The organism is Pseudomonas sp. GW823-FHT06E10 (assembly GCF_058794995.1).
The window spans coordinates 470907-526158 of record NZ_JBXAHJ010000002.1 but is presented as its reverse complement, the minus strand read 5'-3'; the positions used below and the strand labels follow the sequence as shown (position 1 = coordinate 526158).

The window sequence follows — 55252 nt, the reverse complement described above, 5'->3', positions numbered from 1 at the left end:
CCACCCCTTGCAGGCTGGTGCGCAGTTGCACCACGGCGACGTTCAGCGCGGTGCTGATGACCGCCAGTTCGTCCCGGCCTTGAACCGGCACTTGCAGGCTCAGATTACCATCGCGCAGGGCCTCGGCCAGTACCGTGATGCCGCTGGCGCTGCGGCGGATCGAGGCCTGCAAACAGATGAACAGATACAGCGCGGCCAACAGCAGGCAGCCCAACACGGCGGCCACAACAACGAACTGGCGGATCGCCGAGTCGTGGTAGTAATCCAGTCGTTGATCCAGCGACACCAGCGACTGCTGACGCAACGAGGCGAGGTCAGAGAGCAGGGCATCGAGACTGCGTTCGAAGTCCTCCGGCTTGAGGTTGATGCTGCCGCCGAACACGCCGTCATCCAGCACCTTCAGGCCTGCATCGAGGCGCTTGAGGCTGTCGTGGTATTGCCCGGCCCAGGTTTGCAGGGCGCTGGGCAAGCGCGCTTCGAGCAGGCCAGCGGTTTTCACCAGCTGCTCTCGCGCATCGCCGATGCGGCTGCGCAGGTCGCGCAGTTGCAGGCGGCTTTGCAGGGTGAACTGTCCGGACACCACCGAGGCTTGGCCCACAGCAGCCAGACGGCCGACCCGTTCGATCAGGTCTGGTGCGTGCTGGGTGGAGATCTGCGTCAGCAAATAAGTTTCCAGCCACGGTGCCAGCGTCAGGCGATTGTCCATGGCGATCTGCTCGCGCAAGGCTTGCAGGGCGCTCAAGGCGTTGGTGAAGCGATCGTAGCCATCGGGCCACCAACCGACAGCACTCAGGCTTTTTGAGTCGAGGCCATCGAGGGCGGTTTGCAGGGCCTGATAACGCGACAGGGTTTCGCCCTCGGCGCTTTCTTTTTGCAGGGCATTGCCCAATTCGGCAGTGGCCTGGCTGACGGCGGGCTGAACCCCATCGAAGGCGGCCATCGCGGCGAGGGTGGCCGGCGTTGGCTGGCGATTGGTTTCCGTGGCGCGCCACCTGGCGGCGCGATCACGCTGGGCGGCGAGCAGGTCATCCAGCGCATCGAGCGCAAGCAGTTGCCGCACCCCGGCGCGTTCGCCGGAGATCAGGCTGAGTTTGTCGCGATAGTCCTGGCCGATCATCCACAGGCTGCCGGCCAGCGGCAGGATAAACAGCAGAAACAACAGCTGGAATTTACGTGCGAAGCCAAAACGCCCCAGCAGCCCGATCCCCGGTGATAAAAAAGCCTGCATGCCCCATGACTCCTCTGGACACCACGCACTATTGGCGTGCGACGGAGGTTGTCGCACCCCCGACTCGTGCCCTCTAAAAAGGCCTCGAAAGTTCACCCTTGTCCGCTCTGTAGGCTGACTCTGTAGCGAAACTTCCCATTGTCGGTCTCCTTTGTAAGGAAGCCGCGTTCAAGCAGACAAGGAAGGCAAGATTCAGACCATGGCTTTGCGCCATCAAGGTTGTGGTGATGAAAAACGAGGTCGTTAGCAGGCTAAGGGGATGGCGTTGCCGCACCGAAAAATGGCACATTGGCGCACCTGCACGTTCGTACCTCCTGTTGTCTGGAAATTCCCATGGCTATCAGCAACGCCCAGACCGGCTCAGTGCCGGCGTCCGCTACGCCCCAAAGCAGTCCCCTGGTGATGCGCATCATTGGCGCGGTAGCGCTGGCGCATTTGATCAACGACCTGATCCAGTCGGTGCTGCCGTCGATCTATCCGATGCTCAAGGCCAACTATGGCCTGACCTTCACCCAGGTCGGCCTGATCACCCTGACGTTTCAGCTGACGGCCTCGTTGCTGCAGCCGTGGGTCGGTTACTACACCGATCGTCATCCCAAGCCGTGGTTGTTGCCGGCGGGTACGGTCTGCACCCTGGTCGGGATTCTGATGATGTCGGTTGTCGGCAGCTTCCCGCTAATCCTGTTGGCGGCGGGGCTGATCGGCATCGGTTCATCGACCTTCCACCCGGAAGCGTCCCGCGTGGCGCGCCTGGCTTCGGGCGGACGCTTCGGGCTGGCGCAATCGACCTTCCAGGTCGGCGGTAACGCAGGCTCGGCGTTCGGCCCGTTGCTGGCGGCGGCGATCATCATTCCCTACGGTCAAGGGCAGGTGGCTTGGTTCGGCCTGTTCGCGGTGTTTGCGCTGTTCGTGCTCTACCGGATCAGCCGCTGGTACGCAAACCATTTGAACCTGTTCAAGCTCAAGCAAGGCCAGGCGGCGACTCACGGCCTGTCGAAGGGCCGAGTGACCAGTGCGCTGGTGGTGCTCGGGTTACTGGTGTTCTCCAAGTATTTCTACATGTCGAGCCTCACCAGCTACTTCACCTTTTATCTGATCGAGAAGTTCGACCTGTCGGTGGCCAGCTCGCAGCTGCATCTGTTCCTGTTTCTCGGCGCGGTCGCGGCGGGGACGTTCTTTGGCGGGCCGATCGGTGACAGGATCGGGCGTAAGGCGGTGATCTGGTTCTCGATCCTCGGCGTTGCGCCGTTCACCTTGCTGCTGCCCCATGTCGACCTGTTCTGGACCAGCATTCTCAGCGTGGTCATCGGCTTCATTCTCGCCTCGGCGTTCTCGGCCATCGTGGTATACGCCCAGGAACTGGTGCCGGGTAATGTCGGGATGATCGCCGGGATATTCTTCGGTTTGATGTTTGGCTTCGGCGGGATTGGCGCGGCGTTGCTGGGCCATTTGGCGGATATTCACGGCATCGAATACGTGTACTACCTGTGTTCGTTCCTGCCGCTGTTCGGGGTGTTGGCGATCTTCCTGCCGCGAACCAAAAAGGCCTGATCCAACACAAATCCCCTGTGGGAGCGAGCCTGCTCGCGATGACGGAGTGTCAGTCAGTATCTTTGTTGGCTGACACACCGCTATCGCGAGCAAGCTCGCTCCCACAGAAAAGCAAAAACAAGGCACAAAAAAGCCGCGTATCAAACGCGGCTTTTTCTTGGGCGTATGGCTTACACGTTGAAACGGAAGTGCATCACGTCGCCGTCTTTGACGATGTAATCCTTGCCTTCCAGACGCCATTTACCGGCTTCCTTGGTACCGGCTTCGCCCTTGTACTGGATGAAGTCGTTGTAGGCGATCACTTCGGCGCGGATGAAGCCTTTTTCGAAGTCGGTGTGGATCACGCCAGCGGCTTGTGGTGCGGTGGCACCGACGCGGACGGTCCAGGCGCGGACTTCTTCGACACCGGCGGTGAAGTAGGTCTGCAGGTGCAGCATTTCGTAGCCGGCGCGGATCACGCGGTTCAGGCCAGGCTCTTCGAGGCCCAGGGCTTCGAGGAACATGTCTTTTTCTTCGCCGTCATCGAGCTCGGCGATTTCCGCTTCGATCTTGTTGCACACCGGAACAACCACGGCGCCTTCTTCTTCGGCGATGGCGCGTACAACGTCCAGGTGCGGGTTGTTCTCGAAACCGTCTTCAGCGACGTTGGCGATGTACATGACCGGCTTGGTGGTCAGCAGGTGGAAGCCCTTGATCACCGCTTTCTCGTCGGTGCCCATGTTCTTCATCAGGCTGCGCGCCGGCTTGCCTTCGGTGAAGTGAGCGATCAGTTGCTCCAGCAGGCCTTTCTGGACCACTGCGTCCTTGTCACCGCCCTTGGCGTTGCGCGCGACTTTCTGCAGTTGCTTCTCGCAGCTGTCGAGGTCGGCGAAGATCAGTTCCAGGTCGATGATTTCGATGTCGCGTTTCGGGTCGACGCTGTTGGAGACGTGAATCACGTTCTCGTCTTCGAAGCAGCGGACCACGTGGGCGATGGCATCGGTTTCACGGATGTTGGCCAGGAACTTGTTGCCCAGGCCTTCACCTTTCGACGCGCCGGCAACCAGGCCCGCGATGTCGACGAATTCCATGGTGGTCGGCAGGATGCGCTTTGGATTGACGATGGCTGCCAGGGCATCCAGACGCGGATCCGGCATCGGCACGATACCGCTGTTAGGCTCGATGGTGCAGAAGGGGAAGTTCTCGGCCGCGATCCCGGATTTGGTCAGGGCGTTGAACAGGGTGGACTTGCCGACGTTAGGCAGGCCGACGATGCCGCAATTGAATCCCATGGTGTTTCCCCTCGGATAAGAGTCAGGCCTTCTGGCTGTGCAGGTTTTTCATCGCGCGGTTCCATTCCCCGGCGAGGATATCCGGCAGCACGCCGAGGGCAAAGTCGATGCTGGCATCGAGTTTTTCCTGTTCGGCGCGTGGCGCACGACCCAGGACGAAATTTGAAACCATACTGGCGACGCCCGGATGACCGATGCCAAGCCGCAGGCGGTGGAAAGTGTTCTGATTGCCCAGTTGCGCAATGATGTCGCGCAACCCGTTGTGACCGCCATGGCCGCCGCCCACTTTGAGTTTGGCGACGCCGGGTGGCAGGTCGAGTTCGTCGTGTGCCACGAGGATTTCTTCAGGCTTGATGCGATAGAAACCTGCAAGGGCCGCCACGGCCTGGCCGCTGCGGTTCATGTACGTGGTGGGAATCAGCAGACGAACATCCTGACCCTGATGCGAATAGCGCCCGGTCAGGCCGAAATATTTGCGGTCCGCCACAAGGTTTACGCCTTGTGCGTTCGCGATGCGCTCAACAAAAAGGGCCCCTGCGTTATGCCGGGTCTGTTCGTATTCAGCGCCTGGATTTCCCAGGCCAACGATCAGTTTGATGGCAGTCACGATAGGGGCCCTTCCTTGGAGTGGTGGATAACATCGCCGCAATCAGGGATAGCGGCGAAAGTGGACGAAAATTGCTCATTTACCATGATGTAAACTCCGCGTTCTCGCCCGCTTTCTCGCTATGCTCTAGTCCGCGATGTTTCCGGTCACTCCGGCGTACAGAGTAAAATTACTCTGCAGCGCCTTCTGCAGCTTCTGGAGCAACACGTGGAGCGTGGACGTTGGCAACAGCCTTGTCATCACCGTGTGCCAGGGCCACGAACTCAACGCCTTTAGGAGCCTTGAGGTCCGACAGGTGAATGATCGAACCGATTTCAGCGTTAGCCAGGTCGACTTCGATGAACTCAGGCAGATCTTTCGGCAGGCAGGAAACTTCGATCTCGGCAACAACGTGCGAGATTTCGCCGCCTTTCTTGGTCGGTGCTTCTTCGTTGATGAAGTGCACTGGAACGATAGCGGTCAGTTTCTGGCCGGCTACTACGCGTACGAAGTCAGCGTGCATCACGTGGCCTTTGGCCGGGTGACGCTGCAGGGCTTTGATCACGACGTTCTGCTTGGTGCCACCAACGTTCAGCTCGATGATGTGGCTGTAAGCCGCTTCGTTTTCGAGCAGTTTGGCAACTTCTTTGGCCAGCATGCTGATGGATTCAGGGGCTTTGTCGCCACCGTAAACTACAGCTGGAACCAGGCTTGCGAGACGACGCAGGCGGCGGCTCGCACCTTTCCCCAGGTCGGAACGCACTTCAGCATTCAGAGTAAAATCGTTCATGTTGTATCTCCAAAATAACCACACTCGCCCCAGCGTTTGCGACCAGCGCTAAAGGCGATATGGGCAAAAAAGCCCCGCCCCGACAGGAATGCCGGGGCGGGGCGCTTTTCGTCAACGAGACATTTCGAGAAGGGCAGGGCCCTTAGCGGAACATCGCGCTGATCGATTCTTCATTGCTGATGCGGCGGACCGCCTCGGCAACTACCGGTGCGATATCCAGTTGGCGGATACGCGCACAGGCTTGTGCTGCAGCGGACAGAGGAATGGTGTTAGTCACCACCAACTCGTCCAGCACGGAATTTTCGATGTTTTCGATCGCCCGACCCGACAGCACAGGGTGCGTGCAGTAGGCGAAAACCTTGGCAGCGCCATGCTCTTTCAAGGCCTTGGCCGCGTGGCACAGGGTGCCGGCGGTATCGACCATGTCATCGACCAGAATACAGGTACGCCCTTCGACATCACCGATGATATGCATCACTTCAGAGTGATTGGCTTTCTCACGGCGTTTGTCGATGATCCCAAGATCCACGCCCAGGGATTTGGCAACGGCACGTGCACGCACGACGCCGCCAATGTCCGGGGACACGATCATCAGGTTTTCGAAGCGCTGATCTTCGATGTCATCCACCAGAACCGGGGAGCCGTAGATGTTATCTACCGGAATATCGAAGAAACCCTGGATTTGGTCAGCATGCAGATCAACCGTGAGAACACGGTCGATGCCGACTACGGTAAGCATGTCAGCCACGACTTTCGCGCTGATAGCCACACGTGCGGAACGCGGACGGCGATCCTGACGGGCATAACCAAAGTAAGGAATAACAGCAGTGATACGAGTAGCCGAGGAGCGGCGGAAGGCATCAGCCATCACTACCAGTTCCATCAGGTTATCGTTGGTCGGAGCGCAAGTCGGCTGAATAATGAAGACGTCTTTACCGCGAACGTTTTCATTGATCTCGGCTGTAATTTCGCCGTCGGAGAATTTACCGACAGAGATGTCACCGAGAGGGATATGCAGCTGACGTACGACACGCCGAGCCAGATCGGGGTTAGCGTTCCCCGTAAAGACCATCATCTTGGACACGCGCAGTACCTGAAGGCTGAGGGTAACCTGGATGAGTATAGGAAAATGGCAGGGGCGGCTGGATTCGAACCAACGCATGGCAGGATCAAAACCTGCTGCCTTACCGCTTGGCGACGCCCCTGTATCTGTTGCAACGATTACCCAGTAATCGGTTCCTTTAGAGCAGACTTTGCAGCTTGCGATGCAACATCGAAACGTTGCTTCCTTTTGCTACAAATCCTGTAAGGGTCTCTGTCAGAAGGGCCGAGACTTTATCAGCTTCAGCTTTGCTTGGGAAGCCCCCAAACACACAACTTCCAGTTCCGGTGAGTTTTGCTTCGGTAAATTTACCTAACAAATTCAAAGCGTTACGTACCTCTGGATAACGCCTTGTTACCACCGGCAAGCAGTCATTTCGACTGTTTCCCTTGGGAACGGGGCGCACTTTAATGGGAGGAGTGTTACGTGTCAACAACGGATCTGAAAAAATTTCTGCCGTACTAACAGAGACTTGCGGCACCAGCACCAGATACCACGGTTCTTCCGGGTCCACAGGGGTCAGTTTCTCCCCCACGCCCTCGGCGAAAGCCGCGTGGCCACGTACGAAAACCGGGACGTCGGCGCCCAGCGTCAACCCCAGCCCGGCCAGGCGATCTTCATCCCAGCCCAATTGCCACAGATGATTCAAGCCCAGCAATGTTGTTGCGGCATTCGAGCTGCCGCCACCGATGCCGCCACCCATGGGCAGGATCTTGTCGATCCAGATATCGACGCCTAGCGAGCAAGCGGATTGTTCCTGAAGTTTTCTGGCGGCCTTGACGATCAGGTTGCTGTCGTGGGGAACACCTTCGAACTCAGTGTGCAGATGAATGACACCGTCATCGCGCAGGGCGTAGGTGATTTCGTCGCCGTAATCGAGAAACTGAAACATCGTCTGCAGTTCGTGGTAGCCGTCTTCGCGGCGACCCAGGATGTGCAGCATCAAATTGAGTTTGGCTGGCGAGGGCAGCGTCAGGCGATTGGCCGGCATGTCACGACCCCAGTTTGCGCGGTTGCCAGATCTTGATCACCAGCGTGACATCAAGGTCGGTGCCGCTGAGCTTGATGCGCTCGGGTAGCCAGAAACCGTTTTGCTGGGTGTAGGCGGTGTAGTCGACCTTCCAGCCATCCTGTTCAAGGCTCGCCAGGCGGCTGTCGCCGTCCAGGGTCAGGCGACTTTTGCTGTCGGGAGCCGGGAGCCCGCGCACCCACCAGGCCAGGTTGGACACCGGCAGCTTCCAGCCAAGCTGTTCTTCGAGCAGCACTTCCGGATTCGGCGCGTCGTAACGTCCCTGGTTGGCGACTTCCAGCGACACCTTGCCCGGGCGTCCGGTCAGGCGAGCCGCGCCGCGGCCCAGTGGTCCCGACAGGCGAATGTCGTAGTAATCCTGGCGCTGCAACCAGAACAGCGTGCCGCTGCCCGAGTCTTTCGGGGCACGGATGCCGATCTTGCCGTCGATCTGCCAGCCATCGAGGCCGGTCAGTTGCTGTTTGTGCTGACGCCATTGGGCGGCGTTGCCATGGCCCTCGACCGACTCACGGGGACCCAGGCCCGCGCAACCGGCGAGCAGGGCGATAAAGCTGAAAACGATGAAATGGCGCAAAAACATAATTTTAAAGAGTCTCTGATCCGGTCAGGCGTTTGATGGTGCCGCGCAGGGTCGGGCTGTCAGGCTGTTCCTTGAGGAACTTGCCCCAGACTTGTTTCGCTTCACGCTGTTTGCCGTTGGCCCACAGGACTTCACCCAGGTGAGCGGCGACTTCCTGATCGGGGAAGCGATCCAGGGCCTGGCGCAGCAGGCGCTCGGCTTCGTCGAGATTGCCCAAGCGGTAATTCACCCAGCCAAGGCTGTCGAGTACCGCCGGGTCTTCCGGACTGATCTGGTGCGCCTGTTCGATCAGGGCCTTGGCTTCGGCGTAGCGCGTGGTGCGGTCGGACAGGGTGTAGCCCAGGGCATTCAACGCCATGGCATTGTCCGGGTCGCGCTTGATGATCGTACGCAGGTCTTTTTCCATCTGCGCCAGGTCATTGCGTTTTTCCGCCTGCATGGCGCGGGTGTAGAGCAGGTTCAGGTCGTCCGGGTATTTCTGCAAGGCCTGTTGCAGAGCATTCCAGGCCTTGTCGCCCTGATTGTTGGCGGACAGGGTTTCGACTTCGATCAGGTACAACTGGATGGCGTAATCCGGCTGCTCATCGCGCTCTGCCGCCAGCTTGCGTTGCGCTTCGGCGGTCTTGCCGTTGTTGATCAGGATGTCGGCCTGACGCAATTGCGCCGGCAGGAAGTCGTTGCCCGGGCCAACCTTGGCGTATTCGATCAGTGCGCCTTGCGGGTCGTTTTGTTCTTCGGCGATGCGGCCGAGGTTCAGGTGCGCCGAGTCGACGTGGCTTTCCCGGGCGATCAGGTCTTCAAGATGACCCTTGGCCTCGTTCCAGTCCTTGGCTTCCAGGCACACCAGCGCCAGGGAGTAACGCAGTTCGTCGTCATCCGGGTATTGCTGGACCAGGCTCGAGAACTCGGCCTTGGCGTCGTCCATGCGGTCCTGTTCAACCAGCATCCTCGCGTAAGTCAGGCGCAGGCGCTTGTCGTCCGGGTATTTCTTGATGCTTTTCTGCAGCAACGGCAGGGCTTCGTCACCGCGATTCAAGGTTTGCAGCAGGCGTGCGCGCAGCAGGATCGGCGCAATTTCGCCGTCCTCCGGCGGATTGTCTTCCAGCAGCTTCAACGCGCCCTTGGCGTCGCCATCCTGTTGCATCAGCAAGGCCTTGCCGAAAATCAGCTGGCCGTTGTCCGGATGACGCTGCAACAAACGATCGAAGCTTTTCATCAAGCCGTTGCGGGTGTCCTGGTCGGTGTCGGCCGCGGACAGCGCAAGGAAGTCGAAATGGGTGTCGCCTTTGCCTTGCAGGACTTTCTCCATATAGACCATGGAGTCGTCATAACGCCCGGCGCGTGCCAGTTGCACGGCGGCGGCGCGTTGCGCTTCGAGGTCGTCGGGGGCGTTCCTGGCCCAGATCAGCGCAGTATCCAGGGCTGCCTGGTCGGCGCCCAGATATTCGGCGATACGAAATGCCCGCTCGGAGATGCCTGGATCCTGGGTGTTGATGGCCTGGGTCACATAGTTGTCCAGGGCAATGTCAAAACGATTGCGCTGGCCGGCCAGTTCGGCGCTCAACAGGCTGAAGATGGTTTCCTCGCTGAATGGGCTGTAGACCTTGGGCTTTTCAGGGGCCGGGGTGCTGTCTTCAACCGGCGGCGCACCGTCCGACGAAACGGGTGCCAAGGCCTGGCAGCCGCTGAGGAAGACAAGAGCGAGGAGCAACGCGGAGGATCTATTCATATAGGAAGAGGACGACTAACCTGCGGTCGGATCATCATGACACAAGCTTTCGAGCAAACATAACCGGCCCGGCAATTTACCTGCCAGCCCGATCCGCATCGCCCTGATGCTTGTGTAAACGAGAACTGCTCGCAACCCGCGATGGCGCCTGATGGGGCGATAGATATCGAGTAGTTGTTCTGATTCCGTCGAAGTAGGACAATTGTCGGCTTCACGTCACAATCAGCGACTTTGAATGGCCTTCCTTGCACTCGGTATTAACCACAAGACTGCTTCAGTAGACGTCCGCGAGCGCGTGGCTTTTACCCCTGAGCAGCTGGTTGAGGCCTTGCAGCAGCTCTGCCGACTCACCGACAGCCGCGAAGCTGCGATCCTCTCCACCTGCAATCGCAGTGAACTCTATATAGAACAGGATCACCTGTCGGCGGACGTCGTGCTGCGCTGGCTGGCCGAATATCATCATTTGAGCTACGACGAGCTGCGCGAAAGCGCCTATGTGCATGAAGATGATGCGGCAGTTCGTCACATGATGCGGGTGGCTTCCGGGCTCGACTCGCTGGTGTTGGGCGAACCGCAGATTCTTGGCCAGATGAAATCGGCCTATGCCGTGGCCCGCGAGGCCGGCACCATCGGGCCGTTGCTCGGTAGGCTGTTCCAGGCCACGTTCAATGCGGCCAAGCAGGTGCGCACCGACACGGCCATCGGCGAGAACCCGGTGTCGGTAGCGTTTGCCGCGGTAAGCCTGGCCAAGCAGATTTTCAGCGACCTGCAACGCAGCCAGGCCTTGTTGATCGGCGCCGGCGAGACCATCACCCTGGTCGCCCGCCATCTGCATGACCTGGGTGTAAAGCGCATAGTGGTCGCCAACCGCACCCTGGAGCGCGCAAGCATTCTGGCCGAACAGTTCGGTGCCCATGCGGTGCTGCTGTCGGATATTCCGGCAGAGCTGGTGCGCAGCGATATCGTCATCAGTTCCACCGCCAGCCAGTTGCCGATTCTGGGCAAGGGTGCGGTGGAAAGCGCCTTGAAACTGCGCAAGCACAAACCGATCTTCATGGTGGATATCGCTGTTCCCCGCGACATCGAGCCAGAAGTCGGCGAACTGGACGACGTTTACCTCTATAGCGTCGACGACCTCCACGAAGTGGTTGCCGAGAACCTCAAGAGCCGCCAGGGCGCAGCCCAGGCCGCCGAAGAGATGGTCTCGATCGGTGCCGAAGATTTCATGATCCGCCTGCGCGAATTGGCGGCGGTGGACGTGCTCAAGGCCTATCGTCAACAGAGCGAACGCCTGCGCGATGAAGAATTGCAAAAGGCCCAGCGCATGCTGGCCAACGGCACCAGTGCCGAAGAGGTGCTGGTGCAACTGGCCCGCGGGCTGACCAACAAACTATTGCACGCACCGAGCGTGCAGTTGAAAAAGCTCTCTGCCGAAGGTCGCCTGGATGCGCTGGCGATGGCCCAGGAACTCTTTGCCCTCGGTGAGGGCTCATCGGATAGCTTTTCGGATAAAAAACCGCAATGAAAGCGTCACTGCTCAATAAGCTGGATATCCTCCAGGACCGTTTCGAGGAATTGACCGCCCTGTTGGGCGATGGCGAGGTCATTTCCGATCAGAACAAGTTCCGCACCTATTCCAAGGAGTACGCGGAAGTTGAACCGATCGTGGGCGCCTATAAAGAGCTGCTGAAAGTGCAGGACGACCTCGAAGGCGCCCAGGCACTGCTCAAGGACAGCGACCCGGACATGCGGGAAATGGCCGTGGAAGAAGTCCGCGAGGCCAAGGAACGCCTGGTCACGCTCGAAGCCGACCTGCAGCGCATGCTGCTGCCCAAGGACCCGAACGACGGCCGCAACGTGTTCCTCGAGATCCGTGCCGGTACCGGTGGTGACGAAGCGGCGATTTTCTCCGGCGACCTGTTCCGCATGTATTCGCGTTACGCCGAGCGTCGTGGCTGGCGGGTGGAGATCCTTTCGGAGAACGAGGGTGAACACGGCGGCTATAAAGAGGTGATTGCCCGGGTCGAGGGCGACAACGTCTACGGCAAGCTGAAGTTCGAATCCGGCGCGCACCGCGTGCAGCGGGTTCCGGCGACCGAATCTCAAGGCCGCATTCACACGTCGGCCTGCACCGTGGCGGTATTGCCCGAACCAGACGAACAGGAAGCCATCGAGATCAACCCGGCCGATCTGCGCATCGATACCTATCGCTCCTCCGGCGCCGGTGGCCAGCACGTCAACAAGACCGACTCGGCGATCCGTATCACGCACTTGCCATCCGGTATTGTGGTCGAGTGCCAGGAAGAACGTTCACAGCACAAGAACCGCGCCCGGGCGATGTCCTGGTTGTCGGCCAAGCTGAACGATCAGCAGACCTCCGCCGCGGCCAACGCCATCGCCAGCGAGCGCAAGTTGCTGGTCGGTTCCGGCGACCGCTCAGAGCGTATCCGCACCTATAATTTCGCCCAGGGCCGGGTCACCGATCATCGGGTCAACCTGACCTTGTATTCCCTCGACGAGATCCTCGCCGGCGGTGTCGAGGCGGTGATCGAACCGTTGCTGGCCGAGTACCAGGCCGATCAACTGGCAGCGATAGGTGAGTAAATGACGATCATTGCCAGTTTGTTGCGCGCCGCCGATTTACCCGACTCGCCGACGGCGCGTCTGGATGCCGAACTGCTGCTGGCGGCGGCCTTGGGCAAGTCCCGCAGTTTCCTGCATACCTGGCCGGAGCGCATCGTGCCGAGCGAAGCGGCGCTGACGTTCGCCGAGTATTTGCAGCGCCGCCGCAGCGGTGAGCCGGTGGCCTATATCCTCGGCCAGCAGGGTTTCTGGAAGCTGGACCTGGAAGTGGCACCGCACACGCTGATCCCGCGCCCCGACACCGAACTGCTGGTGGAAGCCGCGCTGGAACTGTTGCCGGCCACACCGGCCAAGGTACTCGACCTTGGCACGGGCAGCGGCGCGATTGCCCTGGCCCTGGCCAGCGAGCGTCCGGCCTGGAGCGTCACTGCCGTGGATCGTGTCCTGGAAGCCGTGGCCCTGGCCGAACGCAATCGCCAGCGCCTGCACCTGGACAACGCCACCGTGCTGAGCAGCCATTGGTTCAGCGCCCTGGAAGGTCAGCGTTTTCAACTGATCATCAGCAATCCGCCCTACATCGCAGCGGCCGATCCGCATCTGGTCGAGGGCGACGTGCGCTTTGAACCGGCCAGCGCCCTGGTGGCGGGTGTCGACGGGCTCGACGATCTGCGCTTGATCGTTGCCCAGGCACCGGACCATCTGGACGCCGGCGGTTGGCTGATGCTCGAACACGGCTATGATCAGGCCGAGGCGGTTCGCGATTTGCTGCTGACCCGGGGTTTCGAAGAAGTCCACAGCCGCACCGATCTGGGCGGTCATCAACGCATCAGTCTGGGGCGCCTGCCGTGCTGAATGATCAGGAATTGCTGCGCTACAGCCGGCAGATTCTGCTGCAACACATCGATATCGACGGCCAGTTGCGGCTCAAGGAAAGCCGCGTATTGATCGTCGGTCTTGGTGGCCTTGGCGCGCCAGTGGCGCTGTATCTGGCGGCCGCCGGCGTTGGTGAGTTGCACCTGGCGGACTTCGATACGGTCGACCTGACCAACCTGCAACGCCAGATCATTCACGACACCGACAGTGTCGGCATGACCAAGGTCGATTCGGCAATCAAGCGCCTGACGGCGATCAACCCCGAGATTCGACTGATCGCCCATCGTGCGGCGCTGGACGAAGACTCCCTGGCCGCCGTAGTGGCCAGAGTGGATCTGGTCCTCGATTGTTCTGACAATTTTTCCACCCGTGAAGCGGTCAACGCCGCTTGTGTGGCGGCCGGCAAACCGCTGGTCAGCGGCGCGGCGATTCGCCTCGAAGGGCAGCTGTCGGTGTTCGATCCGCGTCGACCGGAGAGTCCGTGCTACCACTGTTTATACGGGCACGGCAGCGAAGCCGAATTGACCTGTAGCGAGGCCGGCGTGGTCGGTCCGCTGGTGGGGCTGGTCGGCAGTCTGCAAGCGCTTGAAGCGTTGAAGTTGCTGGCCGGATTCGGCGAGCCGCTGGTGGGGCGCCTGTTGTTGATCGATGCCTTGGGCACGCGCTTCCGTGAACTGCGGGTCAAGCGCGATCCGGGCTGCAGCATCTGTGGGCCGAAACATGCGTGAAGCGCCGATTGGCGTGTTCGACTCCGGTGTCGGTGGGCTCTCGGTACTGGCCGAGATCCAGCGTTTGCTGCCCAATGAGTCTCTGTTGTACGTCGCCGACTGCGGGAATGTTCCCTACGGCGAAAAATCCCCGGCATTTATCCAGCAACGTTGCAGCGTGATGGCCGACTTCTTTCGGCAACAGGGCGCCAAGGCTTTGGTGCTGGCGTGCAACACGGCGACGGTTGCCGGGGTCGCCGACCTGCGTCGCGACTATCCGGAATGGCCCATCGTTGGCATGGAGCCGGCAGTCAAGCCGGCCGCCGCCGCAACCCGTTCCGGCGTGGTGGGGGTGCTGGCCACCACCGGCACTTTACAGAGCGCCAAGTTCGCCGCGTTGCTCGACCGCTTCGCCACGGATGTGAAAGTGATCACCCAACCCTGTCCAGGGCTTGTGGAGCTGATTGAAAACGGCGACCTGCGCAGCCCCGAGTTGCGCCAGCTGTTGGCCGGGTATGTCGAGCCACTGCTGGCTGCCGGCGCGGACACTCTGATTCTCGGCTGCACCCATTACCCCTTTCTCAAGCCGATGCTGCGGCAGATGATCCCCGAGGACATCAGCCTGATCGACACCGGCGCCGCCGTCGCGCGACAACTTCAGCGTCTGCTGGCCGAAGGCGAGCTGCTCGCCCAGGGACCTTCCCGTGAGGCACAGTTCTGGACCAGCGCCGATCCGCTTCATTTCAGAAATATCTTGCCGATACTGTGGAATACCTCTGGTGTTGTGCGAAGCTTCAACAGGTAGATGACTGTCCGGGGGAATACGAAGAGTCGGGGTAAACTTCTGATCAATCGCTGACTTCTATAGTTTTGCAGGGCTTGGTAACAAAAAAAACCATACGAAATCGTTCGGAAAAGGAAGTTTCAAGTGAAGCGACTATTCTGCTTGGCCGCGATTGCGACCGCACTTTTGGGGCACACTTTTACCGCGCAGGCGGCAGGTGTGGAATTTGCCGTGGGGCAAACCGGCGAGTCGACCATGACCTATCGATTGGGGATGCAATTCGATTGGGACCAGAGCTGGTGGCAGAGCGACGTTGGTCGTCTGACCGGTTACTGGGACGGCGCCTATACCTATTGGGAAGGTGACGAGAAATCCAGTAACCACAGCCTGTCGTTCTCACCCGTGCTTGTTTATGAGTTTGCCGGCCAGAACGTCAAACCCTACATCGAGTTTGGGATTGGCGTGGCGGCGTTTGCCAGCACCGAAGTCGAAAGCAACGATCTGGGCAGCGCCTTTCAGTTCGAAGACCGCTTTGGTTTCGGTTTGCGCTTTGCCGGCGGACATGAAGTCGGGGTTCGTGCGACGCACTATTCCAACGCCGGGATCACCACTCCGAACGATGGTGTAGAAAGTTACGCATTGCATTACACGATGCCGTTGTAAGCACCACGGTTTCAGCGGGTTGTAAATCCCTCTGTGGGAGCGAGCTTGCTCGCGATGACGATGTTTCATTCAACATCAATGTTGAGTCTGAAATCGCTATCGCGAGCAAGCTCGCCCCCACAGGGGGGGCACGTGGTTTTCCAGTTCAGCGATACGCCGTTGAAATCCCCTGGCGTTCGTCGATGCACTCCGGAGCGCCCATCTCGAACTCCCGGCAGATCAGCGGGCGTTTTTCGTAGATCGTGCACATCATCGTGTTGCGATCCAGCGCGGCACACCAACCGTCATCCAGGCGCAACATCACTTCCCCGCCCCAGTCATCGGTATCGATGAACCGTTCAGGCACGCCCGTATCTGTGATCAGCATGACTTCGAGCTGGCAGCAGCAGGCTGCGCAGGTCGAGCAGGTGACCGCGGGTTCCGCGATTTGCGTATGGGGGATGGTTTTCATGGCGCGCAGTGTAAGGCAGTCACCGGGTACTGTGTGAAAGGTCTGACGGACGCTCAAATATCTGAGCGTCCGAGACACCGCCGCCATTGATGACGACTTTCAGGGTTGATCCTTGATCGGCGGCTGGCTGCGCACCATGCGTTTGCCGATCTCCAGTTTTATTTGGTCCGGCCGTTTGGAGAGTGGCCAGAGGGCGGTCATGAACGCTGCGGGGAAAGCGATTTCCAACGGGCGGTCCTTGAGTTTTTCGAAGATGTGCCGCGCGGCTTTCTCCACCGGCCAGCTCAAGGCCATGGGTGAGTCGTTTTTTGCCGTCAGCGGCGTCTCGACAAACCCGGGGCTGATTACCGTGAGTTCTATGCCTTCCGGGGCCAGGTCGATGCGCAGGGATTCGAACAGATAACGTAGCCCGGCCTTCGAAGTGCCGTAGGCTTCTGCCTTGGGCAGCGGCAGGTAGGTCACCGTACTGGCCATGGCCACCATATGCGGTGCGGTGCCGGCACGCAGCAATGGCAGGGCGGCGTCGATGCAATAGCTGCTGGCCAACAGGTTAGTGCGCACCACATGCTCGACAATCGACGCATCGAACTGCTTGGCATCCACGTACTCGCAGGTGCCGGCGTTCAGTATCACGGTGTCCAGCGAGCCCCAGTCCTGGGCAATCTGCTCGCCGATTTCGCGTACGGTCTGGCTGTTGGTCAGGTCTCCGGGGACCACCAGCACTTGCCCCGGATAACGTAGCGACAAGTCTTTCAGGGGGGGCACGGTGCGCGAACTGACGGCCAGGTGCGCACCGGTTTTCAGGATTTCTTCGGCCAGGGCGGCACCGATGCCGCTGCTTGCACCGGTCAGCCAGTATCGTCGTGCGAGTGTCCGACTCATCCCAATCTCCTTTTCAGCCAGGCGATTGCCCGGCCCAATACGGGTAAATGTTCATAAAGCAAAGCCCCCGGCATCGAAGTAATCCCGGTGGCGGTAATTCATGACCCAACGGCGGCGTATTGCCGTGAGGGCAGGTTTTTGAATGCCGTCAACGCACGTGTACGGGAAGTACCCAGGTCGACGATCGGTGAGGGGTAATCCACAACACCGAAAAGGCCGCCGAGATTGGCGGGGTTGTGCACGTCTTTTTTATTCAACCCGGCCAGTTCTGGCAACCACTGCTTGATGAATACGCCTTCGGGGTCGAATTTTTCCGACTGGCTCAGCGGGTTGAAAATCCGGAAGTAAGGCGCTGAGTCGGTGCCGGTGGAAGAACTCCACTGCCAGCCACCATTGTTCGCCGCCAGGTCGCCATCAATCAGGTGACGCATGAAAAAGCGTTCGCCTTCGCGCCAGTCGATCAGCAGGTTTTTGGTCAGGAACATCGCCACCACCATGCGCAGGCGGTTGTGCATCCAGCCGGTTGCCAGCAGTTGGCGCATGGCGGCGTCGATGATCGGCAAGCCGGTGCGTGCCTGTTGCCAGGCGGCCAGTTCTTCTGGGGCGTTGCGCCAGGCCAGGGCTTCGGTTTCCGGACGAAACGCGCGGTGCCGGGAAACCCGTGGGTAGCCTACCAGGATGTGTTTGTAGAACTCGCGCCACAGCAGTTCGTTGATCCAGGTGACAGCGCCGGTCTTGCCGCTTTCGAATTCACCTTGATTGCTGTTCAAGGCCGCGTGCAGGCATTGGCGCGCAGAAATCACTCCGGCGGCGAGATAGGCCGAGAGCTGACTGGTGCCGGGCTTCGCCGGGAAATCCCGTTCGCTTTGATAGTGCTCGATCTGCACATCGCTGAAGCTGTCGAGGCGACGCCGGGCTTCGGCTTCGCCCGCGGGCCAAAGGTTGCGCAGGTTATCAGCGGGTGTTGCGAAACCGTCGACACTCAAAGGGATCGCATCGCTGGCAATGTTCAGCGGCGCTTGTTTGTGCGGCGCGCGTACCAGGCTGGGCAGCGAGTGGTGCAGTCGTTCGTAGCAGACTTTGCGGAACTGGCTGAAGACCTGAAAGTAAGTGCCGGTGCGGGTCAGTACGCTCCCGGGCTTGAACAGCAATTGATCGAGGTAGCGGCGAACTTCGATCCCTTCAGCCTGTAGCGTCCGGACGACCGCTGCATCGCGATGTGACTCGTGGATGCCGTATTCCTCGTTGAGGTGCAACGCATCGACGTGCAGCTGTCGGCACAGGTTCAGCAATACGCTGGGTGCGTCATCCCAGCGAGGCGCCAGGCGGATCAGCAGGGGAATGTTCAGTTGACCCAGTTCGCGGTTCAACTCGCGCAGGTTGCGCAGCCAGAAGTCCACTTTGCAGGGCGCATCGTCGTGTTCCAGCCATTGTTCCGAACTCAGCAGATACACCGCCATGCACGGGCCGCGAGCCGCGGCGGCCGAGAGGGCGGTGTTGTCATGTAGGCGCAAGTCGCTGCGCAGCCAGATCAATTGCATTTTGGTATCCACGCGATTCATTTAAATCAGCCCGCGCTGAACCAGTGCCTGATGTGCCGACAACGGATCTTCGGCCAGGTACAGATCAGCGATCACGGCAGTACTTGCGGACAACTCGGTGTGGTGGATGCAGACCGTTGGTCCGGCAATCATTTTTGGGCAACTGACACCTTTGAAAAGTTTCGGCAGCTGTGCCGGATTCAGGGCTTTGCTTGAGTACAGCAGAACTCCTCGGGGTTGCAGAAGTTCGACCGCCAATGCCAGTTCTCCGACAGGCAGCGGCCAGTCGAAGACCTCCACCGGGCAATCCGCGCTGCTGATCAGCCAGGCCGTGAGCCACAGGTGCGGTTCCACGGGCAGGTCCGAGTGGTTGACCAGCAGCAGCGGCGCGGTGCGCAACTGACGATTGTTATGGTAGATGCGCGCACCGAACTTGCTGCGCAGCCAGGCACAAAAAAAGCCCCGCTCCATCTGCGCCCCGAACTGGCCTTGCCAGCGTTGCTCCAGAGCGGCCAGCAAGGGCATCAGCAATTGCTCGCACAGGGTTCGCGGCGGATACAGCGCCATCGCTTGATTGACGCTGTCATCCAGGGCGCGTTCCTGCAATCGGCTGACGGCCTGCAGCAACGTTTGCAGCAAGGCGTGCCAATCGTTGTCGACGGACTCGCTGAAGGCTTGTGGCGTGTCTAGCAATGGTTTGACCTGGCTGACGGCAACGCCACGGTTGAGCCAGGTGAGGATGGTCTGGATGCGTTGTACGTGGTCGGCCGAGAACAACCGATGGCCCTTGGGCGTGCGTAGCGGCACGATCAGACCGTAGCGCCGCTCCCAGGCACGCAAGGTCACGGCATTGACCCCGGTTTGCCGCGCCACTTCACGGATCGGCAGCCAGCCTTCGTCCAGCGCCTTTTTAAAGTCATCGCCGAGGTCTTCGCGGGCGCTGGTGTCGAGTGCTTTTTTCATCAAATGGCGTTTCGCAGGCTGAGGTTTTCCGGGTGCGGTTGCAGGTAAACCTGCTGTGCGATGTACGGATCGGGGTGTTGGCGAAAGTGATGTTTGAGCAGTGTCAGCGGCACCACCAGCGGCACGATGCCCAGACGATACTGGCTGATCACGTGCTGCACTTCGCGCTTGTCTTCGCCGCTGATGGCCTGTTTCAGGTAGCCACTGAGGTGTTGCAGGACGTTGGTGTGAGTGCGACGTGTGGCGCATTTTTTCAGCGCAGCCATCAGTTCGCTGAAATAGCGGGGGCCCAGTTCCTGCGGATCGGTATTGCCCATGTTGCCCAGCAGGTTGCCCAGGGTTTTGTATTGCACCGGGTTGTGGGCCATCAGCAGGTATTTGTAGCGCGAATGAAAGTCCGTGAGACCGTGCCGGCTCATGCCCTCTTGGCGTAGCTGCTGCCAGGCGCTGTAGGCGAACACCCGGGTAAGGAAGTTTTCCCTCAGCACCGGATCGTTGAGCCGGCCGTCTTCCTCCACCGGCAAGTCCGGGTGCCGCAGGCAGAAAGCCCGGGCGTAGATCCCGCGCCCGCCAATGTCCGCCCGTGCGCCGTTGGCGTGGTAGACCTTGACCCGCTCCAGGCCGCAGGACGGAGAATTTTGCATGAAGATGTAGCCACAAATATCCCCCAGATGCGCTGCCATGTCCCGGCCGTAGGTGGCCAGCGGTAGTGTCACGTTAAGGTTGTGATCGAGGGTGCCCACGGCTTCGGGTTGATCTGCACTGCCCACCAGCCGAATCGGTTGGCGGGGTACGCCCAGGCCGATGGCCACTTCCGGGCAGACCGGGATGAAATCGAAGTAGTCAGTGAGGGTGCGGCTGCACAACCGCGATTCCTTGTGTCCGCCGTTGTAGCGTACGTCGAGCCCCATCAGGCAGGCGCTGATGGCGATTTTCGGTTTGGCGGGGGAGTGGAGCATCGGAGCACCTCGAATCTAAACCTGTACAAACATTCGGGTCTGTACAAGATAACTTCATCATAGATTCGAAGTTGTACAAGTCAAATTATTTGTATAGGTTTTTGACGGGCTGCTGTCAGGGCGACAGCAGCGATTTGCTCGGATTGATGCTCTTTACTGCAGGTGCTCATGCAAGCGGCGGGCGGCCTCCTGACCGCTGAGCCAGGCCCCTTCGACGCGTCCGGACAGGCACCAGTCGCCACAGGCGTACAGCCCCAGGTCGGCATCGGCCAGGGTGCCCCATTCGTGACTGCTGGCGGGGCGGGCGTAGAGCCAGCGGTGGGCGAGGCTGAAGCTCGGCGCGGGCATTGAATCGTGCAGCAGTTCGGCAAATGCGCCGTGCAACTGTTCGATCACCGCTTCCTTGGACAGGTCGATGTGCTGGCGACTCCAGGCGCTGGTGGCATGCAAGACCCATGTGTCGAGGGTGTTGTCGCGTCCGGGTTTACTGCGGTTTCGGGCCAGCCAGTCGAGGGGGCTGTCCTGTACGAAGCAGCCTTCCATGGGCGTTTCCAGCGGCGTTTCGAAGGCCAGGGCGATGGCCCAGGTCGGGTCCATTTTCACCCCGGCGGCGGCCCCGGCGAGTTTCGGCGCCGATGCCAGCAGAGCCGTGGCCTGTGGGGCCGGCGTGGCGATGACCACATGGCTGAACGGTCCGTGGGTGAAGCCTTCGGCGTCCTGCAGGTGCCAGTGTTCTTCACCGCGATAGACCTCGGTGATCCGACAGGCGAAATGCACTTCGAGGTCACCGAGCAGGGCGCGGGTGATGGCGCTCATGCGAGGCGTGCCGACCCAGCGGGTCTGCTCGTCCGGCGACAGGTTGAGTTGGCCGCCATGGTAGGTGTACAGCTGCGGCGTCCATTCGGCGACCCAGCCCTTGGCTTGCCAGCGCTGGACTTCGTTGACAAAACGCCGGTCGCGGGCAGTGAAATACTGCGCGCCCATGTCCAGAGCACCCGCATCGCTGCGCTTGCTCGACATGCGCCCGCCGCTGCCGCGACTTTTATCGAACAGTTGGACCACGTGCCCGAGGTCCGTCAGGGCCTGGGCGGCGGAGAGTCCGGCAATGCCGGTGCCGATGATTGCGATAGGTACAGTCATAGGGGCCTCGTTTACCTTTCTGTACAGACTACGCCGGGGTTCAAACCTGTACAATATTGTTTTTTGGTATAACTTTTAGCGTTCTCGATCTGACAGCTTGGCCTATTGTTAAACATAGAGCCTGCTCGATACCAAAGATCCCTGCTTATAAAAATAGACTAATGGACAAGGTAAAACGCCACGCGAGGAAGAAGTCATGCACATATTGCTGACCGGCGGTACTGGTTTGATAGGACGTCAGCTTTGCCGGCACTGGTCGGGTCAGGGATATCGCCTGACGGTCTGGAGTCGCCAACCTGAAAATGTCGCGAAAATATGTGGTGCCCAAGTGCGTGGAGTTGCACGGCTGGAGGATCTGGGGCAAGAACCTGTCGATGCGATTATCAATCTTGCCGGGGCACCGATTGCCGACCGACTCTGGACGCACAAACGCAAAGCCCTGTTGTGGAGTAGTCGCATCACGCTGACCGAAACCCTTCTGGCCTGGCTTGAAAGCCGCGCACAGAAACCGCAGGTGCTGATCTCCGGTTCTGCAATCGGTTGGTATGGCGATGGTGGCGAACGTGAGTTGACCGAAGAGTCGCCACCGGTCATCGATGATTTTGCCAGTCAGTTATGTGTCGCCTGGGAAGAGACCGCACAGCGAGCTGAGGTGCTGGGCATTCGCGTCATCTTTATTCGAACCGGGTTGGTGCTGTCGGCAGAGGGCGGCTTTTTGTCGCGGCTGTTACTGCCGTTCAAATTGGGCCTGGGAGGGCCGATCGGCAACGGCCGGCAGTGGATGCCGTGGATTCATATCGACGATCAAATCGCCCTGATTGATTTTCTTCTGCATCGCAACGAGGCCAGCGGTCCCTATAATGCGTGCGCGCCCGAACCCGTGCGTAATCGCGAGTTTGCCAAAACACTGGGTAGCGTGCTGCATCGCCCGGCGTTCATGCCGATGCCGACCCTTGCCTTGAAAGTGGGCCTGGGCGAATTGTCTTCGTTGTTGCTGGGCGGCCAGCGCGCGACTCCAGTGCGTTTGTTACAGGCTGGTTTCACTTTTAAGTTCACGGATTTGCGCGCGGCTTTGGACGATCTGTCCAGTCGCCTTTGAAATAGGACGTTGCATGACCGATCACGCGTTGCTTCTGGTCAACCTGGGTTCACCTGCCTCCACCTCGGTGGCGGATGTGCGCAGCTACCTCAATCAATTTCTGATGGACCCGTACGTGATCGACCTGCCATGGCCGGTTCGACGGCTGCTGGTGTCGCTGATCCTGATCAAGCGTCCCGAGCAGTCGGCCCATGCTTATGCCTCGATCTGGTGGGACGAGGGCTCGCCGCTGGTGGTGCTCAGCCGTCGCCTGCAACAAGCGATGACCAGTCAGTGGCAACACGGCCCGGTCGAACTGGCGATGCGTTACGGCGAGCCGTCGATCGAATCGACGCTGGTGCGCCTGGTCGCGGCGGGGCACAAGCGAATCACCCTGGCGCCGCTTTATCCACAGTTCGCCGACAGCACCACGACTACGGTCATAGAAGAGGCCCGGCGCGTGGTACGCGAGAAAAACCTCGACGTGCAGTTGTCGGTGCTCCAGCCGTTCTACGACCAACCGGAATACCTCGATGCGCTGGTGGCCACGACCCGGCCGCATTTGCAGCAGGATTTCGATCACTTGCTGATGAGCTTTCATGGCTTGCCGGAACGGCATCTGAAGAAGCTCAACCCCGGTCACAGCTTCGAGGGTGGCGGTGATTGCTGCGCCGGGGCGCCACCGGAGGTGGTCGCCACCTGTTATCGCGGCCAGTGCCTGCGTACGGCGGCAGAGTTTGCCAAGCGCATGGGATTGCCGGAGGGCAAGTGGTCAGTGTCGTTTCAGTCGCGGCTGGGGCGCGCTAAATGGATCGAACCCTACACCGAAGCGCGCCTCGATGAGTTGGCCAAAAGCGGCGTGAAAAAGATTCTGGTGATGTGCCCGGCGTTCGTAGCCGATTGCATCGAGACCCTGGAAGAGATCGGTGATCGCGGCAAGGAGCAATTCCGCGCAGCGGGGGGAGAGGACCTGGTGTTGGTGCCGTGCCTCAACGATGACCCGCATTGGGCGAAGGCGTTGGCGACCTTGTGTGAAAGGGCACCGATTGCATTGTAGGCATACAAACTGTGGGTTGACGGGCTGTTGTGGCGAGGGGGCTTGCCCCCGTTGGGTCGCGGAGCGGCCCTGAATCCTTCAACCGCGAGTCAACTGACAGACCGCGCTCGCTGGATTTACGACTGCTTCGCAGCCGAACGGGGGCAAGCCCCCTCGCCACAAGGTATTGCCTGAGGCTTTAGATCAGCGGTTCATTCGCCTTCTTGTGCTTCCAGCTGTCATTGCCCGGCAGGATCAGGTTCAAGCCGATCGCCACCACCGCGCACAGCGCGATACCCTTGAGGCCGAAATCGTCCGGCCCGGTGCCGGTGCCGATCAGCACGCCGCCGATCCCGAATACCAGGGTCACCGAAACAATCACCAGATTGCGCGCCTCGCCCAGATCGATCTTGTGGCGGATCAGCGTATTCATCCCCACCGCCGCAATCGAACCGAACAACAGGCACAGAATCCCGCCCATCACCGGCACCGGAATGCTTTGCAGCAGTGCGCCGAATTTACCGATGAACGCCAGGCTGATGGCGAAGATCGCCGCCCAGGTCATGATTTTCGGGTTGTAGTTCTTGGTCAGCATGACCGCGCCGGTCACTTCGGCGTAGGTGGTGTTGGGCGGGCCGCCGAACAGACCGGCCGCCGTGGTGGCGATGCCGTCGCCGAGCAGGGTGCGGTGCAGGCCGGGCTTCTTCAGGTAATCGCGACCGGTCACGCTACCCACGGCAATCACGCCGCCGATGTGTTCGATGGCCGGGGCCAGGGCCACCGGAACGATGAACAGAATCGCCTGCCAGTTGAATTCCGGTGCGGTGAAGTGCGGGATGGCGAACCACGGTGCCGCCGCAATCTTCGCGGTGTCGACCACACCGAAGTAGAACGCCATGCCAAAACCCACCAGCACGCCGGAGATGATCGGCACCAGGCGAAAGATGCCCTTGCCGAAAACCGCGACGATCAGTGTGGTCAGCAGTGCGGGCATCGAAATCATCATTGCCGTCTGGTAATGAATCAACTCACTGCCGTCACCGGCCTTGCCCATGGCCATGTTGGCGGCAATCGGCGCCATGGCCAGGCCGATCGAAATGATCACCGGCCCGATCACCACTGGCGGCAGCAGGCGGTCAATGAAACCGGTGCCTTTGATCTTCACCGCGAGGCCGAGGAAGGTGTAGACGAAACCTGCCGCCATCACGCCGCCCATGGTCGCGGCCAGGCCGAACTGGCCCTTGGCGAGAATGATCGGGGTGATGAAGGCAAAGCTCGATGCCAGGAACACCGGCACCTGACGCCCGGTGACGATCTGGAACAGGATCGTCCCCAGGCCGGCCGTGAACAGCGCCACGTTCGGGTCGAGACCGGTAATCAGCGGCATCAACACCAGGGCGCCGAAGGCCACGAACAGCATCTGTGCACCCGACAGCACCGTGCGCCAGAGCGGATCGTTGAACTCTTGCTGCATGGTCACGCGTCCTTCTGCTTGGTGCCGAAGATCTTGTCACCGGCATCGCCCAACCCTGGGATGATGTAGCCGTGTTCGTTCAGTTTTTGATCAATGGAAGCGGTGTAGATGATCACGTCCGGGTGAGCTTTTTCTACAGCGGCGATGCCTTCCGGGGCGGCAACCAGCACCATGGCGCGGATGTCCCGGCAGCCGGCCTTTTTCAGCAGGTCGATGGTGGCAACCATGGAGCTGCCGGTGGCGAGCATCGGGTCGATGATCATCGCCAGGCGTTCGTCGATTTCCGGAACCAGTTTTTCCAGGTAGGTGTGGGCCTGCAGGGTTTCTTCGTTGCGGGCAACGCCCACGGCGCTGACCTTGGCGCCCGGGATCAGGCTGAGCACGCCCTCAAGCATGCCGATGCCGGCGCGCAGGATCGGTACGACGGTTATCTTCTTGCCGGCGATTTTCTCGACCGACACTGTGCCGCACCAGCCTTCGATATCGTAGGATTCCAGCGGCAGGTCTTTGGTGGCTTCATAGGTCAGCAGCGCGCCGACTTCCTGAGCGAGCTCACGGAAATTCTTGGTGCTGATGTCTGCGCGGCGCATAAGGCCAAGTTTATGACGGATCAGCGGGTGGCGGATCTCATGGATGGGCATGGGGAAAGGCTCCGGCGGCGGGCAAAAAAACCGGCCTAGATTAATCTATCCGAGGGTGTTGTCCTATAGACATACAGTACGTTAGTCCACAAACGCTTGATCTGGCCTCGCTTGATGCGTACCTTTGCCCGCTTTTCCTGATTCCGCCACCCCTTTGGAGAGCACCATGTCTGCTGATCTCGAGCATATCCGTCAAATCATGCGAGAGGCTGACTGCCTGTACACCGAAGCTGAAGTCGAGGCGGCCATCGCCCGCGTCGGTGCACAAATCAACGAACAAATGGCCGACAGCAATCCGGTGGTGTTCTGCGTGATGAACGGCGGGCTGATTTTCTCCGGCAAGCTGCTGACCTATCTGCAGTTCCCGCTGGAAGCGTCCTACCTGCACGCCACCCGCTATCGCAACGAAACCAGCGGCGGCGATCTGTTCTGGAAAGCCAAGCCGGAAGTTTCTTTCATCGACCGTGACGTACTGATCATCGACGACATCCTCGACGAAGGTCACACCCTGGGCGCGATCATCGACTTCTGCAAGCACGCCGGTGCCCGCAAAGTGCACACCGCCGTGCTGATCGACAAAGACCACGACCGCAAGGCCCGCCCGGACCTCAAGGCCGATTTCGTCGGTTTGCCGTGCATTGACCGCTACATCTTCGGTTATGGCATGGACTACAAAGGTTACTGGCGTAACGCCAACGGGATTTTCGCCGTTAAAGGAATGTAAGACATGGATACGCCTCGCTTTCTGGATCAGACCTTGTTCGCCGAACTGGCCGGGAAAGCCGCGGCCAATCCTCGTGGGCGCCAGCACCACAATTTCCATCAGATGGAAGACGCCTGTCATCGCATGGCGGTGGGGCTGCAGCCATCCACGTATATCCCGCCTCATCGGCATTTGGGCGATAACAAGGCCGAAACCCTGTTGGTCCTCAAGGGGCGGCTGGGTGTGTTGATCTTTGACGAGGCCGGTGCGGTGTTGAGCAAGACCGTGCTGCAGGCCGGTGGGGACTGTGTTGGCGTGGACCTGCCAACCGGTGTGTTCCACGGTTTGGTGGTGCTGGAGGCCGACAGCCTGATGTTCGAATGCAAGGCCGGTCCTTACCGCCCGGTCGGTGAGGGTGAACTGGCGCATTGGGCGCCGCGCGAAGGCGAGCCGGGTGTTGCCGAGTATCAGGCCTGGATGCGCGCGCAGTTCGACTGATGCGCTTTTTGTAGGAGCGAGCTTGCTCGCGATGGTCTGTCAGGTACATTGGCGTCCTCTGACACACCATCGCGAGCAAGCTCGCTCCTACACCCGCCCTCCGGAGCCTGTCATGAGTCTTTTGATCCGCTGCTGCGCCGCCCTGTTGCTGACCCTCAGCCTGCCACTGGCCGCCGCGCCGGCGCTCATGCACAGCCAATTCCTGCCGCCGGACGATCTCACGCTGCGCGATGCCGATCCCGAGCAGCAGCAACTGATGCAGGTCACCGATTATTCGGTGGTGGTCGGCGCTCAGCGTCAATCCAATCAACAGCCGATTCCGGTCACTTCGCCGCTGATGATTCGGCTCAAGGGCAAATCCCTGAACAAGGGCGCCACCATCAGTCAGGTGCTGGTCAACTTCGATGGTGAAAGCAAAAGCCTGAAGAAGCCGGTCTACGACGATAAGAGCAAAACCCTGACCCTCTATTACCCGCTCGCTCAATACCGGGTAGTGATCGACTTGTTGCGCAACGACACGGTGTATTGCCAGTTTCTCAGCTACGCCAATGGCCATGTCTGGGCCGATCTGCACACCGGCAGCACTCGTGCGCGTTGAGCCTTGAGCTCGCGCAGGGGTAAACTGCCCGCCCCGTGAAATGTCTGCGAGCTGGAGTCGGCAATGCGTAAAGATAAAAAACAAGTGATTGGTGACGAGATCGGCGATGAGCAGATCAAGTTGTTCCTCGATTTCGAACCGGTCGACGCGACTTCTCCGTCCCTGCACAAACTGGTCAAGGCCTACCGTGGCCTGCGCATCGACGATTTCGAGCGTTTCCTGACGTTCTTCGTCGAAGCGGGTTACGACCTGAATGGCAAGGATGAGCACGGCAATGACTTCGTCGCCCTGATCAAGGATCAGCGCAACGCGCCGGACTACATTGAACTGATCGAAAAAGCTCGCGGCTGAGTAAATTTCAGCCATAAAAAAACGCCCCGCTCTCAGTGAGAACGGGGCGTTTTTTTTAAGGCCGAATCAAGCGTAGCTTTCGGTCTCGCTGCTGGCTTCAACCAGTTCCAGGGCAACGTTGTTCTGCGTGTTGATCTTGCGATACAGCGCAGCGTCGGTTTCCAGGACCTTTTCCCGGGCCGGGAAAATTTCGGCCAGTTTGGTGGCCCATTCGCCCTTGGCTTTGCCCGGGAAGCATTTTTCGATCAGCTCAAGCATGATCGAAACGGTCACCGAGGCACCTGGCGAAGCGCCGAGCAGTGCCGCCAGGGAACCGTCCTTGGCCGCGACCAGTTCGGTACCGAATTGCAGGATGCCGCCTTTCTTCGGGTCTTTCTTGATGATCTGCACCCGTTGACCGGCCACTTCCAGGCGCCAGTCTTCAGCTTTCGCCTCAGGGTAGAAGCGACGCAGGGACTCCAGGCGCTGCTCCATCGACTGCATCACTTCGCTGACCAGGTACTTGGTCAGGTCCATGTTGTTTTTTGCCACGGACAGCATCGGCCCGATGTTGCCGGCGCGAACCGACATCGGCAGGTCCATGAAGGAGCCGTGCTTGAGGAACTTGGTGGTGAAGCCGGCGTACGGTCCGAACAGCAGGGATTTCTTGCCTTCAACGACGCGGGTGTCCAGGTGCGGCACGGACATTGGTGGCGAACCCACGGCAGCCTGGCTGTAGACCTTGGCCTGGTGGTGCTTGACCACTTCCGGGTTGTCGCAACGCAGCCATTGGCCGCTGATCGGGAAGCCGCCGAAGCCTTTGCTCTCTTCGATGCCCGAGGCCTGCAGCAGCGGCAATGCCGCACCGCCTGCGCCGAGGAAAACAAACTTGGCGTCGACTTCACGGGTGTTGCCGCTGTTGACGTCCTTGATGCTGACAGTCCAGCCTCCGTTGCTGCGCTTGAGGCCGGTCACGCGCTTGCAGTACTTGACCTGGGCATCGGGTGCGCTGGTCAGGTGCTTGAGCAACTGGTTGGTCAGGGCGCCGAAGTTGACGTCGGTGCCATTGATCACGCGGGTCGCGGCGAGGGTTTCGCCAGGATCGCGACCAGGCATCATCAGCGGCATCCACTCGGCCATTTTGGCCTTGTCTTCGGTGTACTCCATGTCGGCGAAGGCGTGGTGCTTGCTCAGCACCTTGAAGCGTTCCTTGAGGAAGGACACGCCGCTGTCGCCCTGCACGAAACTCAGGTGTGGCACCGGGCTGATAAACGATTTGCACGAGCCGAACGTGCCTTTTTTGGTCAGGTACGACCAGAATTGCTTCGACACCTCGAACTGGGTGTTGATGTGCACGGCTTTCTTGATGTCGACGGCGCCATCGGCGGCCTGCGGCGTGTAGTTGAGCTCACACAGCCCGGCGTGACCGGTACCGGCGTTATTCCACGGGTTGGAACTCTCCGCGGCACCGGAATCCATCAGCTCGACGACTTCCAGCTTGATCGCGGGGTCGAGCTCTTTGAGCAGTACTGCAAGGGTGGCACTCATGATGCCGGCCCCAACCAGTACTACGTCGACTGCTTCGTTATGCGCCATTTAACGCGTCTCCAAAATCTGCAGCACCAAATTGTCGGCATGGCTGCCAGGAGTGACGGGGCGTGTCAGTGTTGCCCCAGGTACCCATGGCAGGATCGCCATGTCCGAATCTTCGCAATTTATCGCAACTTCGACGGACGCTACCTGCCAGGCCTAATGAGCCATATGAACTCATTTCAGCGCGCGGGAGGCAATTCGACTTATGGTCGATACATCCGTTTGTGCAACCAAATCCGTAGCGGACAGGCTTCAGGCTCCGGTGTTCGAGGAATACTCGGTCCTGTGTCGTTGGGCTGTTGTAGACGCTAATGGTGCATGTTCAGACGCAAAACTATTCATTTGCTCGCCACACTCTTGTGAAGTTGTGAAAACCCGTTTTTTTCACGCTCTTTTGAAGACGTGAACCTCAAAAAGGGCTGTCCCAGCCTGGCACCGTGCCCGGATGGATTGCCGCCATGGGATACAGGGCAGGCAAAACGGGCAAACAGCTCAGTGACCGAGCGTAATGACAGCTCTGCAGATTCGCGAAAAGTGGAGGTTTTGCTCAACAAAACAGCAAGCGCGCCAGCTTCACTCGATCTGTGTGGGCGGCTCTCTGTGGGCGGTGCGGGGGTGTCAATACAAGCGCATTGACGATGCTGCGAGGCCCGATCAGGAGACGTCCTTATAATCGGGGGGAGATTGTATCTAAGAAACGCAGGGAAATGGTCGTGTTTAATGACTTTTATTAGGTGTTTGGTCAGGTCGTCATCATTTGCTGTGCACGCGAGCGTGGCCGGTGCTGCTGCGAAACGACGCGAGCACCTGCAGGCAGCGGCTGATTCAGCCAGTTCAGGCGGATCTCTTCGATTTCAACCCAGCCATCGCCCATGGGCTGGAGGCTGCACTGTTTGAAGGCCTGGCAGCGGCCGTTGCGGTCGAGCAGGGCGAAGCAGCGATGCAGTGGGCGTGGCGCGAACAGAGAGATCAGATGGCGCATGGCGATATACCGTTTGGGTGTCTGCCGAGAAGATTGCCTGCAGGCCATTACGTGCAAGTGTATGGGGGGTGACATCTGCATGACAGGAACCGCGTTGCCAAGGGCTTGTCAGAGATTTCATCAAACACTGTGAGGTGCTGGTTACCCGCAGTGGCGCACCGCTATACTGCCGGCCTGTTTGTGCCTGATTCTGGAGAGAAGAGCATGTTGCAACGCCTGTTGTTCGGTTTGATCACTGTGACCAGTTTGACCCTGGTTGGCTGCGCCCACAGCCCGCAACAACTGAGCCCGGAACCCAAGTTGACGGCTCAACTGGCGCCCGTCGGCCACGGTCAGCCTGTTGTGGTGCGTGTGGTGGACGGACGTCCGTCGCCAACCCTCGGCACCCGTGGTGGCCTGTACCCGGAGACCAGCGCGATTACCGTACAAGGCGCGCAGATCCTGCCGAAGCTGCAGGCTCAGGCCGAAGCTGCCGTGCGCCTGTTGGGTTTCACCCCGACCGCTAATGCGGCGAACGCACCGCAAATCACCGTGACCCTGGCCGAGCTGAAGTATCAGTCGCCTAAAGAAGGCATGTACGTGACCGAAGCGACCATCGGCGCGACTTTCCGCTCGGATGTGCAGAACGCCAACCGTCGCTACAGCGGCCGTTATGGTGCTTCCCTGGACCAGCGCTTCGGTATGGCGCCGAACCAGGAAACCAACACCAAGCTGGTCAGCGATGTGCTCAGTGATGCGTTGACCCGCCTGTTCAAGGACCCGACTGTGGGGCAGGTTCTCGGCGAGTAATGCGAGCCCACTGTAGGAGCGAGCCTGCTCGCGATGGTCTTTAACGATTACGCGGGAAATCTGATTCCCCGCGGCGCCCTCAAGTCCATCGCGAGCAAGCTCGCTCCTACAGATCGGTTTCAGGCGGCTTGCGAGTAAAAATCCAGCACGCTCACGCCCGTCAGCAAATCCGCCTCCGGCAAATCCGCATGCTGGTGGCCACCGAGTGCGCAATACACCAGCCAGTGGCGGTCCTGAACGTTGAAGGCGAGGCTGCCGACGAGGGCTTGTTGTTCTTCGCTGGGGGTGATGAGGTAAAGACGATCCTGGTTTTCGGCGTGGAGCATGACGTGATCCGTGTCGGTTTCGAGGCGCGCATGTTCGCCGATACAGATGACGAAGCCGTGACTCAGGACAGCTATTGATCAAAAGCTTCGTTACTTGTCGGAAACAGAGGGCAGGCGCGCAGGCTTTCGGTAGAATCCGCGCCGCGGTCGCCGGTCCGGCACCTGCCACCTGTGTTACTTGAGGTTTGTGATGTCGCTGCACTTGATGACGCTGTTTACCGCCCATCCCGCCAAATTGATCAATCTGCTGGCCTTGTTCTTTGCCTTCCCCGGCGGCTGGTTGCTGCACGCCACCCGTCGTCGCGAACTGCGCGCGATGGCCAGTTTGCAGGCGCAGCGCCAGAGCAGCCCCAGCGTAGAGCCCACGCTGGACTGGGCGACCTTGCGCAAGAACCGGTTTTTCTACATCTTCGGCTTTGCCTGCATGGGCATGGCACTGCTGGTGTCGTGGATCAGTACGCAGGTCTGAGGCTGAAGTAAACCCTGTGGCGAGGGGGCTTGCCCCCGTTCGGCGGCGAAGCCGTCGTCACCTTGACAGGGACGCTGTGTCAGAGGGAAAACCTTCTTGGGTTTTAGGGCCGCTTCGCAGCCCAACGGGGGCAAGCCCCCTCGCCACAAAAAGCGCCGTCAGGCCTATACCGCTTACAGCGGCAACCCTGCCTTCACCCGGTACTGATTGCGCACCGGCGTCGCATATTGCAGCACCAGAAATGGACGATGCTCTTCAGGACAGGCGTCCAGGCGGCGTTGCCATTCTTCCTGGGCCTTGGCCAGTTCCTCGGCCGGGAACACTTCGGCGGCTTTCGGCACCTGCAACTGCGGATCGGTGTCCTTCCACTGCGCGTAAGCCAGGTAGTGCACGGGGAACAAGCGGTATCCGCTGAGGATTTGCCGGTCCATCTCGACCGCCAATTGCTTGGTGTCTTCGAACAGTTCGGTGATCGGCGCGGCAAAGTTCACATGCACCCGGCCCTTGTAGCCGGTGATGCCCTTGGCGATGCTCACGTCATCCTCACCCGGCACCTTGGTGTAGCTGCCGGTGGTGGCGCGGATGTATAGCTCGCGGGCCTTGGCCTGATCGCACGGGTCGTACTCGTAGCTGATCGACACCGGGGTCAGGTTCAGCGACTGAATGACTTCGCCGAACGGCTCGTCCTTGCGGCTCATGTGGAACATCTTGAGGATTGCCGATTCGGTACGGTCGTCACCGTCCTTGGCGCGGCCTTCGGCCTGGGCGATCCAGATCGAGGCGCAATCGTTGCGGATCGAATGATTGATGTACGCCGACAACAGCTGATAAGCCGCCATTTTTTCCCGACGTCCGCTGATCGAGCGGTGCACGATGAAGCTCTTGTTCAGGCGCATCAGGTCGCTGACGAAAGGCTTTTGCAGCAGGTTATCGCCAATGGCGATGCGTGGCGTCGGTAGGCCGGCGTGGTAGACGGCATAGTTGACGAAGGCCGGGTCCATCACGATGTCGCGGTGGTTGGCGATGAACAGATAGGCACTGCCGGACTTGAATTGCTCCACCCCGGTATAGGTGACACCGTCGGTGGCACGCTCAATGGTGTGGTCGACGTAAACCTCGACTTTGTCCTGCAGCGTGGCCACTGAGGTAATGCCGGCAAACTCACGGCGCAGCCGATGGGCTATAAGAGGTTTGAGTGCCCAGCCTAAAGCGCCGGCGAAACGCGGGAAGCGGAAGTGGGTGAGGATATCTAGAAACGCCTTGTCGCCGAGCAGCCGGTCCAGCACCGCTGGGACTTCGCTGTCGTCGTAAGGTCGGATGGCATCGAATTCGCCCATCATGCTCTCTTGTTAGAAACGGCTAGGGTAAGTAAAGGTTTTGATCGAAAACCGGCGGGGTACGGTCTGAAAAAGTAGCCAGACAAAAATAGCCCTGCAAATAGACCGGCGATTATACGCACAAGTCACTTGGGAGACCGCGATGCTGGAAACTGCGCTGTATGAATGTCCGTATTGTGGTGAGGAAGTCGAGACGACGCTGGATCTGTCCGGTGGCGATCAGACCTATATTGAAGACTGCCAGGTGTGCTGTCGGCCGATAACCTTCGTGTTGCAGGTTCATGAAGAGGAATGGCATCTCGAAGTGTTCAGCGAAAACGAGTGAGGAGCGTGTATGCAGCGCATCTACGACCCGGAAAACCTGATGGAAGGCGAGTTGCTGCAAGGCATGCTCGCCAGCGAGGGCATTGAGGCGCATCTGGTGGGGCGCGATCTGGTGGGAGCCACCGGTGAGTTGCCGATTTTCGGTTTGCTGGGTTTGGCAGTGGATAACGACCAGGCCGAATACGCCCGCGAGCTGATCACCGCGTACAATGCCGCGCTGCCGCTGTCTGGCGATGAACCGGACAGCTTCCCCGGCACGCTGGTCTGTTAGGCTGGCGTTCGTTTGATCAAGAGTCGTGTTGCCCCATGTGTGGACGTTATGCCCTGTTTCGCTGGAACCCCGCCTTCGCGGCGCTGCCCGGTTTTCCCGCCGACCAGCAGGCGCAGTGGAACATTTCCCCCAATGATTCGGTGTTGATGCTACGGGCCGAGCCAGACGGCCAGCGCACGCTGGCCCGCGCCCGCTGGGGCCTGACGCCACCCTGGCTGACCGATCTGTCCCGCACCCCGGCCCACGCCCGCGCCGAAACCGTTGCCGAACAGCCAATGTTTCGCCAGGCCTTGCGCGAGCGCCGCTGCCTGTTGCCGGCCAATGGTTTCTACGAATGGCGCGGCACGACGCGCAAGCGTCCGTATTGGCTGACACCAGGGGAGGGCTCGTCATTATTTTTTGCGGCGATCTGGGAGGCGTATCCGGTACAGGAGCAGGTGTGGCTGAGTACCGCCGTGATTACCCAGCCGGCAGCGAGCCAGCGGCGGCCGTTGATTCTTGATGAGGCGGGGCAGGCCGCGTGGCTGGATCCCGAGACGCCGCTGCATGCTTTGCAAGCATTGCTGGCCAGTGAACCTGCGGCATTGCGCGAGCGGGTCCTGGCCAACATGGTGAATGATCCGAAGCTCAATGGACCGGAGTGCCTTACTCCGGGTTGAGCTATTGGGTGGCTGAACCGGCCCCATCGCGAGCAAGCTCGCTCCCACAGGGTATTTGTGACGCCACAGATCCAATGTGGGAGCGAGCTTGCTCGCGATGGGGGCTTCGGATCAGACCCGGAACTGATTGATCAACCGCCGCTGCTGCTCAGCCAGTTTGGTCAAGTCCGCACTGGCCGCGCTCGACTCATCCGCCCCACCGGCCACTTCATTGGCCACCTGGCCGATGTTGATCACGTTGCGGTTAATGTCGTCCGCCACCGCACTTTGCTCCTCGGCCGCGCTGGCAATCTGGGTGTTCATGTCGTTGATCACCGACACTGCCTGAGTAATGGTTTCCAGTGCTTCGGCGGCCTTCGATGCGTGCAGTACGCTTTCGTCCGTGCGGTTCTGGCTGTCCTCCATGACTCGCACCACATCCCGGGTGCCTTGCTGCAGTTGCTGGATCATGGTCTGGATTTCTTCGGTGGCCTTTTGCGTCTTCTGCGCCAGGTTACGCACCTCGTCGGCCACCACGGCAAAACCTCGGCCCTGTTCACCGGCACGGGCGGCTTCGATGGCTGCGTTAAGGGCCAGCAGGTTGGTCTGCTCGGCGATCCCGCGAATGGCGGTGAGGATGGCGTTGATGTTTTCGCTGTCCTTGGCCAGGGTTTGCACCACGCCGACGGCCCGGCCGATCTCCACGGCGAGGGCACCAATGGAGTTCGAGGTGTCGCGCACGATCTGCATGCCCTGGCTGGCGGCCTGATCGGCATGGCTGGCGGCCTGTGCGGCCTGGGTCGCATTGCGCGCGACGTCCTGGGCGGTGGCGGTCATTTCCTGTACGGCGGTGGCCACTTGATCGATCTCGGCCATTTGCTTGTGCACACCGGTGTTGGTGCGGATGGCGATGTCGGCGGTGTGTTCCGACGAATCGCTGACGCTCTGCACCGAAGTCACCACTTGGGTGATCATCGCCTGCAACTTGGCCAGGAAAGTGTTGAAGCCTTTGGCGATCGAGCCCAGTTCATCGGCGCGATCGCTGGTCAGGCGTCGGGTCAGGTCGCCTTCGCCCTGGGCGATATCGTCGAGCATGGCCACCATCTGCTTGAGCGGGCGGGCGATGCCGTGGCCCACCAGCCAGATCACCAGCAAGCCGATACCGGCAATCACCAGGCCAACCATCGCCATGCCGAAGGTGTCGGATTTGCGCTGCGCGTCCAGGTCGGCCTGGAGCTTTTGCAGGTCGGCCATGACCGCATTCAGCGGCAACTGCAGCATCAGGGTCCAGCGGGCGTCGGTCTGGCCGATGCCGAAAGGCAGGTACAACTCGATCCGGCCCTGGGCCTTGTCGACGGTATAGGTGACTTCGCCGCGCTTGAGATTGGCCATGTTGGCGATCTGTTTGCTGTCGAGGATGTCGCTGACCTTCTCGCCGAATTTGCTCGGATCCTTGGTGTAGGCAACGATCCGGCCATTGCCGCCGATCAGGGCCATTTCCCCGGCGCCGCTGTAAAGCTTCTGGTTGGCGCCCAGGAGCATTTCCTGGATGAAGTTCACCGACAGGTCGGCGCCGACGATGCCCTGGAAGGCACCGTTGAGCATGATTGGCTCAATAAAGGAGGCGAGCATGACGATTTTGTCGCCCACCTTATAAGGCGCCGGGTCGATCACGCAGGATTTTTGGGTTTCTTTCGAGCACAGGTAGTACTCGCTGGCGCGCACGCCGGTGGACAGGGTTTTCTGGTCGTCGACGTCCACAAGTTTGTCCAGACCCAGGGTGCCGTCGTCGTTGCGGAACCACCAGGGCAGGAAACGCCCGTTGGCGGCGTCGATGCCGACCACTTGGGTACCGACGTAAGCCGCGTCGTTGTGATCCAGTGCGTCTTTTTCCCAGCCGATGTAGGTGCCGAGGATTTTCGGGTTCTTGACCACGTTTTCCTTGATCAGGCCGATCAGTTGCTCGCGGCTCAGGCTCAGGGCGGGCTGGCCATCGGCACCCGGTGTGCCGATCAGGGCGTTGACCCGCACCAGTCCGCCGGCAATCAGCAGCGGTGCTTCGAGTTCGCGCTGGATCTGGCTGACCTGGGTTTGCGCCAGGGACGTCAGGCGTTGTTCGATGACTTGCTCGAATTGGGCCTGGGTCCGCTCCTGGACCATGTCTTGCGTCCGGGCGCCGGAGAACAGTGCGTACACAACCAGCGCTGCCACGACACTAAGGACAATGGCGCCGGCAAGGGCCGCCACGGAAAACTGGATCGACTTGAATTTCATGGGGGCTCCGCACGCGAAAGGACGTCTGCCCAGGTGTATCGGCAGGGTGACGGGCGGGCATGAGCGTGGGCAGTTGAAAGGACCGTTTTGGCGTGCCGGATGTCGTAATTGAATCAATGAGCGGCGTGATGGGCTGCGGGTTGTCGCCGTATGTGAATTTTTTCTACGGCGATGAGAGCTTTGTTCGAATTGTGCGTCTTACGTCCATTGTATCTGGCGTCGATACATTTCCACGCTTAGGATAAACGGCATGTTTTCAGAGAGTTTTTTGATGAACAAGATTTTGGTTGTCAGTGCACTAAGCGCAGCGCTGTTGCTCACCGGCTGCCAGTCGGTCAATACCACCAGTGGCGGCGCTGTAGGCGTTGAGCGTAAGCAGTACATGTTCAGCATGTTGTCTGCGCAAGAGGTCGACCAGATGTACGCCCAGTCCTATCAGAAGACAGTGGGCGAAGCGTCCAGCAAGGGTGTGCTGGACAAGTCCAGCAATGAAGCTCGGCGGGTTCAGGCGATTGCCGACCGGCTGATTGCCCAGGCGCCGAACTTCCGTCCGGATGCGGCCCAGTGGAAGTGGGAAGTCAACCTGATCAAGAGCGATGAACTCAATGCCAACTGTGGCCCTGGCGGCAAGATCATTTTCTACACCGGGTTGATCGACAAATTGCAACTGACCGACGATGAAATCGCCGCGATTATGGGTCATGAAATCGCCCACGCCCTGCGTGAGCACGGTCGTGAAGCGATGTCCAAGGCTTACGGCATCGAAATGGCGAAGCAGGGCGCGGGTGCCTTGCTCGGGTTGGGGCAGGACAGCCTGGCCTTGGCCGATACCGTGGCCAACTACGGCATGACCTTGCCCAACAGCCGTGCCAATGAAAACGAAGCGGACCTGATCGGCCTGGAACTGGCCGCCCGCGCCGGTTACAACCCGAATGCCGCGATCACCCTGTGGAACAAGATGAGCAAGGTCTCGGAAGGTTCACCACCGGAGTTCCTGAGCACTCACCCGGCGTCGTCGAGTCGTATTGCGGCGTTGCAGGCGGCGATTCCGAAGGTCATGCCTTTGTATGAGCAGGCCAAGAAGTCTTGACTATCAGATGCTGAAAATGTGGCGAGGGGGCTCGCCCCCGTTGGGCTGCGAAGCGGCCCCATTACCTGCAGCCACAATTCAACAGTTACACCGCGGTTGCAGGATTTACGACTGCTGCGCAGCCGAACGGGGGCAAGCCCCCTCGCCACAGATTGATCTCAGTACCCGGGTCAAACCCACCCGCTGCTCTGCATCGCTTTGTACACCGCGACAATCGCCAGGATGAAGAACGCCGACGCCGCCAGTCGACGGATCAGGGTCAACGGCAATTTGTCCGCGGCAAAGTTACCGGCCAATACCACGGGCACGTTGGCAATCAGCATGCCGAGGGTGGTGCCGATGATCACCAGCCACAATTCTGGATATTGCGCAGCCAGCATCACGGTCGCGATCTGCGTCTTGTCGCCGATTTCCGCCAGGAAGAACGCGATCAGCGTGGTCAGGAACGGCCCGAACTTTCGGGCGGTGCTGGCTTCGTCGTCATCCATCTTGTCCGGGACCAGGGTCCACAGCGCCGTGGCGGCGAAGCTCGCGGCGAGGATCCAGTGCAACATCGTATCCGAGAAGAAACTGCCGACCCAGGCGCCCACTGCACCGGCGGCCGCATGGTTGGCCAGGGTCGCGGCGACGATACCGGCGATGATCGGCCAGGGCTTGCGGAAACGGGCAGCGAGAATGAGCGCGAGCAGTTGCGTCTTGTCGCCGATTTCGGCCAAGGCAACGATTGCGGTAGGTACGAGTAGTGAATCCAGCATCAGGGGTTTTCCTAAGGGGCGGGTCGACACGGCTATGACACGTACAGCCTCCCCGCCCCGGGTAAGGTGTTCGTGTCATAGGTCTTGTCAAACCCTGCAATCCATCTGATGTGGATGCTTGGGTCGCATGCGCCATGGTCTGAGGACCAAGTATGTTGACGCATGCCGGACGAGCGTGGCGCTCGTGGGAGACTACTCCCCTAGGACGGAGCGGATTCTGCCTTTGCAAAACCCATTCGGCAAGCCTTCTTTTTCAAAGAAGTTCTATCCGCGCTTGGCTCGGTAGATCCGGAAGCCCTGTCCTTCGGCCTTGATCGCGCACACACCAAGATGCTCTTCGATCAACGGTTGATACTTCAGGAAGCTGTTCGCTACCAGGCGAAGTTCGCCACCGTTTTTCAGATGTTTGGCCGCTTTTCGCAGCAAGTTCTCCGTTGCGAAATAGTCGGTGTGCACGCCGACATGGAACGGCGGATTGCTCAGGATCGCACTCAAACCCATCGGGGCGGCATCAATGCCGTCACCGGTAATCACCTCGGCTTCCAGACCATTGGCCGCCAGGGTCAGGCGACTGCTGGCAGCGGCAAAGGCATCCACATCCAGCAACGTGACCTGGTTATGCGGGTAACGACGTTTCACTGCCGCGCCCAAGACCCCTGCGCCGCAACCGAAATCGAGCAAGTGCCCGCTGGGCAGTTTGTCCAGATGTTCCAGCAACAGCGCGCTGCCGCGATCCAGGCGACCATGGCTGAACACCCCCGGCAGGCTGATGACCTTCAACGGGCCTTCGGCCAGCGGCAGTTCGTAGGTCTGCGCCAGGCTCTCCAGCGGTTTGGCTTCAGGCGCGTTGGCCACGGTGACCAGCCAGAGCTGGCAGTGGCGCGCGCTGTCGAGTTTGCGTGGCTTGCCGAACGGGTTGAGTTGTTTGGCGGCGCCTTCGATGCCGCTTTTTTTCTCGCCAACCAGGTACAGCTCGCGGCCAGCCAGCCGCGAGGCGAGGGCGTTGAGAATGTAGTCGGTCAGGTCCTTGGCCTTAGGCAGAAACACCACCGCTGTATCGAACTCGCGCTTGGGAGCATTCACACCAAAATGGCTGCGCTCGGCGAAGCGGGCGTCCAGCGCGGCCTGATCGCCGGCGTGCCAGCACCAGCCGTGAGCTTCGGGCAGACGGCCCAGCAAGTCGTCGGCGGGCAAGCCGGCCAACAACACCGAACCCTGGAATAACTCGGCCTGACGAAGCAGTACTTCACTGCGCGGATCCATAACTGCTCCTGTGAAAAAAAGTGCCGCAGTTTATCAACTGACGACCCGCAGCGCCTTACCGCTGAAGTATCCCAGTGCGTTTTCGGTCACTTGGCCAACGATTCGCTGGCGCGCTTCGCGGCTGCCCCAGGCGTTGTGCGGGGTGACGATCAGGCGCGGGATGTCATGGGCCAGCAGCGGATTGCCGTTGACGGGAGGCTCGACGCTCAGCACGTCAGTGGCGGCGCCGCCCAGATGCCCGTTGCGCAAGGCGTTGGCCAGCGCCTGTTCGTCGATCAGGCCTCCGCGGGCGGTGTTGACCACGAACGCGCCGGGTTTCATCGCGGCCAGTTCGCGGGCGCCGATGAAGTGACGGGTGTGTTCGTTGAGCGGGCAGTGCAGGGTCAGGGCATCGACTTGCGGTAGCAGTTCATCCAGTGGCAGGCGGTCCGGCCGGGCAGGGCGCCCTGGAATTTGCCCCAGCACAACGCGCATACCGAAGGCTTCAGCCAGCCGTGCGACCGCGCCGCCCAATTCGCCATGGCCCAAAAGACCAAGGGTTTTGCCTTCGAGTTCGACAATCGGGTAATCCAGCAAACAGAATTGTTTGGCTTGCTGCCAGCGGCCTTCGCCGACGGCTTTTTGATAATCGGCCAGGCGCGTGGCCAGGTTGAGCAGCAGCATGATCGTGTGCTGCGCCACCGACGGTGTGCCGTAGCCCTGGCAGTTGCACACGGTAATCCCGTGGGCGCGGGCGGCGGCGAGGTCGACATTGTTGGTGCCGGTGGCGGTGATCAGGATCAGCTTGAGATCAGGGCTGGCGGCCATGGCGGCGGCATCGATCAGGATCTTGTTGCTGATGGCGACGGTGGCACCCTTGAGGTGTTCGATGACTTGATCGGACAAGGTCTGGGCGAACAGCTGCAAATCGCTGAAACAGCTGCGCAGCGGGTCGAGGTCAAGGTCGCCGAGGTCCAGGGACGGGTGGTCGAGGAAAACGGCGCGGCGGGTGTTCGTCATCAACTGTACCTTTTGTGCAATGAACTGAAGGCGTAATCTGCCGAGCCTACCAGATGAAATAACTAGTTACGCTTGGCCTGAAGGAGCCCCCATGTACTGGACAGAGTTCTTGACCGTTGCCCTGATTCACCTGCTGGCCGTGGCCAGCCCTGGCCCGGACTTTGCCGTGGTGGTGCGCGAGAGTGTTACCCACGGGCGTCGCGCGGGCACCTGGACCGCACTGGGCGTGGGCACGGCGATTTTCCTGCACGTGGGTTACTCGCTGTTGGGTATCGGCCTGATCGTGTCCCAGTCGATCGTGCTGTTCAATGCCTTGAAATGGGCCGCCGCCGCTTACCTGCTGTACATCGGTTACAAGGCGCTGCGCGCGCAACCGGCCAAGTCTGTGGCTGACGACCTGCACAAGGAAGCCGGCGAGCGCACCGCCCGTGGTGCCTTCACTTCGGGTTTCGTCACCAACGGTCTCAATCCGAAAGCCACGCTGTTCTTCCTCTCGCTGTTCACTGTGGTGATCAACCCGCACACGCCGCTGGCCGTGCAGGCCGGGTACGGGGTTTACCTGGCGGTGGCGACAGCGACCTGGTTCTGCCTGGTGGCGATGTTGTTCAGCCAGCAGCGCGTACGCGCCGGTTTCGCCCGCATGGGGCACTGGTTCGATCGGACCATGGGCGCGGTGCTGATCGCGATTGGCGTGAAGCTCGCTTTTACCGAGATGCACTGATCAGATATCTATCCCTGTAGGAGCTCGCTCGCGATGCTCGTCAACGATAACGCTTGATATCTGACCCCCCTGCGGTAATCCCGGGTTCATCGCGAGCAATCGAGCGTCGACCGGCTGCTCCTACAGATGATCAAACCTCGCGAATGATGGCGCATCGCTATCATTCATGGGGTTCTGCAAATCATTCCTTTGGCTGATTTGGCTGACGTTCAAGGGCACTACAGTGCGTACTTTCAGTCACGACCGTGCAGTCAGATTAAAGGGATTATTATGTTGAAGACTCGCGTTATCCCCCCGGCCGAAGGCGCTTACCAGTACCCGCTGTTGATCAAACGGCTGCTGATGTCCGGTGCCCGTTATGAGAAAACCCGCGAGATCATCTACCGCGACAAGTTGCGCTATAGCTACCCGACCCTGATCGAACGGGTAGCCCGCCTGGCCAACGTGCTGACAGCGGCCGGAGTCAAGCCCGGGGATGCCGTGGGTGTGATGGACTGGGACAGCCATCGTTACCTGGAATGCATGTTCGCCATCCCGATGATCGGTGCGGTGATCCACACCATCAACGTGCGCCTGTCGCCGGAACAGATCCTCTACACCATGAACCACGCCGAGGACCGCTTTGTGCTGGTCAACAGCGAGTTCGTCGGTCTCTACAAGGCCATCGAGGGGCAACTGACCACGGTCGACAAAACCCTGCTGTTGACTGACCTGCCGGAAAAAACCGCGGACCTGCCGAATCTCGTCGGCGAATACGAACAACTGCTGGCCGCGGCGAGCCCGCAATACGACTTCGAGGATTTCGACGAAAACTCGGTCGCGACCACGTTCTATACCACCGGCACCACCGGCAACCCCAAGGGCGTGTACTTCACCCATCGGCAACTGGTGCTGCACACCATGGGCGTGTCGACCATCATGGGCGCGATCGATAGCGTGCGCCTGCTGGGCACCAACGACGTGTACATGCCGATCACCCCGATGTTCCACGTGCACGCCTGGGGCTTGCCGTATGTGGCGACCATGCTCGGGCTCAAGCAGGTGTATCCCGGCCGCTATGACCCGGAGTACCTGGTGGAGTTGTGGCGCAAGGAAAAGGTCACGTTCTCTCATTGCGTACCGACCATTTTGCAGATGGTCCTCAATGCCAAGGCCGCGCAGACCGTCGACTTCGGCGGCTGGAAAATCGTCATCGGCGGCAGCGCCCTGAACCGCACGTTGTACGAGGCGGCCAAGGCCAAAGGCATTCAGCTGACCGCCGCCTATGGCATGTCGGAAACCGGGCCACTGGTTTCGTGCGCGCACCTCAACGACGAATTGATGGCGGGTACCGAAGACGAACGCACCACTTACCGGATCAAGGCCGGCGTACCGGGGCCGCTGGTGGAGGCGGCGATCGTCGACACCGAGGGCAACTTCCTGCCCGCCGATGGCGAGACCCAGGGCGAACTGGTGTTACGCGCGCCGTGGCTGACCGAGGGGTATTTCAATGAGCCGCAGAAGGGCGCCGAGCTCTGGGCCGGAGGCTGGCTGCACACCGGTGACGTGGCGACCCTGGACAGCATGGGCGTGATCGACATTCGTGACCGGATCAAGGACGTGATCAAGACCGGTGGCGAGTGGATCTCCTCCCTGGACCTGGAAGACCTGATCAGTCGTCATGCGGCGGTACGTGAAGTAGCAGTGGTGGGGATCCCCGATCCGCAGTGGGGCGAGCGGCCGTTTGCCCTGCTGGTGCTCCGTGAGGGGCATGCAATCGGGGCACGGGAACTCAAGGAACACCTCAAGCCGTTTGTGGAGCTGGGGCACTTGAGCAAGTGGGCGATTCCGAGCCAGATCGCCCTTGTTACTGAAATTCCCAAGACCAGTGTCGGCAAGCTCGACAAGAAGCGCATTCGTGTCGACATCAGCGAATGGCAAGCCACCAACAGCACCTTCCTCTCGACGCTTTAAGCGTCACCTGGCGTGCTCGAAAGGGCACGCCAGCCCCACCAAGCAAGCGCTTGGCTTGTCAAAACGAAATTTTCAGCCATCCTTGCCGTGCCGACGGGTGTCGGACTGGCGAAAGGACTGTTCCAGAGTGGCTGGCAGCTGCAAATCACACTTTAGAGGGATCAAGCGCTACTACCTGCTGGCTATAGTCCACTCAAGGATTTTTAAGAACGGGGCAACCGCACGAACCGGGGCGATGCAACTTTGGAATGACTTTGGGATGCCATGGCTCCCGGTTATCCACAGCGTTTTTAGAAGTGCTCTTGCCATAAAAATAAAATGCACATGGAGTAGCGTCGATGACATCAGCAAACCAGTTCTGGCGCCGGGCGAAACTGCCCCTGGCTGTCAGTCTTGCCTCTACGCTCGCCGGGCCAGCATTCGGCGTCAGTTTCAACGTCGGTGAAATCGAAGGTCAGTTCGACTCATCCCTGTCGATCGGAGCCAGTTGGTCTACCGAAAGTGCCAACAAGAACCTCATCGGTGTCAACAACGGCGGCAAGGGTCTGTCCCAGACTTCTGATGACGGTCACCTGAACTTCAAGAGCGGGGAAACTTTCTCGAAGATCTTCAAGGGCATCCATGACCTTGAACTGAAATACGGCGATACCGGTGTTTTCGTCCGTGGCAAATACTGGTACGACTTTGAACTGAAGGACGAAAGCCGTCCGTTCAAGGACATCAGCGACGACAACCGCAAGGAAGGCGCCAAGTCTGCCGGCGGCCAGATCCTCGACGCCTTCGTCTACCACAACTACTCCATTGCCGATCAGCCAGGCTCCGTGCGTCTGGGCAAGCAGGTCGTGAGCTGGGGTGAAAGTACCTTCATCGGTGGTGGCATCAACTCGATCAACCCGATCGACGTGTCCGCGTTCCGCCGTCCGGGTGCCGAGATCAAGGAAGGCCTGATCCCGGTCAACATGTTCTATGTGTCCCAGAGCCTGACCGAAAACCTCTCGGCCGAAGCGTTCTACCAAATTGAATGGGACCAGACCGTTGTCGACAACTGCGGCACGTTCTTCTCCCAGCCAGACATCGTTGCCGACGGCTGCGACGACAACCTGCGCGTACTGGCCAAGCGCTCGCAAATTCCGGCCATTGCCCTGGGGCCTTTGGCCGCCAACGGCGTCGACGTCAACAATGAGGGTGTTCTGGTGCGTCGTGGCCCCGATCGCGATGCCCGCGACAGCGGCCAATGGGGCGCGTCCCTCAAGTACATGTTCGATCCGCTGGACACCGAGTTCGGCGCCTACTTCATGAATTACCACAGCCGTGCGCCGATCTTCAGCGCTACCGGTGCGCCGCAGTCGGTCTACAACACCGCAGCGGCCCTCCAGGGCGGCCCGTTCGCCGCACTGGCGCCATTGCTGGTGGCGGGTAATTCGCAGTACTTCATCGAATACCCGGAAGACATCCGCCTCTACGGCCTGAGCTTCTCCACCACCCTGCCTACCGGTACGGCGTGGAGCGGTGAGATCAGCTACCGTCCGAACGCTCCGGTGCAGCTCAACTCCACCGACATCCTGTTCTCCGGTGTCCGTCCTATAGGCAATAACAACCCGAACAACCCGTTGACCAATGCATCGCTGCTTACCGGCGTGCCGGGTCAGGACCTGCACGGGTATCGTCGCAAGGAAGTCACCCAGTTCCAGACCACCCTGACGCACTTCTTCGATCAGGTCATGGGCGCCAGCCGTCTGACCCTGGTGGGCGAAGTGGGCGTGACCCACGTTGGCGGCCTGGAAAGCACTTCCGACGTTCGTTATGGCCGCGATCCGGTCTACGGTCCGGGTGAATTGCCAGCCTCTGGCGCGCTCAATACCTGCGTGACACTCAACAACAGCACCATCAGCGGTGCCGGCCCGGGTACGCCGACCAACAACCGCAGCCGCAACTGCACCGACGAAGGCTTCACCACCGCGACTTCATGGGGCTACCGCGGTCGTGCCATCTGGGAATACAACGACGTGTTTGCCGGTGTGAACCTCAAGCCAAACGTAGCCTGGTCTCATGACGTGGAAGGCTACTCCCCTGGGCCTGGCGGTAACTTCGAGGAAGGCCGCAAGGCGGTGAGCCTGGGTGTCGACGCCGAGTACCAGAACACCTACACCGCGAGCCTGGCCTACACCAACTTCTTCGACGGCAGGTACACCACCGTGGATGACCGCGACTTCGTTGCGCTCAGCCTCGGCGTGAACTTCTAAGCACTGAATTTTCAGGACGAACGAACATATGAAAATAACAAAGAGTCTGTTCCACGCCGGTGTTCTGGGGCTTTCACTGCTGGCGACCAGCGTCATCGCAGCGGTTCCCCAGGCCGAAGCCGACAAACTGGGCAAGAGCCTGACCCCGATGGGCGCTGAAATGGCGGGTAACGCCGACGGTTCGATTCCGACCTGGAAACCGTTGCCGAAGAACGCCGGAGCGGTCGACAGCAAGGGCTTCCTGTCCGATCCGTACCCGGGTGAAAAACCGCTGTTCACCATCACGGCGCAGAACGTCGACCAGTACAAGGAAAAGCTTGCCCCGGGCCAGTACGCGATGTTCAAGCGCTACCCGGAAACCTTCAAGATGCCGGTCTATCCGTCCCACCGCGGTGCCACCGTGCCGGATGAGGTGTTCGCCTCCATCAAGAAGAACGCCACCAACACCAAACTGGTGTCCGGCGGCAACGGCCTGGAGAACTTTGAAACCGCCATTCCGTTCCCGATTCCGAAAAGCGGCGTTGAAGTCATCTGGAACCATATCACCCGCTATCGCGGGGGCAGCGTGACCCGTCTGGTAACCCAGGCCACACCACAGCCGAACGGCTCGTTCAGCCTGGTGTACTTCCAGGACCAGTTCGTGTTCCGCGACAAGATGAAGGACTACGATCCGGCGAACCCGGGCAACATCCTGTTCTACTTCAAGCAGAAAGTGACCGCGCCGGCGCGTCTGGCCGGTGGTGTACTGCTGGTTCACGAAACCCTCGACCAGGTCAAGGAGCCGCGCTCGGCATGGGTCTACAACGCCGGCCAGCGTCGTGTGCGCCGTGCGCCGCAAGTGTCCTATGACGGCCCGGGTACCGCAGCCGATGGCCTGCGTACGTCCGACAACCTGGACATGTACAACGGTGCACCGGATCGTTACGACTGGAAGCTCGAAGGCAAGAAAGAGATGTACATCGCCTCCGATGCCTACAAGCTCGACGATCCGAAGCTCAAGTACACCGACATCATCAAGGCCGGTCACATCAACCAGGACCTGGCTCGTTACGAGTTGCGTCGTGTGTGGCATGTAGTTGCCACCCTGAAGGAAGGTCAGCGTCACATCTACGCCAAGCGTGACTTCTACATTGACGAAGACACCTGGCAAGCAGCGGTCATCGATCATTACGACGGTCGCGGTCAACTGTGGCGCGTCGCCGAGGCCCATGCCGAGAACTACTACGACAAGCAAGTGCCGTGGTATGCCCTTGAAACCCTGTACGACCTGCAATCGGGTCGTTACCTGGCGCTGGGCATGAAGAACGAAGAGAAGTCGGCCTATGACTTCGGCTTCACTGCCACCACCAGCGACTTCACCCCGGCCGCCTTGCGTCAGGATGGTGTTCGCTAAAGTGAACTGAGTAGAGGCCGCACCCTCTGAAAACGCCCCGACTGGTTCGGGGCGTTTTTTTTTGCTTGTAGACTTTTTGTAGCCATTTGTAGCAATTACCTTCATTCCCTATCCGTTTACGGCTAGTCTGCGGACATCTGCAACGCCGCCACCCGCAATTCAAACAAGAGCCGGCTATGACTGATTTGTCTACATCCCCAGGTTCTGCAAACGTTGCTGTCGCGACACTCGACGGGCGCTTCTTCCGCCCGCCGTTGCCCGACGGCCATGTGCTGCGTCCACGTTTGTGCGAGCGCCTGAGTGCCGGGCTCGGTGGCAGGTTATTGCTGGTCAGCGCACCGGCAGGGTTCGGCAAGAGTTCGTTGGCGGTGGAGTTTTGTCAGGGGTTGCCGGCGCACTGGCAAAGTCTCTGGCTGGGGTTGAGCCCGCGAGACAGTGACCCGGGACGTTTTCTCGAACGCCTGCTGGAAGGCCTCCAGGACTACTTCCCGCACCTGGGCAGGCAATCGCTCGGGCTGTTGAAAATGCGCCAGCGCCATCAGCCTTTCGCATTCGAAGAATGGCTGGATGGCCTGCTCGACGAATTGGCCGAGCACTTGTCCACCGCGACGCCATTGCTGCTGGTGCTGGATGATTACCATCTGGCCCAAGGGCCGGTACTGGACCGTTGCCTGCAATTTTTCCTCAATCATCTCCCTGATGGCTTGCTGGTGATGGTCACCAGTCGCCAACGTCCCGACTGGCATCTGGCGCGGCTGCGGCTGTCGCGACAACTGCTTGAATTGCATGAACAGGATCTGCGCCTGACCCACGACGAGGCCTTGAGCCTGCTCGACCGGCACAGCAGTTCCTTGCGCGGTGAAGCACTGGAAAACCTGATCCAGCGCAGCGAAGGTTGGGTCGCGGGGTTGCGTTTCTGGCTGCTGGCCGCCTCGGAGGCGGGTACCGATGGCGCGCTGCCGCAATCGTTGCACGGCGGGGAAGGGCTGATCCGCGATTACCTGCTCGAAGAGGTCATCGATTGCCTGCCCGCCGAGGTCCAGTCGTTCCTCTACGACACGGCGCCCCAGGAGCGTTTTTGCAGCGAACTGTGCGATGCCGTTCGCGACGCCCATGACAGCGGCGAAATCCTGCGCTTCCTGCTCGCCCACCAGGTGTTCCTGGTGCCGCTGGACGAGCACGGCCACTGGTATCGTTACCACCACCTGTTTTCCGATCTGTTGCGCACGCGCCCGACTTCCCAGTCGATGGTGCCGGCCGCCAGCCTGCACCTGCGTGCCTGCCGCTGGTTCAATGCCCAGGGACTGCTCGATGAGGCCGTGGAGCAGGCCTTGCGCGCCGGTCACCTGGACGTCGCGGCGAACCTGGTGCAGAACCTCTCCGAAGAGCAACTGCTGGCCGAGCAGAATGTCGGCATGTTGCTGCGCTGGAAAATGGACTTGCCTGACAGCTTGCTGATCAGCACGCCGCGGCTGATCGTGCTCTATAGCTGGGCGTTGGGGATGGCTTGCCAACTGGATGCCGCCGAAGAGCTGGCCAGCCATTTGAGCCGTTTCCTGCCTGCTCCGTCGGCCACCGCACAGAAGTCGATGCTCGCTCAATGGCTGGCGTTGAGCGGCATCATTGCCCGTGGACGCGGCAACCGCGAACTGACGCTGCGGTACTGCCGCGAAGCGTTGGAAAGTCTTCCGTCCAAGCGTTACGGCCAGCGCCTGATGTGCCTTTCAACCCTGTCCAACCTCGCCATTGCCGACGGCGATTTGTGGCGAGCACGGGGATTGAACCGCGAATCGCTGGAGTTGGCGCAACGGGTCGGCAACCCCTTGTTCGAAGCACTGGCGCACTACGACCGCGCCCGGGTGTTGCAAGCACGCGGGGAAATCTGTCGGGCGCTGGAAGAAGTCCGTCAGGGAATGCAGCGCCTGCAGAGCTTGCCTGCGCAACGGCTATATGCAGTTCGCGCCCGGCTGACCTTGTACGAGGGCTTTTTGCTGGCCCTGCGCATGCAGCCGCAATTGGCGCGGGTGCGATTGCAGGCCGGTTTGAGCGAGGCGCGCGCCTGCCGTGACATCAGCGTGCTGATCGGCCACTGCGTGATTGCCAGGCTGGAAGGCAGCAGTGGCGAGTTCGCCAAGGCCTTTGCCGAGCTTGCCGAGGCCGAACGGCTCATGCACATCTGGGATGTGCCACCGATCTACTACCTGGCCATGATCACCCTGGTCAAATGTGAACTCTGGCTGGCCCAGGGGCGCACCGATCTGGCCGAAGCCTGGCTGGCGCGCCTGGGACAGACCTATAACGGCGAAAACGCGGCGGCACCACCGGAGTTTCACCCGCAATTGCCGTTGCATATCGAATTGCAGCAAGCCTTGCTCGACGTCATCCAGGGACAACCGATGCTGGCCGAAGGGCGTTTGAATGCACTGCTCGAACATGGCCAGCAAAGCGGTCGGCAGCTGCTCAGCGCCATGGCGCTGACCCAGAAAGTGGCGTTGTTGCTGGGTAGTGGACGGGAACCGGAAGCACGCAAGGCACTGGCCCAGGCGCTGGACGCCGCCGGCGGAGGGGTGCTGCAACCCTTCGAGGGCTTGTTGGCCGAGCACCCGGACTGGCTGCGTGGGCAGCTTCAAAGCTGTCCGCCAACCCCCGTTTCCCTGAGCCTCAGTGAAAAACTGCCGGCATTGGCTGCCCGTCCCGGGCTGGAGTCCTGTGCAGCCGCGGAGCAACTCAGCGCCCGGGAAATGGCGGTCCTGCGATTGATCGCCCAGGGCTGTTCGAACCAGGAAATCAGCGATCAGCTGTTTATTTCCCTGCACACGGTCAAGACCCACGCCAGCCATATCAATAGCAAACTCGGGGTCGAGCGGCGTACGCAGGCGGTGGCGCGAGCCAAGGAATTGGGGGTACTGGGTTAAGGATTTTTCACGTTACACATCGCGGCCATTGGCTGGATACTCAATTGTGAGAAAATCACTCATCCCCCGTTTATCGAGCAGGCCCCGCCGATGTCCCAGCAACCCACCCTCATTCGCGAAACCTTCCCCGTCGGCCCGTTGCGGTGCAACTGCACGATCATCGGCGATCCGGTAACGAAAAAGGCCATCGTCGTCGATCCGGGTGGCAATCATGAGCTGATCCTGGCGCGTCTCGATGCCCTTGGGCTGAAAGTGGTCAGCATCATTCACACCCACGCCCACCTCGATCATTTCCTGGCTTCCGGTCAACTCAAGGAGAAAACCGGCGCGACGCTGCATCTGCACAAGGAAGACCAGTTTCTCTGGGACAACCTGGAAATGCAGTGCCAGATGTTCGGCGTTCCTTATACCCCGGTGCCGTCCCCGGATCGCTGGCTGGCCGATGATGAAGAACTGGCCTGCGGTTGCGGCGTGGCGCTGCACACGCCAGGTCATACGCCGGGCTCCATGAGCTTCTGGTTTTCCGAGGCCAAGCTGCTGATTGCCGGAGATACCCTGTTTCGTCGCGGCGTCGGACGCACGGATTTGTGGGGTGGCGACCAGGCGACCATCGTGCGCTCGATCAAGCAGCGGTTGTACACCCTCGACGAAGACGCAACCGTGGTGACCGGGCATGGTCCGGACACCCGTCTGGGCGATGAAATGCGCGAAAACCCCTTTGTTCGGGGCTGATTTGTAACATTCGGAATTTTTACCCGTTAACATGATCCAACGCCCGCAAAGGCTGATGCCTTGGTCCGTTGCACCACAGAATGCAAAAAAAGTAGGAGCTTTACATGTTCACCATGCGTCGTTTGATGATTGTCGCTACTGCCGTGGCCGTACTGTCCGGCTGTGCCTCGCCCAACCCTTATGACGGTCAGCCGCAGGGTCAGGCGGATGGCAGCTCCCAAGGCATGAGCAAAACCGCGAAATACGGTGGCCTCGGCGCTCTGGCCGGTGCGCTGGCCGGTGCTGCGATCAACCACGATAACCGTGGCAAGGGCGCACTGATCGGTGCTGCGGTGGTCGGTGCTTCCGCCGCCGGTTACGGTTACTACGCCGATCAGCAAGAGAAAAAGCTGCGCGCCAGCATGGCCAACACCGGTGTTGAAGTGCAACGCCAGGGCGACCAGATCAAGCTGATCATGCCGGGCAACATCACGTTCGCTACCGATTCGGCGAACATTGCCCCAAGCTTCTATCAGCCTCTGAACAACCTGGCGGGCTCGCTCAAAGAGTTCAACCAGAACCAGATCGAGATCGTCGGCTATACCGACAGCACCGGCAGCCGCCAGCACAACATGGACCTGTCCCAGCGTCGCGCCCAGAGCGTGGCAACCTACCTGACCTCGCAAGGTGTCAGCGGTGCCAATCTGAGCGCCCGTGGCGCCGGTCCGGATAGCCCGGTTGCCAGCAACGGCGACGCCAATGGCCGGGCGCAGAACCGCCGTGTAGAGGTCAACCTCAAGGCGATTCCGGGCCAGCAGTATGGTGGTCAGCAGCAAGGTCAGGTTCAGCAGTACCCTTGATCGTCTGATTGAACCCCAGGCGTAGAAAAGCCCGCTCGATCTTCTACGGATCGGGCGGGCTTTTTTTTGTCGTCAGTTCCGGCCCCTTCGCGGGCAAGCCCGTTCCTACAGGTCATGTGTTGGATGCAGATTTTGTGTACGACATCGACCATTGTGGGAGCAGGCTTGCCCGCGAAGAGGCCAGACCAGGCAGCAGAAATCTGGAACAGACAGAAACAAAAAAGCCCCCGGACCAGTGAAAGTCCGGGGGCTTTTTGTATGGCGCGAAAGCTGATTACTTCTTCAGGCCATAATGCTCATCGAGCATGCCCGGCGAGTTCGGGGCTTTCGGTGCGTAATCGCGAGGCGGCTCCTGATCGCGCGGTGGCGTCAGGCGTTCACGGGGTGCCTGCGCCGCGTCGGCGTGCAGGGAAGCCAGCAGGCGTTGGCGAGTCTGTTCGTCCAGGGCCAGGCGGTTGGCGCCCTCGGCGAGATGGTCCTGCACTTCCTGATAGCTCTGAGTCAGTTTCTTGACCAGTGTCGCGGTGCTGTTGAAGTGGGTCACCACCTCGTTCTGATAACTGTCGAAACGTTCCTGAATATCGTCCAGCTGACGCTGCGTGCGGCTGGGCGCAGCGTTCGGTGCAACGCGAGCGATCAGGAACCCAATGGCGACACCCACAACCAGGGCAAGAGTCGGTAACAACCAAACTAAGAGCGAGTGTTCCACGAGTCCTTCCTCTATAAACGGCTTTGCTTTACGTTAACGGCTCGAACCTGCGCTGTATACCGCGATTCACTCGCAATAGACAGCCACAGACAATTTGCTAGACGAGTCGACCTGATCCGAGGTCACGGAGTTCCTTCCTTGCTTATGCGTGAAACCCCTGTAGTGATTGATGGCCCGGTGGGTCAACTGGAAGCACTGTACCTGGACAACGAGCAGGCGCGTGGCCTGGCGCTGATCTGCCATCCGAACCCGGTGCAGGGCGGCACCATGCTCAACAAAGTGGTCTCGACCCTGCAGCGCACCGCGCGTGATGCCGGTTTGATTACTTTGCGTTTCAACTACCGCGGGGTGGGTGCCAGTGAAGGTACACATGATATGGGCACCGGCGAAGTCGATGATGCCCAGGCTGTGGCCGAATGGTTTCGCGCCAGACACCCGCAATTGCCACTGACCCTGTTCGGTTTCTCCTTCGGTGGGTTTGTTGCAGCAAGTCTTGGCGGACGCCTGGAAGCGAAGGGCGAACCGCTCAAACATCTATTCATGGTCGCACCGGCGGTCATGCGCCTGAGCGCTCAGGACTCACTGCCACAGCAGGGCGAACTGACCCTGATCCAGCCGGAAACCGACGAAGTGATCGATCCGCAGTTGGTTTACCAATGGTCCGACACGCTTGAACGTCCCCATGAGCTGCTGAAAGTGGCAGAATGCGGACACTTTTTTCATGGCAAGCTGACCGATCTCAAGGATCTGATCCTGCCGCGTCTCTCGAATTGATTGCAGTCTGACAAGCGATTACCCATGACGACTCGTACCCGTATCCTCACCGGCATCACCACCACCGGCACGCCGCACCTGGGCAACTACGCTGGTGCCATCCGCCCGGCGATCCTGGCCAGCCGTGACAGCAATGCCGACTCGTTCTACTTTTTGGCGGATTACCACGCCCTGATCAAGTGCGATGACCCGCTGCGCATCCAGCGCTCGCGTCTGGAAATCGCTGCGACCTGGCTGGCCGGTGGCCTGAATGTCGACCGCGTGACCTTCTACCGCCAGTCCGACATCCCGGAAATCCCCGAACTGACCTGGCTGCTGACCTGCGTCGCCGCCAAGGGCCTGCTCAACCGCGCCCACGCCTACAAGGCTTCGGTGGACAAGAACGTCGAGACCGGCGAGGACCCGGATGCAGGCATCACCATGGGCCTTTACAGCTACCCGGTGCTGATGGCCGCGGACATCCTGATGTTCAATGCGCACAAGGTGCCGGTCGGTCGTGACCAGATCCAGCACGTGGAAATGGCGCGGGACATCGGCCAGCGCTTCAACCATCTTTTTGGCCAGGGCAAAGAGTTCTTCACCATGCCCGAGGCGTTGATCGAAGAGAGCGTCGCCACGTTGCCGGGCCTGGATGGCCGCAAGATGTCGAAGAGCTACGACAACACCATTCCGCTGTTCAGCAGTGCCAAAGAGATGAAGGACGCGATTTCGCGGATCGTCACCGACTCCCGCGCACCGGGCGAAGCCAAGGATCCGGACAACTCACACCTGTTTACCCTGTTCCAGGCGTTTGCCACCCCGGCGCAAGCCGACGAGTTCCGCAGCGAACTGTTGCAGGGCCTGGGTTGGGGCGAGGCGAAGAATCGTCTGTTCCAGTTGCTCGACAACGAACTGGGCGAATCCCGCGAGCGTTATAACCAGCTGATCGAGCGCCCGGCGGATCTGGAAGACATCCTGCAACACGGCGCGAAAAAAGCCCGTGCGGTAGCGACACCCTTCCTCAACGAACTGCGTGAAGCGGTGGGCCTGCGCTCCTTCGTTGCCCAGACTCAAGTGGCGGCGACCACCAAGAAGAAAGCCGTGAAGGCTGCGCGTTTTGTCAGCTTCCGTGAAGACGACGGCAGTTTCCGCTTCCGTCTGCTGGCGGCAGATGGCGAACAACTGCTGCTGTCGCGCAACTTCGCCGACGGTAAAACCGCCGGGCAGGTGACCAAGCAACTGCAAGCGGGCCAGGCATTGGACGTGCGCAGTGAAGACCTCGGGTTCAGCGTCTGGCTGGAAGGTGAGTGCGTTGCCGACAGCCCGGCATTTGCCGACAGCGTCGCCCGTGACGCTGCCATCGAAGCCTTGCGCATTGCCCTGACGCCGGTTCAGGAATAAACAACGGTTCGGCCCGACCAAGGGCCGATTGCCATTCCTCGGGGTCGTCGCTACAGTGTCGGCCCGTTTTTGTTGCCTTGCTAACGAATTATGACGCCCCTAGAACGATATCAAGCTGATCTGAAACGCCCGGAATTCTTCCATGACGCCGCGCAGGAAACTGCCGTGCGTCATTTGCAGCGCCTGTACGACGACCTGGTCGCGGCCGAGCAAAACAAGCCGGGCCTGCTGGGCAAGTTGTTTGGCAAGAAGGATCAGACCCCGGTCAAGGGCCTGTATTTCTGGGGCGGCGTAGGTCGCGGCAAGACTTACCTGGTGGACACCTTCTTCGAAGCGCTGCCCTTCAAGGAAAAGTCCCGCACCCACTTCCACCGCTTCATGAAGCGCGTGCACGAAGAGATGAAAACCCTGGGCGGCGAGAAAAACCCGCTGACCATCATCGCCAAGCGCTTCGCCACCGAAGCCCGGGTCATCTGCTTCGATGAATTCTTCGTTTCCGACATCACCGACGCCATGATCCTCGGCACCCTGATGGAAGAACTGTTCAAGAACGGCGTAACCCTGGTCGCGACTTCGAACATCGTGCCGGATGGCCTGTACAAGGACGGCCTGCAACGCGCGCGCTTCCTGCCGGCCATTGCGCTGATCAAGCAGAATACCGAGATCGTCAACGTCGACAGCGGCGTCGACTATCGTCTGCGTCACCTCGAAC

At 60.1% G+C, this 55252-nt stretch carries 54 protein-coding genes, 1 tRNA gene, 2 pseudogenes and 1 riboswitch (2 of these 58 only partly in view); of the genes and pseudogenes, 29 read left to right on the top strand and 28 right to left on the bottom strand.

Going from position 1 to position 55252, the window contains the following annotated elements; translation table 11 throughout:
* Positions 1-1228, bottom strand: partial view of a methyl-accepting chemotaxis protein gene (locus AC1Q6Y_RS05490; RefSeq protein WP_492624124.1) — the 5' portion only. It extends 830 nt beyond the left edge of the window; only the first 1228 of its 2058 coding nucleotides appear in the window; it begins with the start codon at positions 1226-1228; its stop codon lies off the left edge, out of view.
* Between the two features lie 333 nt (positions 1229-1561).
* Between AC1Q6Y_RS05490 and AC1Q6Y_RS05485 the strand changes: the two genes are divergently transcribed.
* Entirely contained in the window at positions 1562-2779 is a 1218-nt protein-coding gene (locus AC1Q6Y_RS05485; protein WP_057713312.1) for an MFS transporter, read from the top strand.
* A gap of 170 nt (positions 2780-2949) precedes the next feature.
* Here the strand turns inward: AC1Q6Y_RS05485 and ychF are convergent, their stop codons facing one another.
* The 8 genes from ychF to AC1Q6Y_RS05445 form a co-directional block, all read right to left on the bottom strand.
* Positions 2950-4050, bottom strand: coding sequence for a redox-regulated ATPase YchF (ychF, locus tag AC1Q6Y_RS05480; RefSeq protein WP_057713313.1), 1101 nt, complete (start codon positions 4048-4050; stop codon positions 2950-2952).
* Between the two features lie 22 nt (positions 4051-4072).
* Positions 4073-4657 (bottom strand): aminoacyl-tRNA hydrolase, encoded by a 585-nt coding sequence (gene pth, locus AC1Q6Y_RS05475; protein WP_492624123.1) that lies wholly within the window; start codon positions 4655-4657, stop codon positions 4073-4075.
* Positions 4658-4826: 169 nt separating this feature from the next.
* The gene (locus AC1Q6Y_RS05470; RefSeq protein ID WP_007973891.1) at positions 4827-5426 is read right to left on the bottom strand and encodes a 50S ribosomal protein L25/general stress protein Ctc; all 600 of its coding nucleotides are present in this window, start codon (positions 5424-5426) and stop codon (positions 4827-4829) included.
* 142 nt (positions 5427-5568) lie between these two features.
* A complete protein-coding gene (locus AC1Q6Y_RS05465; protein ID WP_003171603.1) occupies positions 5569-6510 on the bottom strand; it encodes a ribose-phosphate pyrophosphokinase in 942 nt (313 codons plus the stop codon).
* A 46-nt stretch (positions 6511-6556) separates the two neighbouring features.
* Positions 6557-6631: transfer RNA gene (locus tag AC1Q6Y_RS05460), tRNA-Gln, on the bottom strand.
* 36 nt (positions 6632-6667) lie between these two features.
* Positions 6668-7519 carry a 4-(cytidine 5'-diphospho)-2-C-methyl-D-erythritol kinase gene (gene ispE / locus AC1Q6Y_RS05455; protein WP_057713314.1) on the bottom strand — a complete coding sequence of 284 codons (852 nt, stop codon included), beginning with the start codon at positions 7517-7519 and terminating at the stop codon, positions 6668-6670.
* 1 nt (position 7520) lies between these two features.
* Complete coding sequence (gene lolB / locus AC1Q6Y_RS05450) at positions 7521-8138, bottom strand: lipoprotein insertase outer membrane protein LolB (RefSeq protein ID WP_349736494.1); 618 nt, start codon at positions 8136-8138, stop codon at positions 7521-7523.
* Between the two features lie 4 nt (positions 8139-8142).
* On the bottom strand, positions 8143-9867 hold the full coding sequence (locus AC1Q6Y_RS05445; RefSeq protein ID WP_154860519.1) for a tetratricopeptide repeat protein: 1725 nt from the start codon (positions 9865-9867) through the stop codon (positions 8143-8145).
* Between the two features lie 235 nt (positions 9868-10102).
* On the opposite strand from AC1Q6Y_RS05445, the gene hemA reads away from it, so the two are divergent.
* The 6 genes from hemA to AC1Q6Y_RS05415 all read left to right on the top strand — a co-directional run bounded on the left by hemA (position 10103) and on the right by AC1Q6Y_RS05415 (position 15477).
* A complete protein-coding gene (gene hemA / locus AC1Q6Y_RS05440; RefSeq protein WP_057713317.1) occupies positions 10103-11392 on the top strand; it encodes a glutamyl-tRNA reductase in 1290 nt (429 codons plus the stop codon).
* Entirely contained in the window at positions 11389-12471 is a 1083-nt protein-coding gene (prfA, locus tag AC1Q6Y_RS05435) for a peptide chain release factor 1 (RefSeq protein ID WP_007981853.1), read from the top strand. Before hemA ends, prfA begins: the two co-directional genes overlap by 4 nt.
* Positions 12472-13302, top strand: a complete 831-nt coding sequence (gene prmC, locus AC1Q6Y_RS05430) for a peptide chain release factor N(5)-glutamine methyltransferase (RefSeq protein WP_090457656.1) — start codon at positions 12472-12474, stop codon at positions 13300-13302.
* Positions 13296-14051 (top strand): molybdopterin-synthase adenylyltransferase MoeB, encoded by a 756-nt coding sequence (locus AC1Q6Y_RS05425; protein WP_492587645.1) that lies wholly within the window; start codon positions 13296-13298, stop codon positions 14049-14051. The genes prmC and AC1Q6Y_RS05425 overlap by 7 nt, the downstream gene beginning before the upstream one ends.
* Positions 14044-14835 carry a glutamate racemase gene (gene murI, locus AC1Q6Y_RS05420; RefSeq protein WP_150814906.1) on the top strand — a complete coding sequence of 264 codons (792 nt, stop codon included), beginning with the start codon at positions 14044-14046 and terminating at the stop codon, positions 14833-14835. Before AC1Q6Y_RS05425 ends, murI begins: the two co-directional genes overlap by 8 nt.
* Positions 14836-14958: 123 nt before the next feature.
* Entirely contained in the window at positions 14959-15477 is a 519-nt protein-coding gene (locus AC1Q6Y_RS05415) for an acyloxyacyl hydrolase (protein WP_057713321.1), read from the top strand.
* A gap of 145 nt (positions 15478-15622) precedes the next feature.
* On the opposite strand, the gene AC1Q6Y_RS05410 is transcribed toward AC1Q6Y_RS05415, so the two are convergent.
* The 7 genes and pseudogenes from AC1Q6Y_RS05410 to AC1Q6Y_RS05380 all read right to left on the bottom strand — a co-directional run bounded on the left by AC1Q6Y_RS05410 (position 15623) and on the right by AC1Q6Y_RS05380 (position 21413).
* The gene (locus AC1Q6Y_RS05410) at positions 15623-15928 is read right to left on the bottom strand and encodes a YkgJ family cysteine cluster protein (RefSeq protein WP_007981864.1); all 306 of its coding nucleotides are present in this window, start codon (positions 15926-15928) and stop codon (positions 15623-15625) included.
* Between the two features lie 99 nt (positions 15929-16027).
* Positions 16028-16810, bottom strand: coding sequence for an SDR family NAD(P)-dependent oxidoreductase (locus AC1Q6Y_RS05405; RefSeq protein WP_407516671.1), 783 nt, complete (start codon positions 16808-16810; stop codon positions 16028-16030).
* Positions 16807-16906 (bottom strand): annotated as a pseudogene (locus AC1Q6Y_RS05400) (nuclear transport factor 2 family protein); the annotation flags it as partial. The pseudogene AC1Q6Y_RS05400 and the gene AC1Q6Y_RS05405, both read right to left, overlap by 4 nt.
* A gap of 2 nt (positions 16907-16908) precedes the next feature.
* Complete coding sequence (phrB, locus tag AC1Q6Y_RS05395) at positions 16909-18351, bottom strand: deoxyribodipyrimidine photo-lyase (RefSeq protein ID WP_407516670.1); 1443 nt, start codon at positions 18349-18351, stop codon at positions 16909-16911.
* A gap of 21 nt (positions 18352-18372) precedes the next feature.
* Entirely contained in the window at positions 18373-19314 is a 942-nt protein-coding gene (locus tag AC1Q6Y_RS05390; RefSeq protein WP_057713323.1) for a MerR family transcriptional regulator, read from the bottom strand.
* A complete protein-coding gene (locus tag AC1Q6Y_RS05385) occupies positions 19314-20273 on the bottom strand; it encodes a YbgA family protein (RefSeq protein ID WP_407516669.1) in 960 nt (319 codons plus the stop codon). Before AC1Q6Y_RS05385 ends, AC1Q6Y_RS05390 begins: the two co-directional genes overlap by 1 nt.
* 153 nt (positions 20274-20426) lie before the next feature.
* Positions 20427-21413: an NAD(P)/FAD-dependent oxidoreductase gene (locus AC1Q6Y_RS05380; RefSeq protein WP_057713325.1), complete on the bottom strand. Its 987-nt coding sequence runs from the start codon at positions 21411-21413 to the stop codon at positions 20427-20429.
* Between the two features lie 196 nt (positions 21414-21609).
* On the opposite strand from AC1Q6Y_RS05380, the gene AC1Q6Y_RS05375 reads away from it, so the two are divergent.
* Both AC1Q6Y_RS05375 and hemH read left to right on the top strand, forming a co-directional pair.
* Positions 21610-22512, top strand: coding sequence for a TIGR01777 family oxidoreductase (locus AC1Q6Y_RS05375; protein ID WP_150814912.1), 903 nt, complete (start codon positions 21610-21612; stop codon positions 22510-22512).
* A 13-nt stretch (positions 22513-22525) separates the two neighbouring features.
* On the top strand, positions 22526-23548 hold the full coding sequence (hemH, locus tag AC1Q6Y_RS05370) for a ferrochelatase (RefSeq protein WP_057713327.1): 1023 nt from the start codon (positions 22526-22528) through the stop codon (positions 23546-23548).
* A 178-nt stretch (positions 23549-23726) separates the two neighbouring features.
* Here hemH and AC1Q6Y_RS05365 read toward each other — a convergent pair whose 3' ends face one another.
* Together AC1Q6Y_RS05365 and upp are read right to left on the bottom strand one after the other, a co-directional pair.
* A complete protein-coding gene (locus AC1Q6Y_RS05365) occupies positions 23727-25001 on the bottom strand; it encodes a uracil-xanthine permease family protein (protein ID WP_057713328.1) in 1275 nt (424 codons plus the stop codon).
* Positions 25002-25003: 2 nt separating this feature from the next.
* The gene (gene upp, locus AC1Q6Y_RS05360; protein WP_053159679.1) at positions 25004-25642 is read right to left on the bottom strand and encodes a uracil phosphoribosyltransferase; all 639 of its coding nucleotides are present in this window, start codon (positions 25640-25642) and stop codon (positions 25004-25006) included.
* A 166-nt stretch (positions 25643-25808) separates the two neighbouring features.
* Here upp and AC1Q6Y_RS05355 point away from each other — a divergent pair, with 166 nt between their 5' ends.
* The 4 genes from AC1Q6Y_RS05355 (at position 25809) to AC1Q6Y_RS05340 (ending at position 27792) form a co-directional block, all read left to right on the top strand.
* Positions 25809-26366 carry a hypoxanthine-guanine phosphoribosyltransferase gene (locus tag AC1Q6Y_RS05355; protein WP_007981338.1) on the top strand — a complete coding sequence of 186 codons (558 nt, stop codon included), beginning with the start codon at positions 25809-25811 and terminating at the stop codon, positions 26364-26366.
* A 3-nt stretch (positions 26367-26369) separates the two neighbouring features.
* Positions 26370-26843, top strand: a complete 474-nt coding sequence (locus AC1Q6Y_RS05350; RefSeq protein ID WP_057713329.1) for a WbuC family cupin fold metalloprotein — start codon at positions 26370-26372, stop codon at positions 26841-26843.
* 112 nt (positions 26844-26955) lie between these two features.
* Positions 26956-27441, top strand: coding sequence for a hypothetical protein (locus AC1Q6Y_RS05345; RefSeq protein ID WP_407516668.1), 486 nt, complete (start codon positions 26956-26958; stop codon positions 27439-27441).
* 63 nt (positions 27442-27504) lie between these two features.
* The gene (locus AC1Q6Y_RS05340) at positions 27505-27792 is read left to right on the top strand and encodes a PA4642 family protein (RefSeq protein ID WP_407516667.1); all 288 of its coding nucleotides are present in this window, start codon (positions 27505-27507) and stop codon (positions 27790-27792) included.
* A gap of 66 nt (positions 27793-27858) precedes the next feature.
* Here AC1Q6Y_RS05340 and mqo read toward each other — a convergent pair whose 3' ends face one another.
* Together mqo and AC1Q6Y_RS05330 are read right to left on the bottom strand one after the other, a co-directional pair.
* Positions 27859-29367, bottom strand: a complete 1509-nt coding sequence (gene mqo, locus AC1Q6Y_RS05335; RefSeq protein WP_154860509.1) for a malate dehydrogenase (quinone) — start codon at positions 29365-29367, stop codon at positions 27859-27861.
* A 739-nt stretch (positions 29368-30106) separates the two neighbouring features.
* The gene (locus AC1Q6Y_RS05330) at positions 30107-30346 is read right to left on the bottom strand and encodes a hypothetical protein (protein WP_057713332.1); all 240 of its coding nucleotides are present in this window, start codon (positions 30344-30346) and stop codon (positions 30107-30109) included.
* 204 nt (positions 30347-30550) lie between these two features.
* Here AC1Q6Y_RS05330 and AC1Q6Y_RS05325 point away from each other — a divergent pair, with 204 nt between their 5' ends.
* Entirely contained in the window at positions 30551-31135 is a 585-nt protein-coding gene (locus AC1Q6Y_RS05325) for a YajG family lipoprotein (RefSeq protein WP_057713333.1), read from the top strand.
* A 119-nt stretch (positions 31136-31254) separates the two neighbouring features.
* Here AC1Q6Y_RS05325 and AC1Q6Y_RS05320 read toward each other — a convergent pair whose 3' ends face one another.
* On the bottom strand, positions 31255-31461 hold the full coding sequence (locus AC1Q6Y_RS05320) for a hypothetical protein (RefSeq protein WP_033052291.1): 207 nt from the start codon (positions 31459-31461) through the stop codon (positions 31255-31257).
* A gap of 190 nt (positions 31462-31651) precedes the next feature.
* Here AC1Q6Y_RS05320 and AC1Q6Y_RS05315 point away from each other — a divergent pair, with 190 nt between their 5' ends.
* A complete protein-coding gene (locus tag AC1Q6Y_RS05315; RefSeq protein ID WP_057713334.1) occupies positions 31652-31930 on the top strand; it encodes a hypothetical protein in 279 nt (92 codons plus the stop codon).
* Positions 31931-32103: 173 nt separating this feature from the next.
* On the opposite strand, the gene AC1Q6Y_RS05310 is transcribed toward AC1Q6Y_RS05315, so the two are convergent.
* A complete protein-coding gene (locus tag AC1Q6Y_RS05310) occupies positions 32104-33270 on the bottom strand; it encodes a 1-acyl-sn-glycerol-3-phosphate acyltransferase (RefSeq protein WP_057713335.1) in 1167 nt (388 codons plus the stop codon).
* Positions 33271-33409: 139 nt separating this feature from the next.
* On the opposite strand from AC1Q6Y_RS05310, the gene AC1Q6Y_RS05305 reads away from it, so the two are divergent.
* From AC1Q6Y_RS05305 to AC1Q6Y_RS05295, 3 genes are read left to right on the top strand one after another with little or no spacing between them, the layout of a single operon-like run.
* On the top strand, positions 33410-33592 hold the full coding sequence (locus AC1Q6Y_RS05305; protein WP_102671697.1) for a CPXCG motif-containing cysteine-rich protein: 183 nt from the start codon (positions 33410-33412) through the stop codon (positions 33590-33592).
* Between the two features lie 9 nt (positions 33593-33601).
* Complete coding sequence (locus tag AC1Q6Y_RS05300; protein ID WP_057713336.1) at positions 33602-33862, top strand: putative signal transducing protein; 261 nt, start codon at positions 33602-33604, stop codon at positions 33860-33862.
* A 35-nt stretch (positions 33863-33897) separates the two neighbouring features.
* The gene (locus tag AC1Q6Y_RS05295; protein ID WP_046041890.1) at positions 33898-34521 is read left to right on the top strand and encodes an SOS response-associated peptidase; all 624 of its coding nucleotides are present in this window, start codon (positions 33898-33900) and stop codon (positions 34519-34521) included.
* A 111-nt stretch (positions 34522-34632) separates the two neighbouring features.
* Here the strand turns inward: AC1Q6Y_RS05295 and AC1Q6Y_RS05290 are convergent, their stop codons facing one another.
* Both AC1Q6Y_RS05290 and AC1Q6Y_RS05285 read right to left on the bottom strand, forming a co-directional pair.
* A complete protein-coding gene (locus AC1Q6Y_RS05290) occupies positions 34633-35376 on the bottom strand; it encodes a methyl-accepting chemotaxis protein (RefSeq protein ID WP_371918691.1) in 744 nt (247 codons plus the stop codon).
* 111 nt (positions 35377-35487) lie between these two features.
* Positions 35488-35685 (bottom strand): annotated as a pseudogene (locus AC1Q6Y_RS05285) (HAMP domain-containing protein); the annotation flags it as partial.
* Positions 35686-37045: 1360 nt separating this feature from the next.
* On the opposite strand from AC1Q6Y_RS05285, the gene AC1Q6Y_RS05280 reads away from it, so the two are divergent.
* Positions 37046-37864 carry a M48 family metallopeptidase gene (locus tag AC1Q6Y_RS05280; RefSeq protein ID WP_492624122.1) on the top strand — a complete coding sequence of 273 codons (819 nt, stop codon included), beginning with the start codon at positions 37046-37048 and terminating at the stop codon, positions 37862-37864.
* A gap of 170 nt (positions 37865-38034) precedes the next feature.
* Here the strand turns inward: AC1Q6Y_RS05280 and AC1Q6Y_RS05275 are convergent, their stop codons facing one another.
* From AC1Q6Y_RS05275 to AC1Q6Y_RS05265, 3 genes are all read right to left on the bottom strand, one after another.
* A complete protein-coding gene (locus tag AC1Q6Y_RS05275) occupies positions 38035-38619 on the bottom strand; it encodes a TMEM165/GDT1 family protein (RefSeq protein WP_008016665.1) in 585 nt (194 codons plus the stop codon).
* Positions 38620-38708: 89 nt separating this feature from the next.
* Positions 38709-38833, bottom strand: a riboswitch (yybP-ykoY riboswitch).
* Between the two features lie 50 nt (positions 38834-38883).
* The gene (locus AC1Q6Y_RS05270; protein ID WP_492624121.1) at positions 38884-39882 is read right to left on the bottom strand and encodes a methyltransferase; all 999 of its coding nucleotides are present in this window, start codon (positions 39880-39882) and stop codon (positions 38884-38886) included.
* 33 nt (positions 39883-39915) lie between these two features.
* Positions 39916-40881: a 2-hydroxyacid dehydrogenase gene (locus AC1Q6Y_RS05265; RefSeq protein ID WP_492624120.1), complete on the bottom strand. Its 966-nt coding sequence runs from the start codon at positions 40879-40881 to the stop codon at positions 39916-39918.
* Between the two features lie 91 nt (positions 40882-40972).
* Between AC1Q6Y_RS05265 and AC1Q6Y_RS05260 the strand changes: the two genes are divergently transcribed.
* The 7 genes from AC1Q6Y_RS05260 (at position 40973) to AC1Q6Y_RS05230 (ending at position 51677) form a co-directional block, all read left to right on the top strand.
* Positions 40973-41602, top strand: a complete 630-nt coding sequence (locus tag AC1Q6Y_RS05260; RefSeq protein WP_057713341.1) for a LysE family translocator — start codon at positions 40973-40975, stop codon at positions 41600-41602.
* A 270-nt stretch (positions 41603-41872) separates the two neighbouring features.
* Positions 41873-43555 (top strand): fatty acid--CoA ligase, encoded by a 1683-nt coding sequence (locus tag AC1Q6Y_RS05255; protein ID WP_090457632.1) that lies wholly within the window; start codon positions 41873-41875, stop codon positions 43553-43555.
* A 338-nt stretch (positions 43556-43893) separates the two neighbouring features.
* A complete protein-coding gene (locus AC1Q6Y_RS05250; RefSeq protein WP_057713343.1) occupies positions 43894-45798 on the top strand; it encodes a DUF1302 domain-containing protein in 1905 nt (634 codons plus the stop codon).
* A gap of 28 nt (positions 45799-45826) precedes the next feature.
* Entirely contained in the window at positions 45827-47191 is a 1365-nt protein-coding gene (locus AC1Q6Y_RS05245; protein WP_057713344.1) for a DUF1329 domain-containing protein, read from the top strand.
* 176 nt (positions 47192-47367) lie between these two features.
* Positions 47368-50106 (top strand): winged helix-turn-helix domain-containing protein, encoded by a 2739-nt coding sequence (locus AC1Q6Y_RS05240; RefSeq protein ID WP_492624119.1) that lies wholly within the window; start codon positions 47368-47370, stop codon positions 50104-50106.
* 90 nt (positions 50107-50196) lie between these two features.
* Complete coding sequence (locus AC1Q6Y_RS05235) at positions 50197-50838, top strand: MBL fold metallo-hydrolase (RefSeq protein ID WP_492624118.1); 642 nt, start codon at positions 50197-50199, stop codon at positions 50836-50838.
* Positions 50839-50942: 104 nt separating this feature from the next.
* Positions 50943-51677 carry a YiaD family glycine zipper/OmpA-like lipoprotein gene (locus AC1Q6Y_RS05230; protein WP_057713347.1) on the top strand — a complete coding sequence of 245 codons (735 nt, stop codon included), beginning with the start codon at positions 50943-50945 and terminating at the stop codon, positions 51675-51677.
* Between the two features lie 274 nt (positions 51678-51951).
* On the opposite strand, the gene AC1Q6Y_RS05225 is transcribed toward AC1Q6Y_RS05230, so the two are convergent.
* Entirely contained in the window at positions 51952-52386 is a 435-nt protein-coding gene (locus AC1Q6Y_RS05225) for a Z-ring associated ZapG family protein (RefSeq protein ID WP_008045970.1), read from the bottom strand.
* A gap of 144 nt (positions 52387-52530) precedes the next feature.
* On the opposite strand from AC1Q6Y_RS05225, the gene AC1Q6Y_RS05220 reads away from it, so the two are divergent.
* The 3 genes from AC1Q6Y_RS05220 to zapE form a co-directional block, all read left to right on the top strand.
* Entirely contained in the window at positions 52531-53160 is a 630-nt protein-coding gene (locus tag AC1Q6Y_RS05220) for an alpha/beta hydrolase (protein WP_057713348.1), read from the top strand.
* A gap of 24 nt (positions 53161-53184) precedes the next feature.
* Positions 53185-54540 (top strand): tryptophan--tRNA ligase, encoded by a 1356-nt coding sequence (locus AC1Q6Y_RS05215; RefSeq protein ID WP_218494219.1) that lies wholly within the window; start codon positions 53185-53187, stop codon positions 54538-54540.
* 90 nt (positions 54541-54630) lie between these two features.
* Positions 54631-55252: the 5' portion of a cell division protein ZapE gene (zapE, locus tag AC1Q6Y_RS05210; protein WP_007998226.1), read on the top strand. It continues 473 nt past the right edge of the window; the window shows 622 of its 1095 coding nt (coding positions 1-622); it begins with the start codon at positions 54631-54633; its stop codon lies off the right edge, out of view.

Excerpts from the sequence above, each read along its gene's own strand:
- AC1Q6Y_RS05215 (WP_218494219.1), top strand. The coding sequence starts at position 53,185 with ATGACGACTCGTACCCGTATCCTCACCGGCATCACCACCACCGGCACG.
- hemH (WP_057713327.1), top strand. The coding sequence starts at position 22,526 with ATGACCGATCACGCGTTGCTTCTGGTCAACCTGGGTTCACCTGCCTCC.
- AC1Q6Y_RS05290 (WP_371918691.1), bottom strand. The coding sequence starts at position 35,376 with ATGGCCGAGATCGATCAAGTGGCCACCGCCGTACAGGAAATGACCGCC.
- AC1Q6Y_RS05330 (WP_057713332.1), bottom strand. The coding sequence starts at position 30,346 with ATGCGCCATCTGATCTCTCTGTTCGCGCCACGCCCACTGCATCGCTGC.
- AC1Q6Y_RS05295 (WP_046041890.1), top strand. The coding sequence starts at position 33,898 with ATGTGTGGACGTTATGCCCTGTTTCGCTGGAACCCCGCCTTCGCGGCG.
- AC1Q6Y_RS05270 (WP_492624121.1), bottom strand. The coding sequence starts at position 39,882 with ATGGATCCGCGCAGTGAAGTACTGCTTCGTCAGGCCGAGTTATTCCAG.
- AC1Q6Y_RS05445 (WP_154860519.1), bottom strand. The coding sequence starts at position 9,867 with ATGAATAGATCCTCCGCGTTGCTCCTCGCTCTTGTCTTCCTCAGCGGC.
- prmC (WP_090457656.1), top strand. The coding sequence starts at position 12,472 with ATGACGATCATTGCCAGTTTGTTGCGCGCCGCCGATTTACCCGACTCG.
- AC1Q6Y_RS05325 (WP_057713333.1), top strand. The coding sequence starts at position 30,551 with ATGTTGCAACGCCTGTTGTTCGGTTTGATCACTGTGACCAGTTTGACC.
- AC1Q6Y_RS05350 (WP_057713329.1), top strand. The coding sequence starts at position 26,370 with ATGGATACGCCTCGCTTTCTGGATCAGACCTTGTTCGCCGAACTGGCC.
- AC1Q6Y_RS05250 (WP_057713343.1), top strand. The coding sequence starts at position 43,894 with ATGACATCAGCAAACCAGTTCTGGCGCCGGGCGAAACTGCCCCTGGCT.
- ychF (WP_057713313.1), bottom strand. The coding sequence starts at position 4,050 with ATGGGATTCAATTGCGGCATCGTCGGCCTGCCTAACGTCGGCAAGTCC.
- AC1Q6Y_RS05220 (WP_057713348.1), top strand. The coding sequence starts at position 52,531 with ATGCGTGAAACCCCTGTAGTGATTGATGGCCCGGTGGGTCAACTGGAA.
- AC1Q6Y_RS05275 (WP_008016665.1), bottom strand. The coding sequence starts at position 38,619 with ATGCTGGATTCACTACTCGTACCTACCGCAATCGTTGCCTTGGCCGAA.
- AC1Q6Y_RS05355 (WP_007981338.1), top strand. The coding sequence starts at position 25,809 with ATGTCTGCTGATCTCGAGCATATCCGTCAAATCATGCGAGAGGCTGAC.
- AC1Q6Y_RS05340 (WP_407516667.1), top strand. The coding sequence starts at position 27,505 with ATGCGTAAAGATAAAAAACAAGTGATTGGTGACGAGATCGGCGATGAG.
- AC1Q6Y_RS05470 (WP_007973891.1), bottom strand. The coding sequence starts at position 5,426 with ATGAACGATTTTACTCTGAATGCTGAAGTGCGTTCCGACCTGGGGAAA.
- AC1Q6Y_RS05380 (WP_057713325.1), bottom strand. The coding sequence starts at position 21,413 with ATGACTGTACCTATCGCAATCATCGGCACCGGCATTGCCGGACTCTCC.
- AC1Q6Y_RS05365 (WP_057713328.1), bottom strand. The coding sequence starts at position 25,001 with ATGCAGCAAGAGTTCAACGATCCGCTCTGGCGCACGGTGCTGTCGGGT.
- AC1Q6Y_RS05485 (WP_057713312.1), top strand. The coding sequence starts at position 1,562 with ATGGCTATCAGCAACGCCCAGACCGGCTCAGTGCCGGCGTCCGCTACG.
- AC1Q6Y_RS05280 (WP_492624122.1), top strand. The coding sequence starts at position 37,046 with ATGAACAAGATTTTGGTTGTCAGTGCACTAAGCGCAGCGCTGTTGCTC.
- AC1Q6Y_RS05405 (WP_407516671.1), bottom strand. The coding sequence starts at position 16,810 with ATGAGTCGGACACTCGCACGACGATACTGGCTGACCGGTGCAAGCAGC.
- AC1Q6Y_RS05390 (WP_057713323.1), bottom strand. The coding sequence starts at position 19,314 with ATGAAAAAAGCACTCGACACCAGCGCCCGCGAAGACCTCGGCGATGAC.
- AC1Q6Y_RS05305 (WP_102671697.1), top strand. The coding sequence starts at position 33,410 with ATGCTGGAAACTGCGCTGTATGAATGTCCGTATTGTGGTGAGGAAGTC.
- AC1Q6Y_RS05300 (WP_057713336.1), top strand. The coding sequence starts at position 33,602 with ATGCAGCGCATCTACGACCCGGAAAACCTGATGGAAGGCGAGTTGCTG.
- AC1Q6Y_RS05265 (WP_492624120.1), bottom strand. The coding sequence starts at position 40,881 with ATGACGAACACCCGCCGCGCCGTTTTCCTCGACCACCCGTCCCTGGAC.
- AC1Q6Y_RS05310 (WP_057713335.1), bottom strand. The coding sequence starts at position 33,270 with ATGATGGGCGAATTCGATGCCATCCGACCTTACGACGACAGCGAAGTC.
- lolB (WP_349736494.1), bottom strand. The coding sequence starts at position 8,138 with ATGTTTTTGCGCCATTTCATCGTTTTCAGCTTTATCGCCCTGCTCGCC.
- mqo (WP_154860509.1), bottom strand. The coding sequence starts at position 29,367 with ATGGCGCATAACGAAGCAGTCGACGTAGTACTGGTTGGGGCCGGCATC.
- AC1Q6Y_RS05385 (WP_407516669.1), bottom strand. The coding sequence starts at position 20,273 with ATGCTCCACTCCCCCGCCAAACCGAAAATCGCCATCAGCGCCTGCCTG.
- AC1Q6Y_RS05240 (WP_492624119.1), top strand. The coding sequence starts at position 47,368 with ATGACTGATTTGTCTACATCCCCAGGTTCTGCAAACGTTGCTGTCGCG.
- AC1Q6Y_RS05260 (WP_057713341.1), top strand. The coding sequence starts at position 40,973 with ATGTACTGGACAGAGTTCTTGACCGTTGCCCTGATTCACCTGCTGGCC.
- AC1Q6Y_RS05410 (WP_007981864.1), bottom strand. The coding sequence starts at position 15,928 with ATGAAAACCATCCCCCATACGCAAATCGCGGAACCCGCGGTCACCTGC.
- AC1Q6Y_RS05320 (WP_033052291.1), bottom strand. The coding sequence starts at position 31,461 with ATGCTCCACGCCGAAAACCAGGATCGTCTTTACCTCATCACCCCCAGC.
- upp (WP_053159679.1), bottom strand. The coding sequence starts at position 25,642 with ATGCCCATCCATGAGATCCGCCACCCGCTGATCCGTCATAAACTTGGC.
- AC1Q6Y_RS05345 (WP_407516668.1), top strand. The coding sequence starts at position 26,956 with ATGAGTCTTTTGATCCGCTGCTGCGCCGCCCTGTTGCTGACCCTCAGC.
- AC1Q6Y_RS05375 (WP_150814912.1), top strand. The coding sequence starts at position 21,610 with ATGCACATATTGCTGACCGGCGGTACTGGTTTGATAGGACGTCAGCTT.
- phrB (WP_407516670.1), bottom strand. The coding sequence starts at position 18,351 with ATGCAATTGATCTGGCTGCGCAGCGACTTGCGCCTACATGACAACACC.
- ispE (WP_057713314.1), bottom strand. The coding sequence starts at position 7,519 with ATGCCGGCCAATCGCCTGACGCTGCCCTCGCCAGCCAAACTCAATTTG.
- AC1Q6Y_RS05255 (WP_090457632.1), top strand. The coding sequence starts at position 41,873 with ATGTTGAAGACTCGCGTTATCCCCCCGGCCGAAGGCGCTTACCAGTAC.
- prfA (WP_007981853.1), top strand. The coding sequence starts at position 11,389 with ATGAAAGCGTCACTGCTCAATAAGCTGGATATCCTCCAGGACCGTTTC.
- hemA (WP_057713317.1), top strand. The coding sequence starts at position 10,103 with ATGGCCTTCCTTGCACTCGGTATTAACCACAAGACTGCTTCAGTAGAC.
- AC1Q6Y_RS05245 (WP_057713344.1), top strand. The coding sequence starts at position 45,827 with ATGAAAATAACAAAGAGTCTGTTCCACGCCGGTGTTCTGGGGCTTTCA.
- murI (WP_150814906.1), top strand. The coding sequence starts at position 14,044 with ATGCGTGAAGCGCCGATTGGCGTGTTCGACTCCGGTGTCGGTGGGCTC.
- AC1Q6Y_RS05235 (WP_492624118.1), top strand. The coding sequence starts at position 50,197 with ATGTCCCAGCAACCCACCCTCATTCGCGAAACCTTCCCCGTCGGCCCG.
- AC1Q6Y_RS05315 (WP_057713334.1), top strand. The coding sequence starts at position 31,652 with ATGTCGCTGCACTTGATGACGCTGTTTACCGCCCATCCCGCCAAATTG.
- AC1Q6Y_RS05230 (WP_057713347.1), top strand. The coding sequence starts at position 50,943 with ATGTTCACCATGCGTCGTTTGATGATTGTCGCTACTGCCGTGGCCGTA.